Below are 57,671 nucleotides of genomic sequence, written 5' to 3'. Positions count from 1 at the left end.
GGACACCGCGCTGAAGCTCGGCGGCGTCGGCGATATCAGGTTTGGCGCCTCGCCCTTGCTGCGCGCGGTGCTGTCGGCGCGGCAGGTCGATGCCGACAGGCTGACCGCCAGGGACGATGCCGATCCGCAGCGCGTCCTGCCGGCACTGCGCGCAGGGCTGGCGGCGATCCCGCAGGTGCCGATCCCGGCGCAGATCGAGTTCAATGCCGATCAGATCATGCTCGGTGGCCGTCCGCTGCAGAACATCGCGGCCGAGCTTGCGACCGACGGCCGGTCCTGGACCTTTCGGCGGCTCGAGCTGCGCGCGCCCGGCATGACGCAGCTCTCGCTCAATGGCGCGGCTCCCGGCGCCGACAGTTTCAGCGGCCGGCTCAGCGTCGAGTCCTCGGATCCCGACACTCTGGTAGGCTGGTTGCAGGGCCGCAGCGAGATCAACCGCCGCAGCACGCGGCCGCTGCGCCTTTCCGGCGACGTCACCATCGCCGCCAATCATCTCGCCATCGACAGGCTGAAGGCCGACATCGACGGCGGCGCCGTCGAAGGCCGCATCGCCTTCGTGCAAACAGGCCCAAGCAAGGGCTCGCGGATCGATGCGGACCTCAGGGCCGATCGGCTCGACCTCGATGCCGCCGCGAGCTTCGTGCGCGCGCTGGCGGGGCCGCAAGGCGAATGGCCGGAGGAGGCAAAGCTCGCGCTCGATATCGGCCGCGCCATCTCGGCCGGCCAGGAGCTGCGGCCGTTCGCAGCCAGGCTCGCCTACAGCCCGGCGTCGCTGTCGCTGGAGCAGCTGCGTTTCGGCCAGGCCGGCGGCGTGACCACGGAGGCCAGCGGCAGCTTCGACCGCGCCAAGGCCACCGGCAAGCTCGCGCTGAAATCCTCGGCCAATTCGCTGCGCGAGCTCACCGCGCTGATCGAGCCGTTCGCGCCCGCGATGCGCGCGCGCCTCGATGCGCTCCCGTCTTTGCCCGGCGCAACCCGTCTCAAGCTCGATCTCAGCCTCGACAAGAACGCCGAGCAGGCCGATCGCAGCAATGCCCGCGTCGTGCTCGACCTCGACGCACCGCAGCTCAAGACCACGGCGACGCTGGCCGCGCAGACCCCGGCGGCCGCCATCGGCGGCATCGACCTCGAACGCCTGCGCAACAGCGACTTCACGCTGGAGGCGAAAGTCGCGGCGCCGCAGGCCGGCACCCTATTGGCACTGTTCGGGCTCGACCGCATCGTGGCCCCGGGCGAGGGCGCCACGCAATTCGAAGGCCGCTTGAGCGGGACCTGGCGCCGTCCCTTGCAATTGAACGCAAAGCTCAGCGGCGGCGGGCTCGATGCGGACGCGCAAGGCAGCATCGAATTGTCCGAGCCCAAACCGTCCGAGCCCAAATCATTCGAATCCAAATCGTTCGAGCCCAAATTGTTCGATCCCAAGGCGAGCGTGAACCTGCGCGTGCGCAACGCCAATCTGGCGCCGCTGCTCGGGACCAGCCCGGCCGACAAGTCGGCGCAGAATGTCAGCCTGTCCTCCCGCCTCACGCTCTCCGGCAATCGCCTGACCTTCGGCGATCTCGACGGCAATGCCGCGGGCTCGCATCTGCGCGGCCATGTTGCGGTGACGCTCGATCAGGACAAGACCGTCGACGGCGAGGTCGGGCTCGACGCGCTCGATCTGGTGCCGGCGCTCGCCGTCGCGGTCGGCGCGGCCGGTCATGAGTCCGGCGACCCGCTCAGCGCCGGACTAGTCAGCGGCTGGCGCGGCCGCATCGCCTTCCAGGCCTTGCGCGGAACGTTGCCCGGCGGCATCGAGCTGCGCCCCTTCGGCGGCGTGATCCGGAGCGACGGCCAGTCGTTCGCACTCGATGCGCTCAAGGGCGGCGTCGGCGGCGGCGAAATGTCAGCAAGCCTCGACGCGCGCAATGGCGCGGCTGGTCTTGCGCTGAACGCGCGCATCGAGCTCAGCAATGTCGATGCGTCGGCGCTGCGCTATCGCGACCTCGCGCTGCCCAAGGGGCGCGCCTCGGTGCAGATGGCGCTGACCAGCCAGGGCCGCAGCGTCGTGGCCCTCACCGGTGCGCTCGCCGGCAACGGCACGGTGACGCTCGAATCCGCCGAGATCGCCGGCCTCAATCCGCGTGCGTTCGAGATCGCCATCCGCGCCAGCGACGGCGGTCAGGTCAACGACGACAACCGGCTGCGGCAGCTCGTCGAGCCCGCGCTGTCGGCGGGGCGCATTGCGGTGCCCTCGGCGCAGATTCCGTTCACGATCCGCGACGGCCGTCTGCGGGTCGGCGCAACGCCGCTGGAAGCGAAGAATGCCCGCGCCATCGTCTCCGGCGGCTACGACATTCCCGCTGATCAGGCCGACATTCGCGCCAGCCTGACGCCGATCATGACCGGGCTCTCCGGCGCTCCGCCGGAGATCCAGCTGTTCGCGGCAGGCCCGCCCGACAGGCTGAGCCGCACCATCGACCTCGCGCCGCTGTCGTCGTGGCTTGCTGTGCGCACGATCGATCGTGAGACGCGGCGGCTCGACGCCATCGAGCGCGGCGAGCCGCCGCCGGCCACCGCTGCGCTGCCGACACTGGTGTCTCCGGAGATAGCGCCCGAGCAGGCGCCGGCCAATGTGCCGTTGCCGGGCCAGGATCCGCGCCGCGCGCCGGCAAAGCCCAAGGTGGCGCCGACCCCGAAGGCTCCGCAGGCGGCGCCCGCCGCGCCGAGCCCGCCGCTTGCCAGCCAGCAACTCGCACCGCTCCCGCCGCCGATCGACGTAAAGCCGGCCCCGGGCCCGCCGCCCGCCAAGCCCAGGCCGAAGCCGCCGCTGGTGCTGACCCCGCAAAATCCTTGAGCAGATTGGTTTGCGCGAATTGGGCCGCGGGCTCGCTCACCTCTCCCGCTTGCGGGAGACGTCGCGCCGAAGGCGCGGGTGAGGGCTTTCTCCTCTAGGGGAAAGTCCCATTGCGGAGACACCCTCTCCCCGACCCTCTCCCGCAAGCGGGAGAGGGAGCGCACCTCCAGCACAGCACCTTGCTCGTCAGTTAACGCGTCCCCTCGCATTTGAACGAATTTTCGTCGGCAAAACTGATTTGCCGGTTTTACTGAATTCTCGCGTTTCATCTCTAGCGTTGGTTCCCAGAGGAATTCGGCGTCGCGCCGCGAGCGGCGGGACGGCTCGCCAAAGGGCTGCCAAGAACTGGGGTTATCGAGATGAACGGGGCGAAATCGCTTCTGCAGGATCTGGACGACGCGATCGCGCGCGGCACCGACGAAAGCCGGGCGCGCGCATTGTGGCATGCGACCGACATCCTGATCACGGGCCGCTACAGCGACGACGAGATCAGCATGTTCGGCGAGGTGATCGGCCGGCTCGCCGACGAGATCGAGGTGGCTGCGCGCGCGCAGCTCTCCGAAGTGATGTCGGCCTGCGATCACGCCCCGCTCAACGTCATCGAAAAGCTCGCCCTCGACGACGAGATCGCGGTCGCCGGTCCCGTGCTGCGCGATTCCAATCGCATCGACGAGAAGATGCTGGTCGAGAGCGCCATGACCAAGGGCCAGGCGCATCTGCTGGCGATCTCCCAGCGCCAGTCGATCGGCGAAGCCGTGACCGACGTGCTGGTCAAGCGCGGCAACCAGGAGGTCGTGACCTCGGTCGCCAAGAACGAGGGCGCGCGCTTCTCCGGCTCGGGCCTGCTGCACATGGTCCGCCGTGCCGAGGGCGATTCGATCCTTGCCGAGCAGCTCGGCCTGCGCAAGGACGTGCCGCGCCACATCTTCCAACAGCTGATCGCGAAGGCCTCCGAAGACGTCCGCCGCCGCCTCGAGGTCGAGCGGCCCGAGATGATGTCGCAGATCCAGAGCTCGGTGACCGAGGTCACCGGCGATCTCCAGTCCAAGTTCGGCCCGTCCTCGCGCAGCTATTTCGTCGCCAAGCGCGTGGTCACGACGCAGTATCGTCAGGGCAATCTCAACCAGGATTCGATCTCGAACTATGCCCGCCAGCACCGCTTCGACGAGGTGCAGATCGGCCTGTCGCTGCTGTCGGCGCTGCCGGTCGACGTGATCGAGCGCGCCTTGATGGACCGCAACCGCGAGATGATCCTGGTGCTGTGCAAGGCCCTCGACTTCTCCTGGGACACGACGATGTCGCTGCTGTTCCTCGGCGCCAAGGATCATCTGATCACGGCGCGCGAGCTCCAGGACAACGAGCGCGAGTACGGCCGGCTCAAGATCGAGACCTCGCGCAGCATTCTGAAGTTCTATCAGTCGCGCAAGACCGGCGCGGGTGCCGATGCGGGCCGTCAGCCCGAGCTTCAGGTTCACTGACAGGTCCACTGAGGACAGGGGAGTATCTGCAATGTTGCCTCAATTCGGCACCGCCGTTCGCAAGAAGAATCCGGCCAATGCCGCCAGCGCCGATCTCGGCGGCGCGGCTCCGGACAAGGCCTCTGTGGACGCCGCCTGGCTCGTGCTCGAAGCCGCCAACGATCTCGGCGACCACGCCGCGGTCGACGCCTGCCGCCGCGTCATCGATGCCGAGCTGAACGGCACCGTGGCCCGCAGCGCGGACGTCGATCTCGTGCTTGGGTATTTCCGGTAAGGCTCCTGAGATCACCGAGTGGCCTGGACAGAGCGCAGCGAAATCCAGGATCACTCTCAGCAGGAGTTCGAGCGTTTGGCGCCTGCATCGCGCCGAAGACTTGACTTCGCCGCGGACAAGGCTGCCGCGAGCTCGTCGATGTGATAGGGTTTGGCTAATATTGCAATGCCCGCGGTCTCCGCTTCATGGACCGAGGCTTCGGCGTATCCGCTGGTCAGCAATACCGGTATGTCGCTTCGTCTCTTCCTGATCTCGCGCGCAAGCTCGACCCCGTTCATGCCGCCCGGCATCATGATGTCGGAGAAGATCAGATCGATGGGACGGCCGTCCGCCAGGGCACCAAGCGCTGCCGCGGCGCTGGAGGCGCGGGTGACGTCGTAACCGAGCTGGCCGAGCATCTCGCTGACCAGCGCGGCAACCTCGTTATCGTCCTCCACCAGCAGGATCTGCCCCTGATTGCTCTTCTTCGGGCGCACCCGGGTGAGGTCGATGAGGTGTCGCTCGCCGGAAGGAGTCTCGAAGGATCGCGGCAAATACAGCTCGATGCTCGTGCCGCGGCCGACCTCCGATCGAATTCGCACCGTGCCCCGCGACTGCGTTGCAAATCCATGGACCTGTGCGAGTCCAAGTCCCGACCCCTTGCCGATGTCCTTGGTCGTGAAGAACGGCTCGAACACCCGCGACATGATTTCCGCGGGCATGCCGACACCGGTGTCGACGACCGACAAGCGAACGTAGTCGCCGGAAATCTCCCCATCGTTCAGGTCGGGTAGATTTTCGCCATGCACGATGATTGTGCCGCCATTGGGCATGGCGTCGCGGGCGTTGACGGCCAGGTTGAGAATGACCAGTTCGAGCTCGCCGGGATCGACCTCCACCGGCCATAGCTGCTCCGGAAAGTCAAATTCGACATGGACGTCACCCCTCAGGCTGCGATCGAGCAGTTCTCGCATGCCGCCGATCTGCGCGGCGACGTCGACGGGCTCCGGCCGGAGCTTCTGCCGCCGTGAGAATGCCAGAAGTTGCTTGGTCAGGCTTGCCCCGCGCTGTGCCGCCTGGATCATCCCGTCCATCAGGCGGCGACGGCGGGCCGGATCAGTCTGGCGTTCGAGCATGTCGAGGCCGCCGGAAATCACCATCAGGAGATTGTTGAAGTCGTGCGCCACGCCGCCGGTGAGCTGGCCGATGGCTTCGATCTTCTGAGCTTGGCGAAGTGTTTCCTCCACGCGTGCGCGCTCTTCAATTTCGAGGCGAAGCTGCTTGTTGGCCTCCTCCAGCGCTTTGGTCCGCTCGATCACCAGCTTTTCGAGCTCCTGCGCGGTCTGCTCGCGCGCCTCGAGCAGCGCCCGGATCTCGTATTGACGTCCGCGTGCCCGCAGTGCGGATTGGATGGTGCTGGTCAGAGTGATCGGCTGAACCGGGCGTTCGAGCAGCGAAACATTGCGGAGAAGCTCGACAATGCTGCGCCGCCAGGCGACCACCGCAGGCTGCTCCCGGTGGCTGGTGAGGACGACAAAAGGGAGGTCGGACCATGGCGGTTGGCCCGCGATCCACTTCGCGAGCGGCGCCGTGTCCTTCCCGAACAGACCTTCCTCGGCAACGAAAACGGCACCCACCCCGGCACTCATCTCGGTGACGAGCTCATCCAGATCGCGGCAGTTGACGGCTTCAAGGCCGGAGCCACGGAAGAGCTCCGCAGCGGCTGGGCCGTCGCGGCCGATTGGGGCGAAGACGAGAACATGGTGATCTCGCCCGACGGTCATTCAGCAATACCTTCCGCCATCGCCGGGCCGGTATAATGAGGGGTGCCGGAAAAAATGCCGCTGAAATCCCTAAGTGGCGGACCGAGCTTGATGCCGGCACTTGTGAGCCGAAATTCGCGGATCGTATGCTCGTGGTCGCCGCTGCGCTTCTTCACGACGGATAAGGCGCGCCGCACCGTTCCACCGAGCTCGAAATAGCGCAACATGAGGACCGCATCGCTCAGATAGCTGATATCGAGGTTGGTGTCCGTTGGCCCAACCAGCCCATGCTGAGCCAGGATCAGGATGGTGAGAACTCCTTGCTGCGCCAGGAAGCTCAGCAGCTCGTGCATCTGCAGAATGAGAAACCGCTCGTCCGGCATTGCATTGAGATAGCCGTTCAAGCTGTCGATAACGACGATGCGGGCGTTGTCGCGTTCGACGCTCCTGCGCACGTTGGCCGCGAATTCACCGGGTGAGAGCTCGGCTGGATCGATCTGTTGGAAGCGGATGCGGCCGGCATCGAGATGCTCGTCGAGGGCGAGGCCGAGCGTTCGGGCGCGCGCCTCCACCGTGCCGCGACCTTCATCGAAGGCGAAGAACACGGCGTGCTCGCCGCGTGCCGCTGCTGAAATCGCAAAGGTGAGCGCAATGGACGACTTGCCGACGCCGGCGGCTCCGATCAGAAGCGCGTTGGTGCCGCGCTCGAGACCGCCTCCCAGCAACTGATCCAGTTCGGCGTTGCCGCTGGGCGTGAACTCGCCGATAAACGTCTTGTGGTGCTCGGCCGCGACCAGACGTGGGAATATCCGCAAGCCTCCTGTTTCGATCGTGAAATCGTGGTAGCCGCCGCGAAAACGGATGCCGCGCATCTTGATCACGCGAAGCCGCCGCCGCTCGGCACCGTAGTCGATGGCCAGCTGCTCGAGCATCACCACGCCGTGCGCGATCGAATGCAGCTGCAGATCGTCCTGGGACGATGAAAGATCGTCGAGCAGCACGACGGTACAGTTGCGATTGGTGAAGAAGTGCTTCAGGGCCAGAACCTGGCGCCTGTAGCGAAGTGGGTTCTGCGCCAGCAGCCGCAATTCGGACAGGCTGTCGAGCACCACGCGGGTGGGATTGATCCGTTCGACCTCCTTGAAGATCAGACCCGTGGTCTCGCTCAGCTCCATCTCGGCGGGATGAAAAACCGTCAGCTCGCGCTCGGGATCGAGCGTCGTTTCCGGCGGCACCAGCTCGAAGATGTCGACGCCGTCCAGTGACCAGCCGTGCCGCTGCGCCACCACAGTGAGCTCGCGTTTGGTCTCGGAGAGAGAAATGTAGAGAACACGTTCGCCGTCCCGCACGCCGCGGAGAAGGAATTGGAGCGCAATCGTGGTCTTGCCAGTGCCCGGCCGGCCTTCATAAAGGTACATCCGGTTGGCATCGAGCCCGCCGCCCAGGATGTCATCCAGACCGTCGCTGCCGGTCGAAATTCTCGGCGAGTCCTTCGGGTCGCAGCCTGGAACAGCCGCGGATTGAACGGTCATGAACCCCCCTTACGTGTGTTCCGAAAGCTCTCCATGCGCTCCGAGCGTGCGCAAGGAGCCGGGTTTGGCTAAAAAGGTCCGTCTTAGGAACTCTCAGGCAAGGATTGAGTTCCCGCGCCGAAACTCCCCCGGACGATAGCGCGGCCGCTTCGTTGCCGCTCAGATGCATCAAGTGAATTGGCGTATTCGCCACCTCGACGGCTGGAGACTGGGACGACCACCGGATCGTGTCGGTTCAAAAATGAACACAAGCGATCCACCTCCACCCGGTCTCGTTCTGGAATTCACCGTCGGATGCGGTAGATCACGACGTCGTTGCCGTGACGGTTCGCGCTTCGCTCGAGCAGATAGTTCGATTTCTCCAACACACGGCGGGATGCAGCGTTGCCGATATAGACGATGCCGATGAGGGAGGGCAGCGCAAGCTGTAATAGTCCGATGTCCGTCAGCGCGGTCGCGATCTCGCTTGCAAATCCCTGGCCCCAGAATTCGCGCTTGAATGCGTAGGCGATCTCGATCTCGTCGACATCGTCCACGAGAATGTGCCGGATGCCGGCCCGTCCGGCAAAGGCCCCGTCTTTCCTTCGCAGTGTCCAGAGCCCGAAGCCGTGCTGGTCCCAATGGGCCATATTGGTCGCAAGATAGGCGCTCGTGACCTCGGGCGTCCGCACCCCGCCGAGAAAACGGGAGACCTCGGCATCGCGATGCAGCGCGACGAGGTCGGCGAGGTGATCCTCGCGCAACCGCTCGGCGGTCAGGCGGTCGGTGCTGAAATGGTCCACGGAGACAGATCGCCGATTGGGTGGCGTGTCGCTCATGCTGCTATCGCTACGGGCTGATCATGACATCATGCCCCTGTTTTGCCCGACGGGTCAACGGACGAGGCGGGTGGTTTGTTGCCTTGCGCGTAACCCGTTGATTTCACGACCCCCGTCTACTGTGCATGGGGTTGTTTTCGTACTTTTGCTTTGGAAGCGGCTAGCCCGCGCCCAGCGCGACCGCGACGTTGTACGTCACGAGGCTCGCCGCATAGGCCAGCACCAGCATGTAGGCGAAGGTGACCCCCATCCAGGCCCAGCTTCCGGTCTCGCGCCGGATCACGGCGAGCGTGGAGGCGCATTGCGGGGCGAAGATGTACCAGGCCAGCATCGACAGCGCGGTCGCGAGCGACCATTTCGTCGCCAGCACCTGGCCGATCTGCTCGGCCGCTTCCTTGCCGCCCTCGATCGCATAGACGGTGCCGAGCGCCGCGACCGCGACCTCGCGCGCCGCCATGCCCGGGATCAGGGCAACCGCGATCTGCCAGTTGAAGCCGACGGGGGCGAGCAGGGGCGCGAGCGCCTTGCCGATCATCGCAGCGAGGCTGAAGTCGATGGCCGGCCCGGTCGCGCCCGCGGGCGGCTGCGGGAACGAGGCCAGGAACCAGATCAGCACCATCATCGAGAAGATCGTGGTGCCGGCGCGCTGCAAGAACATCTTGGCGCGGGTGTAGATGCCGATCACGATCGATTTCAGCCGCGGCATCTTGTAGTCCGGCAGCTCCAACATGAAGGGCGCCGGCGCAAAGTCGCGCAGCATGAAGAACTTGATCAGGAACGAGACGACGAGCGCGCTGATGATGCCGGCGGCATAGAGGCCGAACATCACGAGGCCCTGCAGATTGATGAAGCCCCAGATGTCCTTGGCCGGAATGAAGGCGGAGATGATCAGCGTATAGACCGGAATGCGCGCCGAGCAGGTCATCAGCGGCGCGATCAGGATCGTGGTCAGCCGGTCGCGCTTGTTGTCGATGACGCGCGTCGCCATGATGCCGGGAATGGCGCAGGCAAAGCTCGACAGCAGCGGAATGAAGGCGCGGCCGTGCAGCCCGGCGCCGCCCATGATGCGGTCCATCAGGAACGCCGCGCGCGCCATGTAGCCGAAATCTTCCAGCAGCAGGATGAACAGGAAGATGAGGATGATCTGCGGCAGGAACACGATGACGCTGCCGACGCCGGAGATCACGCCGTTCTGCAGGAAGCTTTGCAGCAAGCCGTCAGGCAGCGTGGCCTGCACCAGCTCCCCGAGCGAGTCGAAGCCGGACTTCAGCAGCTCCATCGCCGGCTGCGCCCAGGCGAACACCGCCTGGAACATCACGAACAGGATCAGCGCGAGCACGATCAGCCCGCCGACCGGATGCAGCACGACGGCGTCGATCCGTGCGGTCCAGGTGTCGGGGCGAGCAGGCAGGCTGACGCAGTCGGCGATGATGCGGTCGGCCTCGCGCTGGGTCGCGCGCAATTCGCTGACGCTGAGCGCGCGCCAGATGTTGTCCTGCGGCTCGGCGGCAAGCTTGGCCGAGATCTCGTCGGTCAGCTTGAGCAGGTCGGCCGTGCCGCCCTTGCGCACCGCGATCGAGGTGACCACGGGCACGCCGAGCTCCTTAACGAGCCGCTCGACGTCTACATTGATGCCGCGGCGGCTTGCGATGTCGAACATGTTGAGCACGAGGATCATCGGCCGCCCGGTGCGCTTCAGCTCCAGCAGCAGGCGGATGGTCAAGCGCAGATTGGTGGAATCGGCCACGCACAGCACGAGATCGGGCAGGGTCTCGCCGGAGGCCTTGCCGAGCACGAAGTCGCGGGTGATCTCCTCGTCCGGGCTGCGGCCGCGCAGCGAATAGGTGCCGGGCAGGTCGACCACGGAGACCTGGCGGCCGAGCGGGGTGACGAAGAAGCCTTCCTTGCGCTCGACCGTGACGCCGGGATAGTTCGCGACCTTCTGCCGGCTGCCGGTCAGCGCGTTGAACAGCGAGGTCTTGCCGCTGTTGGGCGTGCCGACCAGGGCGAGATGCAGCAGGGGTGCTTCCATGGGATCAAGGGCCTGGGGGCAAAATTCCGGTCGCGCGTCAGGCGACGATGATGGCCATGGCTTCGCGACGGCGGACCGCGATCGTGATGCTGTCGACGCGTACCGCGATCGGGTCGCGCCCGACCAGCCCCTCATGCAGGATCTCGACCCGGGCGCCCTCGACGAAGCCGAGCTCGATCAGGCGGCTCTCGAGCTCGACGTCCGAAAGCGCCGAGTCCGCCTGCTTGGCGGCGAGGTGCTGGATGACGCCGGTATAGCCGCGCTGGGCCAGACCCAGCGGCATGTGCGAACGCGTATCAGTGCTGTCGGTCATGCCCTGTATTTTCAACGCCGGGCATTGAGGTCAAGCGCGGTCGCCCGCTGAAGCTGCACCTTAGAGCGATTTTAAAGTGCGGCGGCCGGGGCGCCGTCGCGGGCGCCCCCGACGGCTACTGGGCCGGGACCTTGTCCGGCTGGGCGGCCATGGCGCGGCTCTTGAAGTAGTCCAGGACGAAGAGACGGATCGCCGACGACAGATTGCCCTGCTGGCGGTTGTTGTCGATCTCGCCGACCAGCTCGGACAACGTCATGTTGCGCAGGCCGGAGATCTCTTTCATGCCGTTCCAGAACGCCTCTTCCAGGCTGACGCTGGTCTTGTGGCCGGCGACGACGATCGACCGTTTCACGACCGGCGACTTCATGGCTGCTCCTCGCGATCGATCCGGTGCTGGTCCAGGTGCTCCTTGGCCTGGTCCGCCTGCTTCGCCTCGGACGACCGTTCCGCCTTCGTGCGCCCGAATTTCGCCCGGTTGGCGTCCGCCTGCTTCGCCGAGGCTTCCCGCTCGACGCGCTTCCTGAAACGATTCAGGTTGATGACGTTCCCCATGCCGCGTCTCCATCATCCGATCCTCTTCAGGCAGGATGGAACATTCAGAAACAGGGCGCCGCATTGCGCCCCAAAAGACTTGATCGCCATTCGCTCGTCCTCGTCAATCGGCCCTTGGGGCCATCAAAGGATGCTTCGCCCCGTCGAGGGCAGCAGGGCTGCGTAACACGCCGCCCCGCCGCAACATTGACGGTAATCAAATCCTGCCCCCAAAGCCGCATATTTTTGGGCGCCGAGCGTCCGTATCATTACGGATGGCTATCGGAATTCGGAATTTTATCCCGGGGTGGTCATCTTCTCGGGGCGCACCAGGCGGTCGAACTCCTCGGCCGAGACGAAGCCGAGCCGCAGCGCCTCCTCCTTCAGCGTGGTGCCGTTGGCATGCGCCGTCTTGGCCACCTTGGCGGCGTTGTCGTAGCCGATCTTCGGGGCCAGCGCCGTCACCAGCATCAGCGAGCGCTCCATCAACTCCTTGATGCGCTTCTCGTCGGCTCGGATGCCGCTGACGCAATGCTCGGTGAAGGAGCGCGCGGCATCCGCCATCAGGCGGATCGAGTGCAGCATGTTGTAGGCCAGCACCGGCTTGTAGACGTTGAGCTCGAAATGGCCCTGGCTGCCGGCGACCGTGATCGCGGTGTGATTGCCGAACACCTGGCAGCACACCATGGTCATCGCCTCGCACTGGGTCGGGTTGACCTTCCCCGGCATGATCGAGGAGCCGGGCTCGTTCTCCGGCAGGATCAATTCGCCGAGGCCCGAGCGCGGTCCGGAGCCGAGCAGTCGGATGTCGTTGGCGATCTTGAACAGGCCGGTCGCGACCGAATTGATGGCACCATGCGCCAGCACATAGGCGTCGTTCGAGGCCAGCGCCTCGAATTTGTTAGCGGCGCTGGTGAAGGGCAGCTTGGTGATCCCGGCGACATGCTTTGCGAACAGTTTTGCAAAGCGCGGCTTCGAGTTGAGGCCGGTGCCGACGGCGGTGCCGCCCTGCGCCAGCGGATAGAGGTCCTTCACCGCGAGCTTGAGCCGGGCGATGCCGCTTTCGACCTGCGCGGCATAGCCGGAGAATTCCTGACCGAGCGTCAGCGGCGTCGCATCCTGGGTATGGGTGCGGCCGATCTTCACGATCTTCGAAAACTCCTTCTCTTTCTTGCGCAGCGCGCGCAGCAACTCGGCGAGGGCAGGGACGAGATCGACATTGATGCGGCTTGCCGCCGCGATGTGCATCGCGGTCGGGAAGGAATCGTTCGACGACTGGCTCATGTTGACGTGATCGTTGGGATGCACCGGCTTCTTGGCGCCAAGCTCGCCGCCGAGCAGCTCGTTGGCGCGGTTGGCGATCACCTCGTTGAGGTTCATGTTGCTCTGCGTGCCCGAGCCGGTCTGCCACACGACAAGGGGGAAATGATCGTCCAGCTTGCCCTCGATCACCTCGCGCGCGGCGCGGACGATGGCATTGGCGCGGCGCTGATCGAGCAGTCCGAGTTCGAGATTGGACTGCGCGGCGGCGAGCTTGACCATGCCGAGGGCATGCACGAGCGAGATCGGCATGCGGTCGGTGCCGATGCGGAAATTCTGGCGCGACCGCTCGGTCTGCGCCCCCCAATAGCGATCGGCGGGCACCTCGATGGGACCGAAACTATCGGTCTCGGTGCGGGTCGCCGGGCGGGCGGTGTTCGAGCGGGAAGCTTTGGCCATGAGCACATCCATTCTGCCGCGCGAAACGCCGCACGGCCTCTTCATGTGCTTCTCTATATAGGCAGTTGGGGCGGGCGCGATGGCGTCGCGGCCAACCTAGATCATTTCTTGCGGAAACGATCGAGCCGCACGACCTCGGCGCCGCCCTGGCTCGGCGGGGTTGGCTCGTCGGCAGCTTCCGCCTTCTCCGCGGCAGGTGCCGGGACCGATACGGCCGATGGCGCAGGCGCTGCCGGCAGATTGTCCGGCGCGACCTCGGCGACGTCGGAGGTGTCGAATTGGAGGCCGAACTTCACGGACGGATCAAGGAAGCTCTTGATCGCACTGAACGGCACCACCAGCCGCTCCGGAATGCCGCCAAAGGACAGGCCGACCTCGAAGCGGTCCTCGAGCACGGTCAGGTCCCAGAACTGGTGCTGGAGGATGATCGTCATCTCCTCCGGATATTGCGCGAGCAGCCGCGGCGACAGCTTCACGCCCTCGGCCTTGGACACGAAGGTGATGAAGAAATGGTGCTCGCCCGGCAGGCCATGGGCCGCGGCATCGGTCAGCACCTTCCGCAGCACGCCGCGCAGCGCGTCGCGGGCCAGCACATCGTATCGGATATGATCGGTCGCCATGGTGGTCCTGTTGCATCCCCGAAGCCGGACCCTGCCGATCCGACTCGCCAAGCCGCAATAGTACCGCGCCTGACGGGTGAGCAGGAGTCCCCGCCGGGGAAGAAATCAAAGAGTAAAGTGGAGGCTTCTGTTGCCAGGTGCCTCCGAACCCCGCCTAGCGGAGCTTAACCCACTAGGACTTTAGAGTGGTCTTTCAAACTGCGTTACGCAGCCTGAGCAACCGGAGCAAAGTTGTCGTTGGCAACTATTGCAGTAGCCCGATAACGGCGGAACAATACCGGGAAAAAGCACGCCCTTTACGCCCTCGTCGATCCTATTTCGCCCCCGCCAAAGCCCAGCTTCAGGCTCGCCCGATGGTGGGCTTTGGTGGAGGCGCCGGGTACCGCCCCCGGGTCCGAATGGTTTATTACGACGACCGTTTATTTCCATAGCCGGCGAACCGGCACTCCCAATATAGGGGGCAAAGCTCCCGAAAAACAGAGGGTTGGAGGAGCTATCCTGCGGTTCCCTTTGGATAGGTTTCAGGCCGCCTTGGGCCGCTCTCCCGCGCGGCGGTCTGACTCTTGATGGCGGCTGCTGGTCGCGATCCCCGTCAGTGTCGGCATCACTTATTTCCTGCGGCGGAAAGTAGCAGCATGACCGGCCGAAGCCCGATCTGGTCCTTGATCTTCGCCTTCTGTCCGATGTCGCTGCTCGCCGAGGGCGGGACCGCGGCGACGGCACCTGATGCACTGGGGCGCACAGTGGGTGCATGACTGGATGACCGACAGGCAGCGAGCGCCCTCATCCTGCGATCGCACAATTGCTGCACTGCTCCTGAGCGCGATGGTTGCGGTGGTCGCGTCCATCTCGCGCATCAATCCACTCTGGCATCGCCTTGCCGGTGGCGTGTTGGGTTTTGCTGGCATTGTCTGATGAAAATCGCTAGGCAGTGATCCGGGCGGGGGTAACCAGTTCCAGCCGATTTAGAACAACAGTGCTCGTGACTTACGGGTCGCGGAGGAGACAGGCATGGCCGACACGATGGGCCACTCAGCGACAGCCACCCGAAACACCCGGTTGGCGCTCGGCTTTTGTCTGCTGGCGATTGCGCCGCAGATTTTCGAATTGATCTGGTCGATCGGGACGATCTTCGGCTGGGGGACCGGCCGCGGTCCGGCGGCGGTCGTCACCAGCCACGCGACAGCGCTGCTGGCCGGCGCGCCCAGTGCCATCTTCGGATCGTTCGGCGGCGGCGCTAAGAAGATGTCGTCCGAGGTGCTGCTGGCGCTGATCTATTCCTATCCGCTGTTTGCGGTGGCGATCCTCACGGTGTTCATGACCATCCGTTCGGCGCAAGACTATGTCGGCGGCGTCGTGCTGATGGCCCTTGCCCTGTTCGCGCTGTGGGCGTCGAGTGATTTGCAAGGCATGCGTGGCTTCTCCTTCGGTGCAGGCACTGCGCCACGTATGTTCGGCGGGCTGCTGGTTGCCCTGTCTGCCGGCGTCGCGTTGACCGGCCTGATCACGGAGGGACCGGCGCTTGCCCATTATTCCTGGCGCGGGCCGCTGTTCGTGATGGCGGCGATCCTGTTCTTCGCGCTGGCGATCCGGCCGCTCGGCCTCGTGGTCACGGCTTTTGCCAGCTTCATGATCGCGGCGACGGGTTCGCACGAGACGCGCTGGCTGGAAGCGGCCATCGTCGGCGCCTGCCTGACGCTCGGCTGCGCAATCCTGTTCCCCTACGTGCTCGGGCTGCCGATGCCGATGTTTCCGCGTTTCCTGATCCAGTGAGGGCGTGATGGATATCTTTGCCAACCTCGCTCACGGCTTCGCCGTCGCGTTCTCCCCGATCAACCTCCTGATGTGCCTGATCGGCGCCCTCGTCGGCACGCTGGTCGGCGTTCTACCTGGCATCGGAACCATCGCGACCGTTGCCATGCTGCTGCCGATCACCTTCGGACTGCCGCCGGTGGGCGCGCTGATCATGCTCGCCGGCATCTATTACGGCGCGCAATATGGCGGTTCGACCACGTCGATCCTGGTCAACATACCCGGTGAGGCGACATCGGTCGTGACCGCCATCGACGGTCACCAGATGGCCAAGCAAGGCCGTGCCGGCCCGGCGCTGGCGATCGCCGCGATCGGCTCGTTCTTCGCCGGCTGCGTCGCGACCGTCTTGATCGCATTGCTTGGCGCACCGCTGACGAAACTCGCGCTGGCGTTCGGCCCGGCCGAATATTTCTCGCTGATGGTGCTCGGTCTGATCTTCGCGGTCGTGCTGGCCAAGGGCTCGGTGCTGAAGGCGATTGCGATGATCGTGTTCGGCCTCTTGCTGTCGATGGTCGGCTCTGACATCGAGACCGGCGCCTCGCGCATGGCCTTCAACATTCCGGAGCTCGCCGACGGACTCGGCTTTGCGACGGTGGCGATGGGTGTGTTCGGCTTCGCCGAGATCATCCGCAATCTCGACCACGGCGCCGAGATGAACCGCGACCTCGTGCAGCAGAAGATCACCGGCCTGATGCCCACCAGGAAGGACCTGGCCGATGCGACGCCGCCGATCCTGCGCGGCACCGTGCTCGGCTCGATCCTCGGTATCCTGCCTGGCGGCGGCGCGGTGATCGCGTCCTTCGCGGCCTATACGCTCGAGAAGAAGCTCTCAAAGACCCCGTCCCGGTTCGGCCGCGGCGCGATCGAGGGCGTGGCGGGACCGGAGAGTGCCAACAACGCCGCGGCACAGACCTCGTTCATTCCGCTGCTCACGCTCGGCATCCCGCCGAACGCGGTGATGGCGCTGATGGTGGGTGCCATGACCATCCATGGCATCGTGCCCGGTCCGCAGGTGATGCAGAAGCAGCCGGATCTCGTCTGGGGCATGATCGCCTCGATGTGGATCGGCAATCTGATGCTGATCATCATCAACCTGCCGCTGGTCGGAATCTGGGTGCGGCTCTTGCGCGTGCCGTACCGGCTGATGTTCCCCTCGATCGTGATCTTCTGCGCAATCGGCATCTATTCGGTGAACAACGCGCCGGTCGACGTCATCCTCGCCGGCGTGTTCGGTCTCGTCGGCTATTGGCTGATCAAGCACGATTTCGAGCCGGCGCCGTTGCTGCTCGGCATGGTGCTCGGACCGCTGATGGAGGAGAACCTGCGCCGGGCGCTGCTGATCTCGCGTGGCGACTGGAGCGTGTTCCTGACGCGTCCGTTGTCGGCGGTGCTGCTTGCGGTCGCGGCGAGCCTGCTTGTCCTGACGGTGCTCCCCGTGTTGCGCGCCAAGCGCGACGAGGTGTTCACCGAGTCCGAGAACTGAGGTCGCTCGCGCCCTGCGCCCGCGCCGCGCCCTGCGTCGGCACGCCGCATTCGGAAGTCGAATCGACTTGTGTTACGGCTTTGTGAAATGGAAATGCCGGCCTTTGGGCCGGCATTTTATTGTGTCCAAAGGGGGATCGCCATGACGTTCATTCGCGCGCTCGCAGGCGCATGTGCAGCAGCGATAGCATCGCTGGGCGCCTTTATCGCAACGGCTGAGGCGCAGACCTATCCGACGCGCAGCATTACCATGATCGTGCCCTTCGCGGCTGGCGGGCCGACTGACGTGATCTCACGGATCGTCACCGGGCACATGGCGCAGACGCTGGGGCAGAGCATCATCATCGAGAACGTCGTGGGTGCCGGCGGCACCACTGCCACGACGCGTGCAGCGCGTGCGGCCAATGATGGCTATACGCTGATCACCGGGCATATGGGCACGCATGCCGCCTCTGTGCCGCTCTATCCGAAGCTGGCCTATCAGCCCGAGAAAGACTTCGAGCCGATCGCCCTGCTGGCGGGCACGCCGATCCTGATCCTGGCGCGCAAGGACTTTCCGCCGAAGGACCTCAAGGAGTTCGTCACCTATGTGAAGGCGAATGCCGAGAAGGTGAACGCCGCGCATGCCGGCGTCGGCTCGGTTTCGCACGTCTCGTGCGAGCTTCTGCACTCGATCCTCGACATCAAGCCGGTCGGCGTGCCCTTCAACGGGACGGGACCTGCGATGAATGCGCTGGTGGCGGGTCAGGTCGACTACATGTGCGACCAGATCGTCAACGCCGTCCCGCAGATCAATGCCGGCACCATCAAGGCCTATGCGATCGCCACGGCCGAGCGCAACCCGTCGCTGCCGAACGTGCCGACCACGGCGGAAGCTGGCCTGCCGGCATTCCAGGCTCAGGCCTGGAACGCGATGTTCGCGCCCAAGGGAACCTCGCCTGCGATCGTGGCAAGTGTGAACGCCGCCGCCGTCAAGGCACTCGACGACGAGACTGTGAAGAAGCGCCTGCTCGAACTCGGCAGCGTCATCCCCGCGCCGAAGGACCGAACCCCGGAGGCGCTGGCGACCCTGGTCAAGAACGAGATCGCGAAGTGGAGCCCGGTGCTCAAGCCGGCAAATTAAGCGAAAGCGATCAAGGCGCTAGGCGAGGGGCGGAACGCTGAGTTTCGCCCCCTTGTCGTTTGTGCCGGGAACACTCACTTTTCCGGGTATAATCGACGGGGACAGCGAATCGCCGCTGTTGCAGCGCGGGGGCGGCCGCTAAGTTCGCCGCCTCCCCAAAGGCTCAGTCGCAACATGCACCAGTATCAGGACCTGCTCGAGCGGATTCTTTCAGACGGCGTCGAGAAGACCGACCGGACCGGCACCGGCACGCTCTCGGTGTTCGGCCATCAGATGCGCTTCAATTTGTCGGCCGGCTTCCCGATGCTGACAACCAAGCGGCTGCCGCTGAAGGCGATCGTGCATGAGCTGCTCTGGTTCCTGAAGGGCGACACCAACATCAAATATCTGCGCGACAACGGCGTCACGATCTGGGACGAGTGGGCGGACGCCAATGGCGATCTCGGTCCGGTCTACGGCCATCAGTGGCGCTCCTGGCCGACACCCGACGGCGGCAGCATCGACCAGATCGCCAAGGTCATCGACATGATCAAGCGCACCCCGGATTCGCGTCGGCTGATCGTGACCGCCTGGAATCCGGCGGACGTCGACAAGATGGCGCTGCCGCCTTGCCACCTGCTATTCCAGTTCTATGTCGCGAACGGCAAGTTGTCGTGCCAGCTCTATCAGCGTTCGGCGGACGTCTTCCTCGGCGTGCCCTTCAACATCGCATCCTACGCGCTGCTCACCATGATGGTCGCGCAAGTTACCGGCCTCAAGCCCGGCGACTTCGTGCACTCGCTCGGCGACACCCATCTCTATTCCAACCACCTGGAGCAGGCGCGGCTCCAGCTCAGCCGCGCACCTCGCGCGCTGCCGGTGATGCGGATCAACCCCGATGTGAAGGACATCTTCTCCTTCCGCTACGAAGACTTCGAGCTCGTCGGCTACGATCCGCATCCGCACATCAAGGCGGAAGTCGCGGTCTGACACCGATGTCGTCGACCATCCGCCGTGCGCAGCTCGGGGAGGCCGGGCTCGTCCTGTCCTTCATCCGCGAGCTCGCTGAGTACGAAAAGCTCACGCACGAGGTCGAGGCGACCGAGGCCGACATCGCCGACGCGCTGTTCGGCGAGCGGCCGCAGCTCTATTGCGCGATCGCGGAGTGGAACGGCGAGCCGGTCGGCTTCGCGGTGTGGTTTCTCAATTTCTCCACCTTCAGCGGCCGCCACGGCATCTATCTCGAAGATCTCTATGTGCGGCCGTCGCATCGGGGCAAGGGTCTCGGCAAGGCGCTGCTGGCCTATCTCGCCAGGGAATGCCTCGACAACGGCTGGTCGCGCCTGCAATGGGCGGTGCTCGACTGGAACGCACCCTCGATCGCGTTCTACAAATCGCTCGGCGCGGTCATGATGGACGACTGGACGCTGTGCCGCGTCACCGGGCCTGCGCTGACACAGCTTGCCGGGAGCTCTGCCTGATGGAGATCGTCTTCGTCGTCGCGATCGCGGAGAACGGCGTTATCGGCACGGGCAATGCCATGCCGTGGCGGTTGAAGTCCGATATGGCGCGCTTCAAGGCGCTGACCATCGGCAAGCCCGTGATCATGGGGCGCAAGACCTTCGAGACCCTGCGCCGGCCGCTGCCGGGCCGCACCAACATCGTGGTCACGCGCGATGCGGCCTATCGCGCCAATGGCGCCATCGTCACGACGTCGCCAGCGGATGCCGGTGCGGTCGCGCTTGGCGATGCCCTGCGGCGTTCGGTCACTGAGATCGCGGTGATCGGCGGCGCCGAGATCTTCCGGCAATGGCTGGATCGCGCCGATCGTCTCGAAATTACCGAAGTGCACACGCGCCCCGAAGGCGACACGCATTTCGACATCGACAAGGCGGAATGGGACGAGGTTGAACGCATCCGCCACCCTGCCGGCCCCGACGACAGCGCCGACGTCTCCTATGTGACATATCGTCGGCGGCGCGGCCATTAACCGCTTTCGTCAATGTTTACATTGACTTTTTCGTGCCCGAGCATAGCTCGGAAGACGGTCAGGGCTGCGTTGTAAGGGACTTGCCTGTCCCCTATAAAGCCGGACCGGACAAAGCGGGCGGGGGCAATTCCACCCTGCCGAGGAGAGCGTCGAATGCCGTGGAAGAATCAGGGCGGTGGCCCATGGGGCTCGGGTCCAAAGGGGCCATGGGGCTCGGGCCCGCAACCGGTCGGGCCGAGGCCGCCGGATCTGGAAGACCTTCTGCGGCGCGGCCAGGACCGCCTCCAGCAGATCATGCCGGGCGGCTATTTCTCCGGCATCGGCATCACGCTGATCATCCTGCTGATCGTCGCATTCTGGCTGCTGTCGGGCTTCTTCCGCGTGCAGTCCGAAGAGCTCGGCGTCGTGCTGCGCTTCGGCAAGCATGTCCGCACCGTGCAGCCCGGCCTGAACTATCATCTGCCCTATCCAATCGAGACAGTGCTGCTGCCCAAGGCGCTGCGCGTCAACACCATCTCCGTCGGCATGACGCTGATCGACGATCCGGCGCGGCGCGGCCGCTCCATTCGCGACGTGCCTGAAGAGAGCCTGATGCTGACCGGCGACGAAAACATCGTCGACGTTGACTTCACCGTGCTCTGGCGCATCAAGCCGGACGGCATCGGCGAATTCCTCTTCAACATCCAGAATCCCGAAGGTACCGTGAAGGCGGTCTCCGAGAGCGCGATGCGTGAGGTGATCGGCCGTTCGCAGATCCAGCCGATCCTGACCGGCGCCCGCAACACGATCGAGCAGCGTGTGCAGGAGCTGATCCAGAAGACCCTCGACAGCTACGGCGCAGGCATTCTCATCACCCAGGTGCAGATGCAGAAGGTCGATCCGCCGGCGCAGGTGATCGACGCCTTCCGCGACGTGCAGGCGGCCCGTGCCAATCTCGAGCAGCTGCAAAACGAGGCGCACACTTACGCCAACCAGGTCGTGCCGCAGGCGCATGGACGGGCAGCCAAGATCCTCCAGGACGCCGAGGGCTACAAGGAGCAGGCGGTTGCCGAGGCCAAGGGCCAGAGCGCGCGCTTCCTGAAGGTGTACGAGGAATACAAGAAGGCGCCCGACGTGACGCGAGAACGGATTTATCTGGAGACGATGGAGCGCGTGCTCGGCGGCGCCGACAAGCTCGTCTATGACGGTGGCCCCTCAGGCCAAGGCGTCGTGCCCTATCTGCCGCTTCCCGAACTGGCGCCCAAACGGACACCCGGTCCGCAGTCGAGCGGAGCAAGCCGATGAGGTCTCCGGTTACAGGTTTCGTCACGCTGATCGGGCTGCTCCTGGTCCTGATCGTGGCCTACATGTCGCTGTTCACGGTGCAGCAGACCGAGCAGACGATCGTGCTCCAGTTCGGCAGGCCGGTCGACGTCGTCACCGCGCCCGGCCTGCATTTCAAGGCGCCGTGGAATTCGGTGATCAACATCGACAAGCGGATCCTAGACCTGGAGAACCCGTCGCAGGAGGCGATCGCCTCCGACCAGAAGCGGCTCGTGGTCGACGCCTTTGCGCGCTACCGCATCAAGGATGCGCTGCGCTTCTATCAGAGCGTCGGCTCGATCCAGGCCGCCAACATCCAGCTCACCACGCTCCTGAACGCGGCGCTGCGCCGCGTGCTCGGCGAGGTCACGTTCATCAACGTGGTGCGCGACGACCGCGAGAAGCTGATGCTGCGCATCCGCGACCAGCTCGACCGCGAGGCCGACGGCTACGGCATTCAGGTCGTCGACGTCCGGATCCGCCGCGCCGATCTGCCGGAGCAGAACAGCCAGGCGGTCTATCTGCGCATGAAGACGGAGCGTGAGCGCGAGGCCGCCGAGTTCCGGGCACAGGGTGGCCAGAAGGCCCAGGAGATCAAGTCCAAGGCCGACCGCGAGGCGACCGTCATCGTCGCGGAGGCCAATTCGCAGGCCGAGCAGACCCGCGGCGCGGGCGATGCCGAGCGCAACCGCCTGTTTGCGGAGGCCTACGGCAAGGACGCCGACTTCTTCGCCTTCTACCGGTCGATGACGGCCTATGAGAACGGGCTGCGTGCCAACGACACCCGCTTCCTGCTGCGGCCGGATTCGGATTTCTTCCGGTACTTCGGTAACCCGTCCGGCAAGACGGCAACCGAGACGCCGACGAAGCCGTAAGCTAGACAAGGGCGGCGGATTTCGCCGCCCTTTGTCCAGACAAGAACAGCATAACGGGAGGTTCCATTCCGATGAGGTCCATTGCGTTCGCCGACTTCCTCATCGGCCTAGGCATCCTGTTCGTGCTCGAAGGCTTGATGTTCGCAGCCAGTCCGAACTGGATGCGCAAAGCCATGAAAAGCGCCATCGCCACTCCGGACAACATCCTGCGGGCGGTCGGGATTGCCTCGGCCGTGGCCGGACTGGTCCTGATCTGGGTTATGCGTCGGCCGATTTAGGGCTTCGGCCAACGCCAAAGTGAAGGCGCCAGACTGGTTTTCGCCGTATTATCGGGCTCTTGAGGCCCGTGAAGCTCCGCGCTTGCGCCGTGCCCCCGTTCGAGCGCAGTCTGGCGCCAAATCCCTTTGTCTGGAGATCACAATGACCGCTGCCACCATTGCCCCGTCCCGCTCGCGCCGCCGCGTGCGACTTGGTGTGCGAATTGGGCTGGCCGCGCTCGCCGTCGGTGCTTTCAGCGCGTTCGGCACGCCGGCCCATGCGCGCGGACCGGATGGCATCGCCGACGTCGCCGAGAAGGTGATCGACGCGGTCGTCAACATCTCGACCTCGCAGACGGTCGAGGCCAAGGGGGGCGGCAGCAACACCATGCCGCAACTGCCGCCCGGCTCGCCGTTCGAGGAGTTCTTTGACGACTTCTTCAAGAACCGCCGGGGTCCCGGCGGCGGCAGCAAGGGCGGCGAGCGCGGCGACAACAACCCGCCGCGCAAGACCAACTCGCTCGGAAGCGGCTTCATCATCGACACGGCGGGCGTCGTCGTCACCAACAACCACGTCATTGCGGATGCCGACGAGATCCACGTCATCCTCAACGACGGCACCAAGATCAAGGCCGAGCTGGTCGGCGTCGACAAGAAGACCGATCTCGCCGTGCTCAAGATCAAGCCGCCGAAGCCGCTGGTCGCGGTGAAGTTCGGCGATAGCGACAAGCTGCGCCTCGGCGACTGGGTGGTCGCGATCGGCAATCCCTTCAGTCTCGGTGGTACGGTGACGGCCGGCATCGTCTCGGCCAAGAACCGCGACATCTCCTCCGGGCCGTACGACAGCTACATCCAGACCGACGCCTCCATCAACCGCGGCAATTCCGGTGGTCCGCTGTTCAACCTCGACGGCGACGTCATCGGCGTCAACACGCTGATCATCTCGCCGTCCGGCGGCTCCATCGGCATCGGCTTCGCCGTGCCGTCGAAGACGGTGGTGGGCGTCGTCGACCAGCTCCGCCAGTTCGGCGAGCTGCGCCGCGGCTGGCTCGGCGTGCGCATCCAGAGCGTCACCGACGAGATCGCCGAAAGCCTCAACATCAAGCCCGCGCGCGGTGCGCTGGTCGCCGGCGTCGACGACAAGGGCCCGGCCAAGCCCGCCGGGATCGAGCCCGGCGACGTCGTCGTCAAGTTCGACGGCAAGGACGTCAAGGACCCGAAGGACCTGTCCCGCGTCGTCGCCGACACCGCGGTCGGCAAGGAGGTCGACGTCGTCATCATCCGCAAGGGCCAGGAAGAGATCAAGAAGGTCACGCTCGGCCGCCTCCAGGATCCCGACAAGGTGCAGGCGGCGGTGAAGACCGACGAGCCGGCGCCGGAGAAGCCGGTGACGCAGAAGGCGCTCGGCCTCGATCTCGCAGCGCTGAGCAAGGATCTGCGTACGCGCTACAAGATCAAGGAGAGCGTCAAGGGCGTGGTCGTCACCAATGTTGACGCCAATTCGGACGCCGCCGAGAAGCGTCTGTCCGCCGGCGACGTCATCGTCGAGGTGGCGCAGGAGGCGGTGTCGAGCGGCGCCGACATCCAGAAGCGGGTCGACCAGCTCAAGAAGGACGGCAAGAAATCGGTGCTGCTGCTGGTCTCGAACGGCGACGGCGAGCTGCGGTTTGTCGCGCTGAGCGTGCAGTAGGAAAGGCACGGTCCTGTAGGGTGGGCAAAGCGAAGCGTGCCCACCATCTTTCTACCCTCGCGGCAACAAGGGTGGGCACGGCGCAAGGGCGCGTTTGCCCACCTACGGCTGCTGAGCGTGCAGCAAGGGCGGCTAGCCCTCCACGAACTCGTCGCGCCGATACCCCTGCGCATAAAGCAGCGCAGTGAGATCGCCGTGATCGATCCGCGCCGCCGCAGCCGCCGCCACGGCGGGCTTGGCGTGATAGGCCACACCCAGCCCCGCGGCCTGGATCATCGCGAGATCGTTGGCGCCGTCGCCGACCACGACCGAGTCGATGTCGTCGAGATCGAACGATTCCATCAGGTCCACCAGCGTCGCGAGCTTCGCGGCGCGGCCCAGGATCGGTTCCTTCACTTCGCCGGTGAACTTGCCGTCGCGCACGACGAGCTCGTTGGCGCGGTTCTCCTGGAAGCCGATCTTGGCGGCGACCGCGCGCGTGAACAAAGTAAAGCCGCCGGAGACGAGGCAGGTGTAGGCGCCGTTCGCGCGCATGGTCGCGACCAGCTCGCGGCCGCCCGGCGTCAGCGTGATGCGCTTGGCCAGCACCTCGTCGACCGCGCTGGCCGGCAGGTCCTTGAGCAGCGCGACGCGCTCGCGCAGCGCCGGCTCGAACTCGATCTCGCCGCGCATCGCACGCTCGGTGATGCCTGCGACATGCGCCTTGACCCCGACGAAATCGGCGAGCTCGTCGATGCATTCCTGGCCGATCATGGTGGAATCCATGTCGGCGAGAAAAAGCTTCTTGCGCCTGGAGCCAACAGGCTGCACGACGATGTCGATGGGCAGGTCGCCGCGGAGCTCGCGCAACCGCTGCTCGATGGCGTGGCGGTCGCCTGCGAGGTTACTGTCGGCGCCGAAGGGGATGTCGACCGCAACCCCGTCGAACAGCCAGTGCGCGGGCGCCGCCTGCGGCAGCACGGCGCGGGCGCCGTCGACGATGGTCGAGTCGAGCGCGGGATTGTCAGGATTGCAGATCAGCGTGGCGACGAGGGACATTTGAGGTTTTCGTGAGCGAGGGGCATTCGAGCAAGGCCGTGCTTATCGCAGGCCCGACCGCCAGCGGCAAGTCGGCGCTGGCGCTCGAGCTTGCGCTCGCCGCCGGCGGCGTCGTCATCAATGCCGATTCCATGCAGGTCTATCGTGACCTCCGCATCATCACGGCGCGGCCGACCGCGGCGGACGAGGCGCTCGTGCCGCATCGGCTCTATGGCCACGTCGATGCCGCCGTGAATTTCTCGGCCGGTGCCTGGGTAAGCGATGCCGCGAAGGCGCTCCATGAGGCGAGGGCGCAGCGACGTCTGCCGATCTTCATCGGCGGCACCGGGCTCTATTTCAAGGCACTGACCACAGGTCTCTCCGTGGTGCCGCCGATCCCCGCCGAGCTGCGCGAGGACGTGCGCGCGCGGCTGGAGCGGAACGGCGTCGAGGCGCTGCACGCGGAACTCGCAGCCCGCGATCCGCGCGCGGCAGAGCGATTGAACCTGCGCGACCGCACCCGCATCGCCCGCGCGCTCGAGGTGATCGAGGCAACCGGCCGTTCGCTGCTCGATTGGCACTGCGAGGGACAGCCACCGCTGCTGCCCAAGGACAGTTTTCGTGCGATCTTCCTCGCGCCCGGGCGTGACGAGCTCTATGCCCGCATCGATGCTCGTTTCGATGCCATGTTGGGCGCCGGCGCGCTCAAGGAGGTCGAGCGGCTCGCCGCCAGGCATCTCGATCCGCTGCTGCCGGCCATGAAGGCCCATGGCGTGCCGTCCTTGATCCGGCATCTGCGCGGCGAGCTCAGCCTGGAGGAGGCCGCCAGCATCGGCCGCGGCGATACCCGCCACTACGCTAAGCGGCAATTCACCTGGTTCCGGCACCAGCTGCCCGACTTCGAATGGGTCCGGCCGGAGGAGGCGAGGGGATGGCTCGCGGCGATCGTGACCGCGGAGCGGGACCTTGATTGACGCGCTTTTGTGCCAGGTTCCCGAATTTACCTCTCGCCGAACCCGGGGAACACCGTTACACTGCCAAAATCGCGCGGGAACGGCCGCATTGCCTTGACATCCAGGCTTTGGCCGCTATGTTTTGCGCAACCTTTGGGAAGCCGAGCGCCCGCCATGCGTAACATTATTACCAAACTCCTTATCGCCGTCGTACCCAGGCACACCGCCGGGGGTGGCTAGCTGCCATCCACATGACAGGCGGTGTGCATGGGCCCTCTTCGGGGCCTTTTTTATTTCCCGAACCCGACACGAACGAAGCCGCTGACAACAGCGCATCCGGAGCAAGCCAATGAGCGACAAGAGCCACGATCCGAACCAGATGACCGGCGCAGCGATGATCGTCCGCGCACTCATCGATCACGGCGTGACCGACATTTTCGGCTATCCCGGCGGCGCGGTGCTTCCGATCTACGACGAGATCTTCCAGCAGAGCGAGGTCCAGCACATCCTGGTCCGCCACGAGCAGGGCGCGGGCCATGCCGCCGAAGGCTATGCGCGCTCGACCGGCAAGCCGGGCGTTGCGCTGGTGACCTCCGGCCCCGGCGCCACCAACATGGTGACGCCGCTGACGGACGCGCTTATGGACTCGATCCCGCTGGTCTGCATCTCCGGCCAGGTGCCGACGCATCTGATCGGCAACGATGCGTTCCAGGAATGTGACACCGTCGGCATCACGCGCCCCTGCACCAAGCACAACTGGCTCGTGCGCGACGTCAACGATCTCGCAAAGGTGCTGCATGAGGCCTTCTACGTCGCAACCTCGGGCCGTCCGGGCCCGGTGCTGGTCGACGTCCCCAAGGACGTGCAGTTCGCCACCGGCACCTATCATCCGCCGCGCAAATCGGACGTGCACCGCTCCTACGCGCCGCGCCTGAAGGGCGATGCGACGCAGATCCGTAAAGCGGTCTCGCTGCTCGCGAATGCCAAGCGTCCCGTGATCTACAGCGGCGGCGGCGTGATCAATTCCGGCCCCGAGGCGACCAAGCTGTTGCGCGAGCTGGTCGAGGTCACCGGTTTTCCGATCACCTCGACGCTGATGGGCCTCGGCGCCTATCCGGCGTCGGGCAAGAACTGGCTCGGCATGCTCGGCATGCACGGCACCTACGAGGCTAACATGACCATGCATGATTGCGACGTCATGCTGTGCGTCGGCGCGCGCTTCGACGATCGCATCACCGGCCGCGTCGATGCGTTCTCGCCGGGCTCGAAGAAGATCCACATCGACATCGATCCGTCCTCGATCAACAAGAACATCCGGGTCGACGTGCCGATCATCGGCGATTGCGGCAACGTCCTCGGCGACATCCTCCAGGTGTTCAAGGCGGAGGCGAAGAAGCCCGACATCAGGTCGTGGTGGCAGCAGATCGCGCAATGGCGCGCCCGTAACTCGCTCTATTACAAGAAGAGCAACGACGTCATCCTGCCGCAGCACGCGATCCAGAGCCTGTTCGAAGCGACGCGCGGCAAGGATACCTACATCACGACCGAGGTCGGCCAGCATCAGATGTGGGCGGCGCAGTTCTACGGCTTCGAGGAGCCACATCGCTGGATGACCTCGGGCGGTCTCGGCACGATGGGCTACGGCCTGCCGGCCGCGGTCGGCGTTCAGGTGGCGCACCCGGACAGCCTCGTCATCGACATTGCGGGCGATGCCTCGGTGCAGATGACGATGCAGGAGATGTCGACGGCGGTTCAGTACGAGCTGCCGATCAAGATCTTCATTCTGAACAACCAGTACATGGGCATGGTGCGCCAGTGGCAGCAGCTGCTGCACGGCAACCGGCTGTCGCATTCCTATTCGGAGGCGCTGCCGGACTTCGTCAAGCTCGCGGAGGCCTACGGCGCCGTCGGCCTCCAGGTGCACAAACCGGCCGATCTCGATGGCGCCATCAAGGAGATGATCTCGGTCAAGCGCCCGGTGCTGTTCGACTGCCGTGTCGCGGCACTCGAAAACTGCTTCCCGATGATCCCCTCCGGCAAGGCACATAACGAGATGCTGCTGCCGGAGCAGGCCAACGACGAGGCCACCGCGAAGGCATTCGCCGGCGGCAAGGCGCTGGTCTGAGGCCATGTTCGACCTGAGGGAGCTCGAGCGCGCACACGCGATCGTGGGGCAGGCGGTGCCGGCAACGCCGGCGCATGCCTGGCCTTTGCTCGCAGGTCGGCTCGGCACCGAGGTCGTGGTGAAGCACGAGAACCACACGCCGATCGGCGCCTTCAAGGTGCGCGGCGGCCTCGTCTATCTCGAACGGCTGAAGCGGGAGCGGCCGAACACGCCGGGTATCATCTCGGCGACGCGCGGCAATCACGGCCAGAGCCTCGCCTTTGCCGCGAGCCGGCACGGCGTGCCCGCGGTGATCTATGTGCCGCGCGGCAACTCGGTCGAGAAGAACCGCGCGATGAAGGCCTTCGGTGCCGAACTCGTCGAACACGGCGAGGACTTTCAGGCGGCACGCGAGGAAGCCGAGCGTCGCGCGCAGTTCGCCGGGCTCCACATGGTGCCCTCGTTCCACCCGGATCTTGTTCTTGGCGTTGCGACCTACGCTCTCGAACTATTCCGCGCAGTGCCCGACCTCGACGTCCTCTATGTGCCGATCGGGCAGGGCTCCGGCATCTGCGGCTGCATCATGGCGCGCGACCTGCTCGGCCTGAAGACCGAGATCGTCGGCGTACAGTCGACGGAAGCGCCGTCCTATGCGCTGTCGTTCGCGGCCGGAAAAATCGTGACGACCGAGACCAGCAACACGCGCGCCGACGGCATGGCAACGCGCATCCCCGACGAGGATGCGTTCGCGCTGATCCGCAAGGGCGCCTCGCGCATCGTAGAGGTCACCGACGACGAGGTCGCCGCCGCGATCCGCGCCTACTGGACCGATACGCATAATCTCGCCGAAGGCGCCGGCGCAGCCGCGCTGGCCGCGGCGCTGCAGGAAAAGAGCAAGCTGAAGGGCAGGCGCGTCGGTCTCGTGCTGTCCGGCGGCAATATCGATTTCGATCTGTTCCGCTGTTGGGTCGGGACGGACGCGCCAGCGATGGCGTGACGGAGAGACAAGAGGGGACGACAATGAACCAGCCCGCATCCGCCTATTTCATCGAGGACCGTCACGATCCCAACGAGACGCATACGCTTGCGGTGCTCGTGCAGAACGAGCCGGGCGTGCTCGCGCGCGTCATCGGCCTGTTCTCGGGGCGCGGCTACAACATCGAGAGCCTCACGGTCTCGGAGACCGAGGCTCAGAAGCACCTCTCTCGGATCACCATCGTCACCACGGGCACGCCGATGGTGATCGCGCAGATCAAGAACCAGCTCGACCGCATGATCCCGGTGTATCAGGTCGTCGACATGACCCAGACCAAGCGCTCGATCGAGCGCGAGCTGGCGATGGTGAAAGTGCGCGGACAGGGCGAGCATCGGGTCGAGGCGCTCCGGCTGGCGGATGCGTTCCGCGCCCGGGTGATCGACGCCACCACCGAGAGCTTTGTGTTCGAGATCACAGGCAATACGGACAAGATCAATCAATATATCGACCTGATGCGCCCGCTCGGCCTCGTCGAGGTGTCGCGCACCGGCGTTGCCGCGATCGGCCGCGGGCCTGAAGGGATGTGAGCCATGCTGGCGCGCGACTGGTACTACAACGAGCGGAACCGGATGGGGATCGAGCCCGCTGTGGCCTCGATCTACGACAACCATGACGATGCCGATCTGCGGGCGCGCGCCGCGCTGAAGATGCTCGGGGTCCAGCGTGGCTGGCGCATCGCCGATATCGGCTGCGGCAACGGCGTACTCGCCACCGAGGCGGCGTTGATGGGCGCCGACGTCGACGCCATCGACATTTCGCCGGCAATGCTGGCGTTGGCCGAGATCTATGCCCGCGACCGCAAGGCACCGGTGCGCACCCAATCCGCCGGCCTGCTCAGCTTCGCCTACCGGCCCGAATCCTACGATCTCATCGTCAGCGAGTTCACGCTGCACCATCTGCCGGATTTCTGGAAGGCGGTGGCGATGTCGCGGATTTTTCGCGCGCTCAAGCCCGGAGCGACGTTTTATCTCCGTGATATTGTTTACTCATCGATGCCTGACGCGATCGAGCGTGACGTCGAGCAATGGGCCGACTTCCAGATCAAGAACCACGATTTCTCCCGCGAGGGCGTGGTGACCCACATGCGCGACGAATATTCCACCTTCGGCTGGGTGATGGAGCGGATGCTGACCGACGTCGGCTTCACCCTGGTCGCGGCCGACTACCACGCGCCGATGCACGGCACCTATCTGCTGCGGAAACCGAAAGCCGGCGAGCAAGGCTAGACCAGAACAATAAACAGGGCTGCACGACAAGGCAGAACCGGAAACAACAATGAAGCCGGCCGACATCCTCATCGCCGTCATGGTGGCGATCATCTGGGGGCTTGCCTTCGTGGCGAGCCGGATCGCGCTCGACGAGCTTTCGCCGGAGCTGATGACGGCGTTGCGCTTCACCATTGCGGCGATGCCGTGCCTGTTCATCCGTAAGCCCAAAATTGCTTGGTCGCTGCTGATCGCAATCAGCTTCACGCTGTTCCTCGGCCAGTTCCTGTCGCAGGCCTACGGCATCGCCCATGGCGTCCCGGTGGGCCTCACCTCCGTCGTCGTGCAGAGCCAGGCGCTGTTCACGATCGGCTTTGCCGCGATCCTATTCGGCGAACGTCCGACGCCGGTGCAGACGCTCGGCGTCGCCATCGCCGCGGCTGGCTTGCTGATGATCTGCGGCACCGTCGGCTATGATTTCAGCGTTGCCGCCTTCGCGGTGCTGATGATCTCGCCGCTCAGCTTCGCCATCGGCAATCTGCTGCTTCGTGGCGCGCGCGGCGTGCCGATGTTCGACCTGTTTGCCTGGCTCTGCCTCGCCTCGGCCGTGCCGCTGTTCGTGCTGGCGCTGCTCGCCAACGGGCCGGCGTCGACCTGGACGTCGCTGACGCACATGTCGCTGGCATCGGCGCTCTGCATGCTGATGCTCGGCGGCATCTCGACCAGCATCGCCTATTGGCTGTGGGGCCGCCTCTTGCGCGACTACCCGGCTGCGCAAGTCGTGCCGTTCGCGCTGCTGGTGCCGTTCGTGGGCTCGGCGGCCTCCAGCATCGTGTTTGGCGAACGGTTCGGGCCGCTTCGCCTCGCCGGCATGCTGACCGTGATTGGCGGTATCACCGTGATGGTGCTGGCGAAGCGCCCGCAAGTTCTGCCGAAGACTGCGTGAGGTGATGATGACCTACTCGCTGTTCTATGCCTTCCTCGTCTTCATGGTCGTGATGTACTTCACGCCCGGGCCGAACAACATCATGCTGCTGTCCTCCGGCCTGACCTACGGCTTCCGGCGCACCATCCCGCACATCGTCGGCATCGTGCTCGGCTTCGCCTTCATGGTCGCCGCGGTCGGCCTCGGGCTCGGCTCGGTGTTCCTGGCCTATCCGATCCTCCAGACCATCCTGAAATATGCAGGCGCCGCCTACCTGATTTACCTGGCTGCCGCGATCGCCATGGCCGGTCCGGCAAAGCCGGGCGAGGAGAATGGCCGCGGCCCCATGACCTTCTGGGGCGCGGCGATGTTCCAATGGATCAACGCCAAGGGCTGGGTGATCGTGATCGGCACCATCACCGCCTATGCGGCGATCGCCCAATTCCCGATCAACATCGCCATTCAGACTGTGATCAGCCTGATCGTCGGCACGGTCTCGACCGTAGTCTGGGCCCTGTTCGGCTCCGCATTGCGGCCGGTCCTGACCTCCGAGCGGCTGGTCCGCGCCTTCAACATCCTGATGGCGATCCTGCTGCTGGCCTCCCTCTACCCCGTTTTCATGGATGCATGATGTCGCGGATTTCCATGCAGAAACGGGTTTCCCTCAGGGCTGAAAATGCTCTAGACAGCCCCCGAAATCCGCAAATTTCACCCTTCGGACACTGACCATTGGCCGATTTCGGCCCTGAACGAGGAAACGACCTATGCGTGTTTATTACGATCGCGACGCCGACCTGAACCTGATCAAGGGCAAGAAGGTCGCCATCGTCGGCTATGGCAGCCAGGGCCACGCCCATGCGCTCAACCTGAAGGATTCCGGCGTCAAGGAAGTCGCCATTGCGCTGCGCAAGGGTTCGGCCTCGGCCAAGAAGGCGGAAGCTGCCGGCTTCAAGGTGCTCGAGGTTGCGGAAGCCGCCAAATGGGCCGACCTCGTCATGATGCTGACCCCGGACGAGCTCCAGGGCGACATCTATCGCGAGCACCTGCACGACAACATGAAGAAGGGCGCCGCCCTGGTGTTCGCCCACGGCCTCAACGTCCACTTCAACCTGCTCGATCCGCGTGCAGACCTCGACGTGCTGATGATCGCGCCGAAGGGCCCCGGCCACACCGTGCGCTCGGAATATCAGCGCGGCGGCGGCGTGCCCTGCCTGATCGCGATCGCCAAGGACGTCTCGGGCAACGCCCATGACCTCGGCCTGTCCTACGCCTCCGCCATCGGCGGCGGCCGCGCCGGCATCATCGAGACCACCTTCAAGGAAGAGTGCGAGACCGACCTGTTCGGCGAGCAGGTGGTGCTCTGCGGCGGCCTGGTCGAGCTGATCAAGGGCGGCTACGAGACCCTGGTCGAAGCCGGCTACGCGCCGGAGATGGCCTATTTCGAGTGCCTGCACGAAGTGAAGCTGATCGTCGACCTGATCTATGAAGGCGGCATCGCCAACATGAACTACTCGATCTCCAACACCGCCGAGTACGGCGAGTACGTCACCGGCCCGCGCATCATCACCGACGAGACCAAGAAGGAGATGCGCAAGGTTCTGGCCGACATCCAGGGCGGCAAGTTCGCCCGCGACTGGATGCTCGAGAACAAGGTCAACCAGACCTCGTTCAAGGCGACCCGCGCCAAGCTCGCGGCGCACCCGATCGAGGAAGTCGGCGCGAAGCTGCGCGACATGATGCCCTGGATCAAGAAGGGCGCGCTGGTCGACAAGAGCAAGAACTAAGCCGTTGTGCTCCGGACGCGCTCAGCACCTTGGTGATGCGCTGCTGATCCGGGGCCCGGCGCGGCTCCTGCGTCCCGGCTCTGCGCTGCGCTTGTCCGGGACGCGAGCGCAACGAGCTTCGCTCGCCAAGCCAAATCGTGAACCTTTGCCGTTCTAATTCGAGCGAGATCGCAAACAGCGATCTCGCTCTTTTCGTCTTGCGCGAGACATTGCTGGGTCGTTCGAGCTCCAAGCCGCACGCCCGCCGTCCCGCGGCCCACGCCGGCGGTATCACCACGGCGAACGTCGCCCTGGCCCTGATCGATGCTGCGCTGCAACTAAAAGCACGGAGCGGAGATCTCCGTCCGCGATGCTGCGCGCCGGTCCGCGGCGTCGTCCGCACTTGCCGAGCCGCGACGTCCCGAGCGCCGAGGATGGCGCAGGCGAAGCGGTGCTAGACCAGTTCATCGCCGGAATAGCGAAGCGCTGGGGCATGCGTCGCAGCCCACTAACAATAAGCGAAGGTCGGACCCCGCCGCGCGTTGCCTGTCCTTGACCGTTCCGTTACAGTTTTATGACACGGTGCAGGCTTCCGGCTGCTCCGGAGGCCTTGGCCGCTATCGGGCCGGCCAGGCTTGGCATCACCCCGCCGGACCAGAAGTTGCGTGTCGTCGATGGCGTCCGCGCCCAATCCAGGCCCTTCTGCTACCACCGCCGTGCTGGCGAGCGTCGCCGCACTCGGCATCTGGCGGCTGCTCGCGGTTGCGGCGCCGCATCTGGCCGCGCTCGCACTGATGTACGAGACCGAGACCGATTTCGGCTCGCGCCTGTCCTTCGCGCTGGCCTGGGGCATCCTCAACTTCTTCTGGATCGTGCTGCTGCGGCGGCCGGCGCTGTCGGGCGCGCTGTCGCTGACCATGGTCGTCGTGCTGGTGCTGCTGTCGCGGCTCAAGCACGACGTCGTGCAGATGACGGTCAACTTCATAGACCTGATGATGATCGACCGCGACACCGTCGCGTTCCTGTTCACGATCTTTCCGAATTTGCGCTGGTCGGTGATCCTGGCCGGTCTCGTCACGCTGCCGCTGATGTACGCGCTGTGGTGGCTCGATCCGTTCCGCATCCGCCGCCTGCCGGCGCTCGCCTGCAAGCTCGCCTGCCTTGCCGCCCTGGTCGGCTATTCGCTCTATCACCCGGACGAGGCCTGGCGCGGCTATTACGACGACGGTTATCTCTCGAAATTCTTCCGCTCGGGCGTCACGTCCGTCTCCGACTTTGCGCGGTACGGCTTCATGGAGGCGGCTGCCTCGACCAACGAGCGGCTCAACATGCCGCTGGTCGATGCCTGCCACCCCGCGGGCCGCCGGCCCAACATCATCATGATCCATGATGAATCGAGTTTCGATATCCGCGCCGCCCAGGGCATCAAGGTGCCGCCGCGCTATGGCGACCATTTCAAATCGTGGGACGGCAAGCAGCGCACGTTCCTCGCCGAGAGCAATGGCGGCCCGAGCTGGTTCACCGAATACAACGTGCTCGCAGGGCTCTCCTCGCGCTCGTTCGGCCGCTTCGCCTATTTCGTCACGCGCATCGCCTCGAGCCGGGTCGAGCGCGGCCTGCCGCTGGCACTGCGCCGCTGCGGCTATGACACGCTGTCGCTCTATCCCGCCCATGGCGGCTTCATGGCCGCGCGCAGCTTCCAGATGACGACGGGAATCGAGCGCTTCCTCGATTCCAAGGATCTCGGCGCCAAGGATGTCGAGCCCGACAGCTTCTTCTACGACAAGGCGCTGCAGCTGATCGGCCAGCAGCCGCCGAACAAGCCGCTGTTCACCTTCATCTATCTCGGTGCCAACCACTTCCCCTGGGAGACCCGCTTCCGTCCCGATCTGCTGCCGAACTGGCGCGCGCCGGGCAACGTGCCGTCCATCGACGAATATCTGCGCCGGCAGGCCATGAGCGCCGAGCAGTACAAGGCGTTCGTTGCCGGTTTGAAGAAGACCTTTCCCGGCGAGCCCTTCCTGATCGTGCGCTATGGCGATCATCAGCCGGAATTTGCGCCTGCCATCCTCGAGCCCGGGCTCGACGAGGGCGCGATCGGCAAGAAGCTCGACGCCTACGATCCGCGCCTCTACGCGACCTATTATGCGATCGACGCCGTCAATTTCGAGCCGGTTGGAAGCCAGGCCGTGATGGACACGATCGACGGCCCCTATCTGCCGCTGGTGATTCAGGAAGCCGCCGGCATCCCGCTCGACCCCTCCTTTGCCGAGCAGAAAGAGATCATGCTCCGCTGCAAAGGCATCTTCTACGGCTGCAAGGATGGCGCCGAGGCGCGGCGGCTGAACCGGCTGCTGATCGATGCCGGAATGATCCGGGGATTGTAGCCGGCCTATCGCTTGCCGACTTTTTCCCACAACCACTTCGCCACAGCATCGGGCGATGAATTCGCATCATTGCCGCTGGCGCGCAGGTTCGCTTCGCGCATGGTGGCGATGTCGATCTTGCCGAGCAATGGCTTGAGCGCCGCCTGCAGTCGCTCGTCGCCGGCGCGCTTCGGCGCGAGCAGCAGGATCGCATCGTAGGGCGGGATCGCGTTTTTGGGATCGTCGAGCGTTGTGAGCTCGTATTTGGCGATCAAGCCGTCGCTGGTGTAGCCGGCGATGACGTCGACCTCGCCGCTGGCGACGGCCGCATACATGAAGTCCGGTTGCATCTGGCGCTGGGCGCGGAACTGCAGCCCATAGGCCTTCTGCAGGGCGGCCCATTCGGGGCGCGAGAAGAATTCGTAGTCGCCTGCAATCGACAGCGTCGCCGCATGTGCGGCGAGATCGCCGATGGTTCGGATGCCGAGCGCCTCGGCGCGCCGTCTTGGCATCACCAGCGCATAGGCATTCTCGAAGCCGAGCTCGCCGAGCAGGGTGATGTTGTCCTTGGCGAGCGCCGTCTTCAATTCCGCCACCAGCTCGGCGCGCGGCCTCATGTCGGTGCGATGCAGCTGGTTTGCCCAGAGCGTGCCGGAATAATCGACATAGAGATCGATGTCGCCGGCCTTCAGCGCCCCGAAGATCACGCTGGAGCCGAGCCCGGAGCGCGCCGTCCCGGACAGACCGGCGGCCTGGAGGCGGTCCCTCATCAACGCCGACAGCACATATTGCTCCGCGAAGGTTTTGGCGCCGACCACATAGCCCGACGCCGAGCGTCCCATCGTCGGCACCAGCGTTGCTGCGACCAGCGCCGCGATTCCGACCGCGCCGAGGCTGCTGCGCACACGGCTGCGGCGGCGCAGTCCGCTCTCGATCAGTCCAAGCAGCTGGTCGACCGCAAGCGCGAGCAGGGCGGAAGCCACGCAGCCGAACAGCACGAACACCCAGTTCTGGGTCTGGAGGCCGGCGAAAATATAATTGCCGAGGCTGGTCTGCCCGATCGGCGTCGACAGCGTCGCGGTGCCGATCACCCACACCGCCGCGGTGCGGATGCCGGCCATCATCACCGGCAGCGCGAGCGGCAGCTCGACGTTGACAAGCGATTGCCGCGCGGTCATGCCGACGCCCTTCGCTGCCTCGATCAGCGCGGGATCGATGCCGTTGAGGCCGGTGATGCCGTTGCGCAGCACCGGCAGCATCGAATAGAGCGCCAGCGCCAGCATCGCCGGCAGGAAGCCGAACGCGGAGAAGGATACGCCGAACCAGGCAAGCGTGACGGAAGCCGCCAGCAGCAGCAGCGGATAGAACAGTGCGAGCAGCGCCAGCCCGGGTACGGTCTGCACGATGCTGGCGAACGCGAGCAGGATGCCGCGCGGCGCCGGGCGGTTGCGCGTCAGGATCGCCAACGGCAGGCTCACGGCGAGGCCAAGCGCGAGCGCGGCGAGGCTCACCCGCACGTGGTTGCCGAGGTAGTCAGGCAGATGCGACAGCGCCTCGCCCCAACGTGGATCGGCGAAGAGGCTCATGCCGCACCGCCCATCGGGAGCAACGCATTCAGTCGCTCGACCTGGCGCCGCGGGGTGCGCAACAGCTCGAGCACGTAATCGTCGCTGCTGCTCGCGAGTTCGGCGGCCGTACCCTGTGCGAGCAATCGTCCGCCGCGCATCACCGCGATGCGGTCGGCGAGCAGGATCGCCTCGGTCATGTCGTGGGTGATCATCACGGTGGTCAGGCCGAGCTTGCGGTGCAGCGCGCGATAGTCCTCACCGAGCGCATCGCGGGTGAGGGGATCGAGCGCGCCGAACGGCTCGTCCATCAGCACGATGCGGGGTCTTGCCGCGAGCGCCCGCGCCACGCCGACGCGCTGGCGCTCGCCGCCGGAAAGGGCCACCGGAAGACGGTTGCGGTGAGCAGCCCGGTCGAGTTGCACGAGCTCCAGCAACTCGTCGATGCGCCCTCCGATTGCCGGAGCCGGCTCGCCGAGCAGCTTCGGCGTGATGCCGATATTGTCGGCGACGCTCAGATGCGGAAACAGCCCGCCGCTCTGGAAGACATAGCCGATCCGGCGCCGCAGCGCGACCGGATCGACACTCCGCACGTCCTCGCCTTCGACCGTGATGGTGCCGCTATCGGTCTCGATCAGCCGGTTGGCCAGCCGCAGCAGCGTGGTCTTGCCCGAGCCCGAGCCGCCGACGATCGCCACAAGCTCGCCCTCGGCGACGTCGAGCGACACATCGTCCACGGCTGCGAGGGACCCGAAGCGCTTGGTGACGTGCTGGTAGCTGATCGCCGGCTTGGCAGACATCGCAGGTGTGCTCTCTCTTCTCTTACCCTCCCCTGGAGGGGGAGGGTCGATCGCGCGAAGCGCGAGCAGGGTGGGGTGATCTATCCACGTTGGCAGTGCATCTGTGGAAAGACCGTCACCCCACCCCGTCTCACATTTCGCTGCGCTCATGTGAGCCGACCCTCCCCCTCCAGGGGAGGGTAAGAGCGCGGCAGTACGGTATGCGTAGCACGCCCGGCGCCTCGATTGAACTTGGCCGCGTGAGCGGCTAAGGCATCGGCCTGAGTTCGGAGGAAGCACATGACGACGCCCACAGCAGTGGCGCTGGAAGATACCAAGGTTGCGTTCCGCCTGGGAGACGGGCGGGTCTACACGGCAGTGGAGAAGGCTCATCTCGCGGTGGCACAGGGTGAGTTCGTCGCCATTGTCGGACCCACAGGGTGCGGAAAATCGACGCTGCTGAACGTCGCCGCCGGCCTGCTCAAGCCAGCCGGCGGCCGTGTCAGGATTTTCGATCAGCCGCTGGCGGGGCTGAATCGGGATGCCGGCTATTTGTTCCAGGCTGATGCGCTGTTCCCCTGGAAGACCGCGCTCGACAATGTCGCGATCGGGCTCGAGATCAAGGGCACGCCGCGCGCTGAAGCCTTGCCGCAGGCGCAGAAATGGCTGACCTCCGTCGGCCTCGGCGCCTTCGCGAACCGCTATCCGCACATGCTCTCCGGCGGGCAGCGCAAGCGCGTGGCGCTGGCGCAGGTGCTGATCCGCGATCCGAAGATCCTCTTGATGGACGAGCCGTTCGGACCGCTCGATGCGCAGACGCGCCAGGTGATGGGCAATCTGCTGCTCGACCTGTGGAATGCCGACCGCAAGGCGGTGCTGTTCGTCACCCATGATCTGGAAGAGGCGATCGCGCTCGCCGACCGAGTCGTGATCATGTCGGCGGGACCGTCCTCGCGCATCATCGGCGACTGGCGCGTCAGCTTGGCCCGTCCGCGCGACATCTTCGAGGTGCGCCTCGACAAGGAATTCCATGCGCTCCACCGCGAGATCTGGGGCGTGCTGAAGGACGAGGTGATGAAGGGCTATGCCCAGTCCACCCAGGCGGCGGAGGCGGTCTGATGTCGCGCCCGATGCTGTTTGCGCTGCAGGTCCTGGTCGCGGTCGTCGGCGTCGTGCTGTGGCAGGTGCTATCGACCGTGCCCGTGTTCGGCAAGATCCTGCTGCCGCCGTTCTTCTTCTCCAACCCGTTCGACGTGTTCAGCCAGATCGTGAAATGGTTCGCCTCCGGCGTGATCTGGAAGCATCTCGGCATCACGCTTACGGAATCGATCCTCGCCTTCGTGATCGGATCGCTCGGCGGGGTCCTGGTCGGCTTCTGGTTCGCGCGCCAGCCGCTGGTCGCCGCGGTGTTCGACCCCTATGTGAAGATGGTCAACGCACTGCCGCGCGTGGTGCTGGCGCCGATCTTCGCGCTGTGGCTTGGGCTCGGCATCTGGTCCAAGGTCGCGCTCGGCGTCACCTTGGTGTTCTTCATCGTGTTCTTCAACGTCTATCAGGGCGTCAAGGAGGTCAGCCGGACCGTGCTCGACAACGGACGCATGCTCGGGATGAGTGAGCGGCAGCTGATGCAGCATGTCTATTGGCCGTCGGCCCTGTCCTGGATGTTCTCCTCGCTGCACACCTCGGTCGGCTTCGCCGTGGTCGGTGCGGTGGTCGGCGAATATCTGGGGTCGGCGGCCGGGCTCGGATACCTGATCCAGCAGGCCGAGGGCGTGTTCGACGTCGCCGGCGTGTTCGCCGGCATGTTCGTGCTGTCCGCCTTCGTCATCCTGATCGACTTCGGCGTCACGCTGGTGGAGCGGCGGCTCCTGGTGTGGCGGCCGACCGCGTTGGATGGGAGGGGCTAGGCGCGAGTTCACCTCTCCCGCAAGCAAGAGGGAGAGGTGAACGCAAGAGTTCAATCCAGCAGCTTGGTGTCGTCAGGAGCTTGCGGCGGCGTCTTGATCGCGATCGCCTTGACTTGGCCGCTGATCGGCTTGGTGCCGCCATGCGGCGTGCCCTTGGGGATGATGACGAGGTCGCCGGGCTTCACCGTCACCTCCTTGTCGCCAAGCCAGATCGTGCCGGTGCCGTCCAGGATGTACTGGATCTCGTTGGTGTTGGGATGCAGGTGCTTGGGCACGTTGCCGACCTGGATCGAGACGGTGGCGCCATCCGCGCTCGCGAACATCTTGGAGCGGTAGCCGACCGCGTTGGCGGGCCCGAGCGCATCGCCCTCCATCTCGCCGGTGTGGATGAGCTGCGCGGTGATATTCTCGGCGGCGAGCGCCGGCCGGAGCAGGTGGGTGGCGCCGCATCCGGCGGCAAAGGCGGCGGCGATCGACAGGCTGGCTGCAAGGCGATTCATGGATGATCTCCCTATCAGGAATTGTTCTTGTTTGGGCATGCTATTGCGCCGAAGGGCTGATGGCCAGCCCGCTCAGGCAGTGCTTCTCAAGCCAGCCTCGCTGCTCTATGGTGCCGCCGGCCGAACGGAGGAAACCAATGAAGAACACGATTGCTAGGCTCGCGGGCGCGCTGCTCGCGCTGACGCTCACCACCTCGTTTGCCGCGGCGCAAAGCAAAGTCACCATCGCGGTCGGCGGCGGCTCCTGCCTATGTTATCTGCCGACGGTGCTGGCCAGGCAGCTCGGCGAATACGACAAGGCCGGCGTCAATGTCGAGCTGGTCGACCTCAAGGGCGGTTCGGACGCGCTGAAAGCCGTTCTCGGCGGCAGCGCCGACGTGGTCTCCGGCTATTTCGACCATTGTGTCAATCTCGCCGCCAAGAAGCAGGAGCTGCAGTCCTTCGTGGTCTATGACCGCTATCCCGGCCTCGTGCTGGTGGTCGCGCCCTCGCGCACCAACGACATCAAGTCGGTCAAGGATCTCGCCGGCAAGAAGGTCGGCGTCAGTGCGCCCGGCTCCTCCACCGACTTCTTCCTGAAATACATGCTCAAGAAGAACGGGCTCGATCCCACCAGTGCCGCCGTGATTGGCGTCGGCCTCGGCGCCACTGCGGTGGCCGCGATGGAGCAGGGCCAGATCGACGCGGCGGTGATGCTCGATCCGTCCGTGACCGTGCTGCAGGGCAGCCACAAGGATCTGCGCATTCTCTCGGACACCCGCACCCAGAAGGATACGCTGGAGACCTTCGGCGGCGAATATCCGGGCGGCGCGCTGTATTCGACCGCGGCCTGGGTCAACAGTCACGAGAAGGAGGCACAGGCGCTCACCAATGCGATCGTCGCTACGCTCGCCTGGATCCATTCGCATACGCCCGAGGAGATCATGGCGAAAATGCCGGAGGAGACCGTCGGCAAGAACAAGGATCTCTATCTTGCCGCACTGAAGAACACGATCCCGATGTATTCCGAGACCGGCAAGATGGACCCGAAGGGCGCCGACGCCGTGCTTGCGGTGTTCAGTGTCGGCTCGCCCGAGGTGGCGAACGCCAAGATCGACGTCAGCAAGACCTTCACCAACAAATTCGTCGAGCAGGCCAAGAAGACCACGGGAAGCGCCAAATAGCCGGCGCGAAGGCGTGGTATCAGGCGTCATGACGTCACCAATCATTCATCGCGTCGCGACGCTTGATCTTGCGGTGCGGCCGATCGTGTGGCCGTTCGCCGAGGAACGGCGCGCCGAGATCGCGGCGCATTTCGCCGAGAAGCAGCGCGAGCGGCCGAAAATCTGGAACGGCCGCGTCCTGCTCGGGCGCGACGCCGTGTTCAACGACGGCCATCTGACGGCGACCTATTTCGAGACCGATTTCGCAAGCTTCCTCGCCTGGCGCGACTGGGGCTTTCCCGACAAGGCCGTGTTCAACGGCTTTGGCATGGGGGCGTTGCGCGCCTCCGACGGCGCCTTCATCATGGGCGAGATGGCGCCCCACACCGCCAATGCTGGCCGCATCTATTTCCCCTCGGGAACGCCTGATCTCGACGACGTCAGGAACGGCGCGCTCGACATTCCCGGCAGCGTCGTCCGCGAGCTCGGAGAGGAGACCGGCCTGACCGCGGCCGACTATCGGATCGAGCCGGGCTGGCATTGCGTGGTCACCGGCCCCACGATCGCGATGCTGCAGGTCATCAACCTGGACATGCCGGGCGATGTGGCCCGCGCCCGGATCGAAGCCAACCTTGCGCGCGAGACCGAGCCGGAGCTGTCGGCCATTCATCTCGTGCGCGGGACCAGCGATCTCAGGCCGTCCATGCCGCGATTTGTCACGGCCTTCATCGAGCAGCAGTGCGCAGCGCGCTAACGCGCGAGGCTTGACATCGCCGCGCGCAGCCCATGTGATGGGCCGAAGAAATTGCACCAAGAATGCAATGCACAATGGTCCAGGGAGGTTTTGATGCGCCTGCGCATGGCTGCCCGCTTGGTACGTGGGCTGTTGGTCGCGATATCAGCGACGGGCTTGGCGGTGTCTGCCGAGGCCCAAGACAAGGCTCAAGAGAAGAAGCTCAAGATCGGCGTCATCTATGATCTGACGGGTCCGCTCGCCGGCGGCGGTTCGGAGCTGCAATATACCGGCGCAAGGATCATGCTGGATCAGTACAGCGCGAAGGACGTCGAAGGCTACAAGATCGAGGCGATCTATGCCGATGCTCAGAGCAAGCCGGACGTCGCCATCAACGAAGCGATCCGTTTGATCGAGCAGGAAAAGGTCGACATGCTGCTCGGCTTCTTCTCCTCGGCGCAATGCGTGCCGGTGGCAGCGCGCGTCGAGCAGCTGAAGAAGTTCATGTGGATCACGACCTGCATTTCGTCGGCGGTGCTGGAGAACAAGAACTACAAATACGTGTTTCGCCCGCAGGCCTCCGGCGATCAGTTCGGCATGATGACGATGGACTTCATCGCGCAGAACGCGAAGGAAAAGTTGGGCAAGGACCCGAAGGACCTGCGGGTCGCCATCATCCACGAGGACGGCGCCTACGGCGTCGACGTTGCCAAAGGCAACGAGGCCGGCGCCAAGAAGGCCGGTTTCAACATCGTGCTCAGAGAGGGCTATTCGGCGACGGCACCGGATTTGTCTGCGCTGGTCACCAAGCTGAAGCGGGCCAAGCCGGATGTGGTCTTCCATACCGGCTACAATCCCGACATCACCCTGTTGCTCCGGCAAGCCCGCGAGCAGGGGCTGAAGTTCGGCGCACTGGTAGGACATGGCGCCGGCTACGGGGTCTATGAGAAGCTGAAGGAAGGCCTGGGCGCCGATGCCAACTACGTCTTCAACACCGATCCGATCTCGATCTGGCTCGCCAACCAGAAGACCATGGATCCGAAGCTGCCGCCGGTGATCAAGGCGGTTGGCGAGGAGTTCGACAAGCGCAAGCCGGGCGTCGCAATCCGTTCGGCCCATGTCGGCATGGCTGCGTCCAATACCTACTTGTTCCTCACCGACGTGCTGCCGCGCGCAATCAAGAAATATGGCGGCGTCGATCCCGACTCGCTGCGCAAGGCAGCACTGGACACCGACATACCCGAAGGCGGCACCATGCTCGGCTTCGGCGTCAAATTCCACGGCGAGGGCTCGCCAATGGCCGGCCAGAACGAGCGCTCGTTCCCGGTCGTGATCCAATACGTCGACGACAAGTCCTATGTGGTGTGGCCCAAGAGCCAGGCGCAGCGCGAGGCTGTGCTGCCGCTACCGAAGGGCACCACCTACAGCAACCAGTAGCGGAGTGCTCCGGTGTTGGAAGTCAGGGGACTGGTGAAGCGGTTTGGCGGCTTCACCGCCGTGAACAACGTGTCGTTCCGGGTCGACCAGGGCGAGATCCTCGGCCTGATCGGCCCCAACGGCTCGGGCAAGAGCACGATCTTCAACATGCTCTCCGGCACGCTGGCGCCGACCTCCGGATCGATCCTGTTCGCCGGGCACGAGATCGCGGGCCTTGCACCGCACCGGATCATCAACAGCGGCATCGGGCGGACCTTCCAGATCCCGCGGCCGTTCCGTCGCCTCAGCATTTTCGAGAACGTCGCGCTTGCCGGCTTCTACGGCCAGGGCCGCCACAGCCGCGCCAAGGCGGAGGAGGCGGCCGAGCGCTCGCTGGCGATGGTCGGCCTGCCGACCGACCGCCATGCCAGCGTCGATGGGCTCGGCGCAGCGGGGTTGAAGAAGCTCGAGCTGGCGAAGGCGCTTGCCACCGCGCCAAAGCTATTGCTCGCCGACGAGAGCCTCGGTGGGCTCGACGAGGCCGAGATGGATCAGGCCGCGGACATGCTGCGCAACATCCGCGACGAGCTCGGCATCACCATCATCTGGGTCGAGCACATCATGGGCGTGTTGATGCGCGTCGTCGACCGCGTCATGGTGCTCGATCACGGCGAGAAGATCTCGGAAGGCCTGCCGAGCGCGGTCGCCGGCGATCCGCGCGTCATCGAGGTCTATCTCGGCACGGACGCCGAGACCACGCAGGCCGCGGCCGCCGAAGTGCGCCGCCGCTCAGGGGGCTAGGCGATGCTGGAGCTTCGCGGCGTCAATGCCGGCTATGGCACCTTCCAGGCGCTGTTCGACGTCGATCTCGACGTGAAGGCCGGCGAAGCCGTGGGCGTCATCGGCCCCAACGGCGCCGGCAAGACCACCTTGATGCGCGTCATCTCCGGCCTGATCCGTCCCTCCCGCGGATCGATCAAGATGGAAGGCGTCGACGTCGTCGCGACCCCGCCGCACAAGATCGTCAGCCTCGGCATTGCGCATGTGCCGGAGAACCGGCGGCTGTTTCCACAGCTGACGGTCGACGACAATCTCAAGATGGGTGCCTTCATGAAAGAGGCGCGGGACCACTACGCCGAGCGGCTGGAGGTGGTGTTCGACCTGTTTCCGCGCCTGAAGGAACGCCGTCACCAGATGGCCGGCACCATGTCCGGCGGCGAGCAGCAGATGTGCGCCATCGGCCGTGCGATGATGTCCAATCCAAAACTGTTGCTGCTCGACGAACCCTCGGCGGGGCTGGCGCCGGTGGTGGTGCAGCAGGTGTTCGAGCTGGTGAAGCGGATCCGCGCCAGCGGGCTGACGGTGCTGATCGTCGAGCAGAACGTGCAGCAGGTGCTGAAGGTGGTCGACCGCGCCTATCTGATCGAGGCGGGCACGATCCGCGCGTCCGGCACCTCGGCCGAGATGCTGGCGAGCGACACGGTCAAGGAAGCTTATCTCGGGGTGTGATGGGCATGCAGGCGTTCCTGGACGTATTCGACATCTACCTGCTGGAGGCCGTCATCAACGGCATCCTGCTCGGCGGCGTGCTGGCGCTGCTTGCGCTCGGGCTCAACCTGATCTTCGGCGTCATCGATGTGACCTGGATCTGCTACGCCGAACTCGTCATGATCGGCATGTACGGCATGTATTTCATGGTGCAGTATTACGGCGTCAGCTATTTCGTTGCTGCCCCGCTCACCATCCTGCTGGTCGCTGTGCTCGGCGCGGCGCTGCACTACCTCGTGATCGCGCCGCTGCTGACCGCACCACCGATCAACCAGCTGCTCGCGACCGGCGGGGTGCTGTTCGTGCTGCAGAGCTTTGCCACCGTCGCCTTCGGCATTGACTTCCGCAATCTCGGCATCCGCCTGCCGGTGCTCGCCTTCGGCGACATGAATTTCAGCTACGCGCGACTGCTCTCGTTCGTCGCCGCGCTGGTCGGCATGGTCGCGGTCTATCTGTTCATGACCCGCACCTTCACCGGCACTGCGATCCGCGCCATCTCGCAGGACCGGCAGATCATGGCGCTGATGGGTGTCGACACCAAGCGGATCTACCTGATCACGTCGGCGCTCGGCGGCGCGCTCGCCGGCCTCGCCGCTTGCCTCCTGGTGCTGCAATATGACGTGCATCCCTTCGTCGGCCTGTCCTTCGGGCCGATCACCTTCCTGATCTGCGTGCTCGGCGGCCTCGGCAATTTCATCGGCGGCTTCATCGCCGCCTTCGTGTTCGCCGAGATCATCTCGCTCGGCGGCCTGTTCTCCGACCTCGAATGGGGCTATGTGCTCGCCTTCGCGTTCTTCATCGTCATGATGTTCATCCGGCCCGCGGGCCTGCTTGCGAGGCGCCGATGATGGGGCAGGGACGGCTTGCGGCGTGGGGGATCGGACTGGCGGCGCTGGTCGCGCTGCCCTTCGTCTATCGCGATCCCTATCATCTGCACATCCTGGTGCTGATCTTGATCTGGTCGTTCGCCTATACGTCCTGGTCGATGATGGGGCGGTTCGGCCTCGTCTCGCTCGGCCATGGCGGCTTCATGGGGATCGGCGCTTACGTCACCGCGCTGTTGTGGAATCACGCAGGTTTGTCGCCCTGGATCGGCATTCCCATCAGCATGGCGGCGGCCGGCGCGCTGGCGATGATCGTCGGCTATCCCTGCTTCCGCTTTCGAATCACCGGGCACTATTTCGTGCTGGTGACGCTGGCGCTGTCAGGCATCGTGCTCCAGGTCATCACCGCGACGCGCGACTATACCGGCGGCTCGCTCGGCTACACCCCGAACCGCGCGTCCGGCAACAAGCTGCTGGCGCTGCAATTCGACGACAAGACCACCTGGTACCTGATCGCGCTGGCGGTCTGGCTGTTTGGCATCGTGGTCTGGCACTGGGTCGACCGCAGCATGGCGCGCTATGCGCTGGAGGCGATCTCGGAGGACGAGGACGCCGCGGCCGCGGCCGGCGTCGACGTCACCGCCGAGAAGCTGAAGATCACGCTGCTCAGCGCGCTGATGACGGCGCTGGCGGGCGCGATCTACTGCCAGTACCAGATGTTCATCACCCCCGACACGGTCAGCGGCATCGCGGTCTCGCTGCAGATGGTGTTCGCCGCGATCGTCGGCGGGCTGTTCGTCTCGCTCGGCCCGACCGTCGGGGCCATCATCACCATTCTGCTGGCGGAAACGCTGCGCATCGGTTTCGGCACCAAGGCGGTCGGCTGGGACAACCTCGTCTACGGCGTGCTGCTCGTGCTGTTCATCATATTCCTTCCCAAGGGCATCCTTGGTAGCTTGCTCGACCGACTGAAGTTGCAACGCAAGGTGCCCCGCGCTCATGAGCAAAAAGCCGTCCAAGTCGCTCGCCCAGGAGCTTGACCGCTACATCAAGCCGTTCCGCTATGATGGCTCGGGCAAGTTTCACCTCAAGGATCACAAGACCGACGAGAAGGGTGATCTCGACAAGGAGAAGGCGCTCGCGATTCTCGACGCCAACAAGAAGCGGCTGATCGCGTTTCAGGAGAAGCTTTACGCGCAGGACCGCTGGTCGCTCCTGATCGTGTTCCAGGCGATGGACGCCGGCGGCAAGGACTCTGCGATCAAAGCGATCTTCGAGGGCATCAATCCGCAGGGCTGCGAAGTCACGGCCTTCAAGGCGCCGAGCAGCAAGGAGCTCGACCACGACTTCCTCTGGCGTCATGCGGTCGCGCTGCCCGAGCGCGGCCATATCGGCATCTTCAACCGCTCGCATTACGAGGAATGCCTGGTGACGCGTGTGCATCCAGAGATTCTCGCGAAGGAGAAGCTGCCGCCCAGGCTCGTCACCAAGAACATCTGGAAGGAGCGGTTCGAGGACATCTCCGCCTTCGAGCGCTATCTCTGCCGCAACGGCACCGTGGTGCTGAAGTTCTTCCTCAACGTGTCCAAGGAAGAGCAGCGCGAGCGCTTCCTCGAGCGGCTGGAGGACCCGGCCAAGCAGTGGAAGTTCTCCATGGACGACATCAAGGAGCGCGCGCTGTGGCCGCGCTACCAGGCGGTCTACCAGGACATCGTCCGGCACACGGCGACGTCGCATGCGCCCTGGTACGTCGTGCCGGCCGACCACAAATGGTTCGCTCGCGTCGTGATCGGCTCGGTGATCAATGCCGAGCTCGAAAAGCTCGACCTGCGTTTCCCCCGTGCCGACAAGGCCTCGCTGGAGGAGTTCAAGCAGGTGCGCAAGGCGCTGGAGAAAGAGGGGACGGGAGGCAGGAAGCGAGCAAAGTGACAGCCAGCGGGACCACCAATTGCAAGAACGTCAACTTCGCGCTCCAGGGCGGCGGCGCGCACGGCGCCTTCGTCTGGGGCGTGCTCGACCAGGTGCTCGAGGACGGCAGGCTCGCGATCGAGGCGATCAGCGCGACCAGTGCCGGCGCGATGAATGCGGTGGCGATGGCCTCCGGCATGGCGCATGGAGGCGCCGAGGCCGCGCGGGAGAGCCTGCACGCGTTCTGGTACGAAGTGTCGCGCATGGACATGGCGTACGATCTGATGTCGCCGCTGAACCAGTGGATCCAGGCCCTGAAGCTGCCGCCGGAATATCATCCGGTCCACGCATTTATCCACACGCTGACGCACACGCTGCCGCCGAACCTGCTCAATCCCTTTCATTTCAATCCGCTCCGCGCGCTGCTGCAGCGCGTGGTCGATTTCGACCGGCTCAATTCCTCGCCCGAGGCGCCGCAGCTGTTTCTCAACGCCACCAACGTCCGTACCGGCAAGATCAAGGTGTTCCAGAGCCCGCTTCTCACGGCGGACACCGTGCTCGCGTCGGCCTGCCTGCCACCCTATTTCCAGGCGGTCGAGATCGATGGCGAGCATTACTGGGACGGCGGCTATCTCGGCAATCCCGCGATCTATCCGTTGATCTACCGCAAGGGCAGTCACGACGTCATCATCGTGCAGGTGACGGCAATCCGCCGCGACGAGCTGCCGGCCAGTGCCGCCGACGTCCTCCACCGTATCAACGAGATCAGCTTCAATTCGTCCTTGATGCGCGAGATGCGCGCGATCGCGTTCGCTACCCGGCTGATCGACGACGGCGAGCTCGACAGCAACAAGCACAGCCGCATGTACATGCATTGGATCGGCAACGACCAATTGATGTCGCAGCTCGGCACCGCCACGCAATTCCACCCCGAATGGAGCCTGTTGTGCCGCCTGCGCGACGAGGGCCGCGAGGCGGCGCGAGGCTGGCTGGCACGAAACTTCGACCAGATCGGAAAGGCCTCGACGGTCGACCTGGCGGATATGTTTCTCTAGGCTGCCGCCGGCCATCGGCAAAAAAGTGCGAAAACAACCCCATGCACAGTAGCCGGCCATAGCAGAATCAACGGCTTGCAGGGGTCGCTGCTTTGTAATGCGGATTTTACGAAGCAGGTTTGACTCGTCGGGCAAAACAGGAGCATGATGCCACCATTCCCCCTGCCTTCTGAAATTCCTCAATGGGCGCGGAAGCGATTTGCACAGCGGACCTTCCAGCGGAACTCGGGTCGTCAAATGTGATCGTCAGATCATTGATCCTGCTTGACAGTTTTGTGTCCCAGGAGGAGCATCATAGCGGTCGCAAACCAGCGACGCGCAACGTCCACCTCATGAGCAAGGGGAGGTCTATGACACCACCTCCGCAAATCCAGCCGCGTTAATTGCGATGGAGCTCGTTCGGACTATCGCATAGCGGCGGAAACCGCGAACGGCACGCCGGGACAAGGTTTAGCGGGCTGCATCAGTGAGGCAAAGCCCCTACCTTCCCGGCGCTGTATTTTGGTCACGTCGATCGTGTCGGATGGCCGTGAAGGCTGCCGCAACTCTTGAGATTCCGCCTTTCCTTATCCTCCTGTTCGATCTGCACAAGGGTCTGTGCGCGCAGGCCCGATGGAGTTTCGCCGGGGCGTCAGCTCGCGATCCTGCATTGCGGCAAATGCCAAGAGAATGTCGTCTCAAAGGCCAACTTCCGACACAGGCTGGGGGCGAATAGCTGCGATCCGACATGACGGATGTGCTTCGGCGGTGACGGCCACGACACCGCGGGCGCATTCATTTTTTCCAGGGAATCTGCGTGTCGCAAAAGCTTGTCCCGGCGCTTCTCGCCGCTCTTTTCCTCGCGATCTCGTCTCTCTCCTGCGCCCGTGCCGATGCGCCGGCCGCGGGCGGTGCCGCCGCGCTATCGCCTGACGAAGCCAGGCGTGCGTTGGACACGCTCCAGGACGACAAGAAGCGCGCGCAGATGATCGATACGCTCCGTGTGATCGCCAACGCATCGGGTTCGCAGCAGCCCGCGCCGGAGGCGAAATCGCCGATCCCGCTGGCGGCCGATGGCCTTGGCGCGCAACTCCTGCTCACGGTGTCGGAGGAGATCCAGGAGATATCGAGCGAGATCGCCGGCATGGCACGGACGCTCACCCACTTTCCGGCCTTCTACTACTGGATCATGCGCACCGCGAACGATCCCGCGGCTTACAATCTCCTGATCGAGATCGCCTGGAAGCTGGCGCTGCTGCTGGGCTGCGCCCTCTCGGCCGAATGGGTCATCTTCCGCCTGATCCGCCGGCCGGTCGCGTTCCTGGAGGGGCGCGTGCCGCAAACCGCGCGCCTGCCGGCCCAGGCGCTGCCGCTTGCCGATCCGCCATCATCGGTCGCGGACGTCACGCCCGAGCCGGAGCTGCACAAGCGACGCCACAGTCTCGCGCGCGTCTGGCAGATCATGCTGCGTCTGCCCTTCGTGCTCGGGCGTTTCGTGCTCGAGCTGCTTCCCGTGCTCGTCTTCGTCGCCGTCGCCACCGCGCTGCTCGGAACGGAGCTCGGCGAGCCCGCGATTGTCCGTCTCGTGATCCTCGCCGTCGTCAACGCTTATGCGTTCTCGCGCGGGCTGATCTGCCTGGTCCGGGCGCTGGCGGGGCCGTTCGGGCTGTTTCCGGTGCGCGCGGAGACCGCGGCCTATATCGAGATCTGGGCGCGCCGCATCGTCGGCGTCGGCGTCTCCGGCATCGCCTTTGCCAATGTGGCGCTGCTGCTCGGCCTGCACCGCGCCGGCTACGCCGCGCTGCTGCGCATGGTGATGCTGGTCGTGCACCTCTTCATCGCCGTCATCGTCCTGCAATGCCGCCGCCAGGTCGCCGATGCCATCCGCGCGCCGGCCGAGCGGAAGGGAATTGCGGCCCGTTTGCGCAACCGCATCGCCGGCGGCTGGCACTATCTTGCCATCGCGCTCGACCTCGCGCTCTGGGCGGTGTGGGCGCTCAACATCCGCAACGGCTATTCGCTGCTGCTGCAATATTTCGTCGGCACCATCGCGGTGGCGCTGATCACGCGTGTCGTCATCATGCTGACGCTGAGCCTGATCGATCGCGGCTTCCGCATCAAACCGGAGATCCTCCAGCGCTTTCCCGGCCTCGAGATCCGTGCCAACCGCTATCTGCCGCTGCTGCGCAGGATCGTATCCGGCGTGATCGCCTTCATCGGCTTCGTGGCGGTGCTCGAAGTCTGGGGCGTGGACGCGATCGTCTGGTTCTATGGCGGCCAGATCGGCAGCCGGCTGATCTCGGCCGTGGTGACCATCGGCCTCGCCGTGCTCATCGCAGCGGCCATCTGGGAAGCCAGCAACGCGCTCCTGGACCGCCAGATCAATACGCTGACGCGGGACGGGCACTATGCCCGCGCGGCGCGGCTGCGCACCTTCCAGCCGATGCTGCGCACCGCACTGCTGTGCCTGATCGCGACCGTCGTCGGCCTCACCGCGTTGAGCGAGATCGGCGTCAATGTCGCCCCGCTGCTGGCGGGCGCCGGCATCGTCGGCATCGCGATCGGCTTCGGCTCGCAGAAGCTGGTGCAGGATCTCATCACCGGCCTGTTCCTGTTGCTGGAGAATACGGTGCAGGTCGGCGACACCGTCAGCGTGTCGGGGCTGTCGGGCGTCGTCGAGAACGTCTCGATCCGCACCATCCGCCTGCGCGCGGGTGATGGCGCCGTGCACATCGTGCCGTTCAGCGCGGTCACCACCATCACCAATGCCAGCCGCGGCGCCGGCAATGCCTCGGTGAGCGTCAACGTCGCCTACAAGGAAGACACCGATCGCGCCGGCCAGATCCTCAAGGACATCGTCGACGAGATGCGCCGCGAAGCGGACTTCCGCGCGCTCATCCGCGGCGACCTCGAGCTGTGGGGCATCGACAAGGTCGACGGCGCGATGGTGTCGATCGTCGGCCAGATCCGCTGCACCGAGGCCGGCCGCTGGCCGGTGCAGCGCGAATTCAACCGTCGCATGAAGCTGCGCTTCCAGCAGAACGGCATCGAGGTCGCATCCGCGACGCAGACGATCCTGATGCATATCGCGCCGTCGGGAGATGGCGCCGCCAATCTAATGCCAAGGCGGGCAGCAGGATAAGCAGGCGATCGCATATCAGTTCTTGGCGGCGGCCTGAGCGCGCGCCTCGTCCTTCGTGACAGCGCTAGGCGCCTGCTCAGGATGAGGCTAATCGGCGTCGGTGCCCGTTGATCCTGATGTCGCGCACTCCGTCCTCAACCTGAGGGCCCGCCCACGGCGGGCGTCTCGAAGGATGGCCGCGGGCGAGAATAGGGGCTCCATGGTTCGTGACGGCGCTGACGCGCCTCCCCACCATGAGGAGTTAGAGGCCTGCCGCGTTAACCTTTCGCGCGCAACTGCCAGTCGTTTGCGCAAGTCTCGCTGCGGTGCGAGATCACAATCGGCGCCGTGGTCTCTCCGTCCTTGATCTGAATGGAGCACTGGCCGACAATGGCTGCGGTTCAATAAGAAACTCCTTGGGGGAATTCGTGAATAGACCTGCCCGGGTCGTTGCCCAATCGACGTCGTCCAATCCGCAGCAAGGCATGACGCTGCTGCGCGATCCCCTGCTCAACAAGGGCACCGCCTTCACGGAAGCGGAGCGCGAGACGCTCGGCCTGCGCGGCCTGTTGCCGCCATGCGTGCTGACGATGGAGACGCAGGCTCAGCGCGTGCTCACCAATCTGCGCACGCTGCCGACGGATCTGGAAAAATACGTCGCCCTGAACGCGCTGCATGACCGCAACGAGGCGCTGTTCTTCCGCGTCGTCGTCGACAATATCGACGAGATCCAGCCGATCATCTACACGCCGACGGTCGGGCTTGCCTGCCAGAAATACGGCCTGATCTTCCAGCGGCCGCGCGGCATGTTCATCTCTTCGCGCGACCGCGGCCAGATCGCCGAGATCCTGAAGAACTGGCCCTACCAGGCCAGGCTGATCGTCGTCACCGACGGCGAGCGCATTTTGGGACTTGGCGATCTGGGCGCCAACGGCATGGGCATTCCGGTCGGAAAGCTCTCGCTCTACTCGGCCTGCGCCGGCGTGCATCCCGAACTGTGCCTGCCGATCGTGCTCGATGTCGGCACCAACAACGAAGAGTTGTTGAACGATCCCTATTATCTCGGCCTGCGCGAGCGGCGGCTGACGGGCGAGGCCTATGACAGCTTCGTAGACGAGTTCATGCAAGCCGCGCGCAAGACGTTTCCGGGCGTGCTGATCCAGTTCGAGGACTTCGCCAATCATTCGGCGTTCAAGCTGCTGCACAAATATCGCGACGAGGCCTGCGTCTTCAACGACGACATCCAGGGCACCGCGGCGGTGGCGCTCGCCGGCCTGTTCTCGGCCTTGCGCGTCTCCGGCGGCAAGCTGAAGGACCAGAAGATCCTGTTCCTCGGCGCGGGCGAGGCGGCGACTGGCATCGCCGATCTCGTAGTCTCGGCCATGATGGCGGAGGGGGCTTCCGAGGCGGCCGCGCTTCGCCGCAACTGGCTGGTGGATTCCCGCGGTCTCGTCGTCGCGGGGCGCGAGGGTCTGCATGGCCACAAGCTGCGCTATGCGCACACTGACCAGGCGCCGATTGCCGACTTCCTCACCGCGATCAAGACGCTGAAACCGACGGCGATCATCGGCGTCGCCGCGGTCGGCGGCGCCTTCACGCCCGATGTGCTCAAGGCGATGGCCGAGCTCAACGAGCAGCCGATCGTGTTCGCGCTCTCCAACCCGACCTCGAAGGCCGAGTGCTCGGCGGAGGACGCCTATCGCTATACCGAAGGGCGCGCGCTGTTCGCCTGCGGCAGCCCGTACGATCCGGTCAAGCTCAATGGCCGCAGTTTCGTGCCGCGCCAGGGCAACAATTCCTACATCTTCCCCGGCGTCGGTCTCGGCGTCATCGCCAGCGGCTCGCGCCTCGTGACCGACGAGATGTTCATGGCGGCGGCCCATGCGCTCGCCGATTGCGTCGGCAAGGAGGACCTCGCCCAGGGCAGCCTCTATCCGGCACTGCCGCGCATCCGCGAGGTCTCCGTCCGCATCGCGGCGGCGGTTGCGGACGTGGCCTACCAGCGCGGGCTCGCGGACGGACCTGCGCCCAATGACGTGAAGGCCCTCGTTCAGTCGCAAATGTACGAGCCGACGTACTGAGGGCTGATGACTTTTGATTGAGTCGATCTGGCGAACTGGCTCGGTCACCTCTCCCGCTTGCGGGAGAGGTCGGCGCACTTGCGCCGGGTGAGGGCTCTATCCTCTTGGGGAGTCCCACTGCGGAGACACCCTCACCCCGACCCTCTCCCGCAAGCGGGAGAGGGAGCGCACCGTCCGTCCGACTCCCGACGCCCAGTTAGGTCGACCCATCACCACCATCTCAGGTGGAATCGCCATTGTGCTCCGCGGCTGCATATGCGACAGTCTGTAGCGTTACAAGAATACTCAATCCGCAAGGTCAAATACCATGGACGATCGCCTGCCTGAACTCGGCGACCTCGAGCGTGAGGTCATGCAACTGGTTTGGGCCGATGGTCCTGTCACGGCCGAGATCGTACGTGAGCGGTTGTCGCGGCGTCTGAAGGAATCCACGGTGCGCACGGTGCTGCGCCGGCTGGAGGAAAAGGGCTATGTCAACCACACGGTGGACGGTCGCACTTACGTGTACCACGCCGCCGAACCCCGCGCGCGCGTTGCGGCCAAGGCGGTTCAGCGCATCGTCGACTGGTTCTGCAACGGCTCGATCGAGGAGGTCCTCGTCGGCATGATGGACAACAAGATGCTCGACCAGCAGCAATTGCGCTCGCTGGCCGACCAGGTGGCCAAGGCGAAGAAAGCGAGGGGAGTGAAGAAAGAATGATCGCAACTCTGGCGGAGGCGGCGCTGCGCTCCTTTGTGCTGGGAGGCGTCGTCTGGTTCGGTCTCACCCTATTCCGTGTGCGCAATCCGCACGTCCACATGACGGCGTGGGTCGTCGTGCTGATGGCCTCGCTCGCGATGCCATTCGTGATGCATTGGCCGACGCTCACCATCGACCGGCTACCAGCATCGGTGCCGGTGCCGGGCGAATCGTGGCCGGCCGACATCGCGATGCTGGAGATGTCGCAGCCGACCCTGCCGATCGCGCCGGGCGCCGTCGCGGCGCCGCCGGTTGCAAACGGCGTTCTGGTCGACTGGTGGCTGGTGGCGACGATCGTCTATGCCGGCGTCGCCGGCCTGTTGCTGCTGCGGCTCGCCATCGGCCTCGGCCTGACCTGGCGCCTGATGCGTGCGGCGAAGCCGGTGAAAGCTGCGCAGCTGATCGATGCCGACATCCGTGTCAGCCGCGACGTCGGCGGTCCCGTCACCTTCGGCTCGACCATTCTGGTGCCGCCGCAATTTGCAGGCTGGGATGCCAAGAAGCGCCTCGCGGTGCTCGCCCATGAAAGCGCGCATGTCGCCAACCGCGATTTCTACGTCCTGTTGCTTGCTTCGCTCAATCGTGCGGTGTTCTGGTTCAGCCCTTTCTCCTGGTGGCAGCTCGCGCGCCTTGCCGAGCTCGCCGAGATCATCAGCGACGCGCAGGCGATCGAGGTGATCGACGACCGGCTGTCCTATGCGGAGATTCTGCTCGATTTTGCCAGCAGCGTGAAGCCACGCCCGGTGGAGCTTGCGATGGCGCGGGCTTCGACCGTGCGCGCCCGCGTCGAGCGGATCATCGCGGCCGCCGCGATACCCGTGGCGGTCGGCTGGCGCAAGCGGTTGTGGATCGCGGCCGCGATCGTGCCGGCGGTGATCGTGTCGACCGGCATGATCGCCTATCGCACTCCCGACCCCGCGCCCGCTATCGCCGATAGCGGCGAGGTGCCGGCCCAGCATTACCGCCCCTTCGTCAATTTCTACGCCATGGGCCCGGCCTCGGTGTTCGCCATCTTCCGCGAGGGAGACGAGCTCTACGGCCAGGTGACCGGACAGCGGAAATTGCGCCTCTCGGTCGGCAGCGACGGCACGGCGTTCTACCCGGCCTCGTCCGGCGAAATCACGTTCCCCGTCGATGCCGAGCGTCGCTCGGCCGAGCTGACGTTGCGCATGAACGGCCGCGACATTCGCGCGGTTCGTGTCGCGGAGATGCCGGCACCGGCTGCGGAGATCGCGTCGCTCGATCAATATGTCGGCTGGTACCGGCTGGCGCCGAACCGCGTGCTCAGCGTCCGCCGCGACGGCGACCGTCTCTGGCTGCAGGAGACCGGGCAGGGCGCAACGCAGGTGCTCGCCGAGGGCACCGACGCCTTCTCGTTCCGCGGCGACCATCTCGTCGTCTTCCTGCGCGACGAGCAGGCGAAGGTGTCGCGCGTGCTGGTGCAGAACGCGGTTTTCGGTGCCCGCCTCGCGACCCGCGTCGATGCGGCGGTGGCGCAGGCCGTCGAGGCCGACTTCGCGCGCCGCCTCGCCAAGGTCTCCGACCGATTCAGGGAGCAGGTGCCGGTGGCCGGTAGCAAGGAGATGGTCTTGGCCGGCATCGAAGGCTTGCGCCGCGGTACGCCGGACTATGATCGCATGAGCGCGCCGCTCGCGGCCAAGGTCCACCGCTATCTCGCCGAAATGCAAACGACGTTCGTGGCGCTCGGCGCGGTGGAGTCGATCTTCTTCCGCGGCGTCGGCCCGGGCGGCTACGATATCTATGGCGCCAAGTTCGAGAACGGCACGGCTGAATTCCGCCTGCTGCTCGAGCCCGACGGCAAGGCCGGCGACGTCATCTTCCGGGCCGACGGCAATGACGAGCTCGGCGGCATCCTGCCTTGCTCGGAAGAGGCGAACGTGCGCGGCCGCGCCGGCACCTCGCCGATCCGGATCATGGTCTACAATGAGCTCGGCGAGGACATCCGGGTCGTCAATCTCGATGCCGACGGCAATCGCAAGAACCAGAGCGTCGTCAGGTCCAACATGAGCTGGGCGGCCACGACCACCGTGAACAATCCCTGGATGATCGCCGATAAGTCGGGACGGTGCCTGGAAATCCTGATGCCGGGCCGGCAGACGCGCTTCCACAATGTCGAGGCGTCGAACCTCGGCGCAAAGCCGGGGCGTGCCGCGCGCCGCGCTGTTCCGATCGCCAATGGCGAAGAGATGCTGCGCCGTTACATCGAAGATCTCGGCAGGGGACAGCCCGACTACGACCGTATGACGTCGGAAGTAGCCGACATCACGCGTCAGCAATTGCCGTTCGACCAGGCGATCCTGGCGCGACTCGGCGCCTTGCGTGCGGTCTCGTTCCGCGGCGTCACCGCGCTCGACAGCGACATCTATATCGCCCAGTTCGCCAATGGTTCGGCGGAATGGCGGATCGGCGTCAGGAACGGCGTGATCACCAAGATCGCGCTCGGGCCCAACTTTTAGGATCGCGACGCCGTCCGTCGCATCCGACGGGCGGTTCACGATAGCCGGACGGAGATGCCGCAATCTTCGCTTGTCCGGGCGCATCTCGAGTGCTACGATGCGTAGCATTACCGTTCGTAGCCT

General features: G+C 65.1%; 50 protein-coding genes and 1 other RNA gene (1 of these 51 cut by a window edge). 37 read left to right on the top strand and 14 right to left on the bottom strand.

Translation table 11 applies throughout. The features are described 5' to 3' along the window. The 3 genes from DCG74_RS33860 to DCG74_RS33850 all read left to right on the top strand — a co-directional run. Positions 1–2,836, top strand: the 3' portion of a protein-coding gene (locus DCG74_RS33860) for an AsmA-like C-terminal region-containing protein (RefSeq protein WP_172787457.1). The gene continues 839 nt to the left of window position 1, outside the view; only the last 2,836 of its 3,675 coding nucleotides appear in the window; the start codon falls outside the window, past its left edge; the stop codon is at positions 2,834–2,836. 359 nt (positions 2,837–3,195) lie between these two features. Next, complete coding sequence (locus tag DCG74_RS33855) at positions 3,196–4,314, top strand: DUF2336 domain-containing protein (protein ID WP_172787456.1); 1,119 nt, start codon at positions 3,196–3,198, stop codon at positions 4,312–4,314. Between the two features lie 31 nt (positions 4,315–4,345). Beyond that, positions 4,346–4,588, top strand: coding sequence for a hypothetical protein (locus DCG74_RS33850; protein ID WP_172787455.1), 243 nt, complete (start codon positions 4,346–4,348; stop codon positions 4,586–4,588). A 56-nt stretch (positions 4,589–4,644) separates the two neighbouring features. Here the strand turns inward: DCG74_RS33850 and DCG74_RS33845 are convergent, their stop codons facing one another. The 10 genes from DCG74_RS33845 to ssrA all read right to left on the bottom strand — a co-directional run bounded on the left by DCG74_RS33845 (position 4,645) and on the right by ssrA (position 14,378). Further along, positions 4,645–6,351 carry an ATP-binding protein gene (locus tag DCG74_RS33845; protein WP_172787454.1) on the bottom strand — a complete coding sequence of 569 codons (1,707 nt, stop codon included), beginning with the start codon at positions 6,349–6,351 and terminating at the stop codon, positions 4,645–4,647. Next, positions 6,348–7,862, bottom strand: a complete 1,515-nt coding sequence (locus DCG74_RS33840) for an ATPase domain-containing protein (RefSeq protein ID WP_172787453.1) — start codon at positions 7,860–7,862, stop codon at positions 6,348–6,350. The genes DCG74_RS33845 and DCG74_RS33840 overlap by 4 nt, the downstream gene beginning before the upstream one ends. A gap of 284 nt (positions 7,863–8,146) precedes the next feature. Further along, positions 8,147–8,644: a GNAT family N-acetyltransferase gene (locus tag DCG74_RS33835; protein ID WP_172787452.1), complete on the bottom strand. Its 498-nt coding sequence runs from the start codon at positions 8,642–8,644 to the stop codon at positions 8,147–8,149. Positions 8,645–8,840: 196 nt separating this feature from the next. Next, positions 8,841–10,712: a ferrous iron transporter B gene (locus DCG74_RS33830; protein WP_172787451.1), complete on the bottom strand. Its 1,872-nt coding sequence runs from the start codon at positions 10,710–10,712 to the stop codon at positions 8,841–8,843. Between the two features lie 37 nt (positions 10,713–10,749). Next, on the bottom strand, positions 10,750–11,025 hold the full coding sequence (locus DCG74_RS33825) for a FeoA family protein (protein ID WP_172787450.1): 276 nt from the start codon (positions 11,023–11,025) through the stop codon (positions 10,750–10,752). A gap of 115 nt (positions 11,026–11,140) precedes the next feature. Continuing rightward, on the bottom strand, positions 11,141–11,392 hold the full coding sequence (locus DCG74_RS33820) for a ribbon-helix-helix domain-containing protein (RefSeq protein WP_025038043.1): 252 nt from the start codon (positions 11,390–11,392) through the stop codon (positions 11,141–11,143). Next, on the bottom strand, positions 11,389–11,577 hold the full coding sequence (locus tag DCG74_RS33815) for a DUF4169 family protein (protein ID WP_025038042.1): 189 nt from the start codon (positions 11,575–11,577) through the stop codon (positions 11,389–11,391). Before DCG74_RS33815 ends, DCG74_RS33820 begins: the two co-directional genes overlap by 4 nt. A gap of 276 nt (positions 11,578–11,853) precedes the next feature. Then, a complete protein-coding gene (gene fumC, locus DCG74_RS33810) occupies positions 11,854–13,287 on the bottom strand; it encodes a class II fumarate hydratase (protein ID WP_172787449.1) in 1,434 nt (477 codons plus the stop codon). A gap of 89 nt (positions 13,288–13,376) precedes the next feature. Beyond that, on the bottom strand, positions 13,377–13,895 hold the full coding sequence (locus DCG74_RS33805; RefSeq protein WP_172787448.1) for an SspB family protein: 519 nt from the start codon (positions 13,893–13,895) through the stop codon (positions 13,377–13,379). A 116-nt stretch (positions 13,896–14,011) separates the two neighbouring features. Beyond that, positions 14,012–14,378: a transfer-messenger RNA gene (ssrA, locus tag DCG74_RS33800) on the bottom strand. Positions 14,379–14,906: 528 nt separating this feature from the next. Between ssrA and DCG74_RS33795 the strand changes: the two genes are divergently transcribed. The 10 genes from DCG74_RS33795 to DCG74_RS33750 all read left to right on the top strand — a co-directional run bounded on the left by DCG74_RS33795 (position 14,907) and on the right by DCG74_RS33750 (position 24,405). Then, a complete protein-coding gene (locus DCG74_RS33795; protein ID WP_172787447.1) occupies positions 14,907–15,668 on the top strand; it encodes a tripartite tricarboxylate transporter TctB family protein in 762 nt (253 codons plus the stop codon). 7 nt (positions 15,669–15,675) lie between these two features. Next, complete coding sequence (locus tag DCG74_RS33790; protein ID WP_172787446.1) at positions 15,676–17,190, top strand: tripartite tricarboxylate transporter permease; 1,515 nt, start codon at positions 15,676–15,678, stop codon at positions 17,188–17,190. Positions 17,191–17,331: 141 nt separating this feature from the next. Next, complete coding sequence (locus DCG74_RS33785) at positions 17,332–18,312, top strand: tripartite tricarboxylate transporter substrate binding protein BugD (RefSeq protein ID WP_172787445.1); 981 nt, start codon at positions 17,332–17,334, stop codon at positions 18,310–18,312. A 174-nt stretch (positions 18,313–18,486) separates the two neighbouring features. Beyond that, entirely contained in the window at positions 18,487–19,281 is a 795-nt protein-coding gene (locus DCG74_RS33780) for a thymidylate synthase (RefSeq protein WP_172787444.1), read from the top strand. Between the two features lie 5 nt (positions 19,282–19,286). Next, entirely contained in the window at positions 19,287–19,772 is a 486-nt protein-coding gene (locus DCG74_RS33775; RefSeq protein WP_172787443.1) for a GNAT family N-acetyltransferase, read from the top strand. Then, positions 19,772–20,281 (top strand): dihydrofolate reductase, encoded by a 510-nt coding sequence (locus tag DCG74_RS33770; protein ID WP_172787442.1) that lies wholly within the window; start codon positions 19,772–19,774, stop codon positions 20,279–20,281. Before DCG74_RS33775 ends, DCG74_RS33770 begins: the two co-directional genes overlap by 1 nt. Positions 20,282–20,434: 153 nt before the next feature. After that, on the top strand, positions 20,435–21,565 hold the full coding sequence (gene hflK / locus DCG74_RS33765; protein ID WP_172787441.1) for an FtsH protease activity modulator HflK: 1,131 nt from the start codon (positions 20,435–20,437) through the stop codon (positions 21,563–21,565). Further along, complete coding sequence (gene hflC, locus DCG74_RS33760; protein ID WP_172787440.1) at positions 21,562–22,458, top strand: protease modulator HflC; 897 nt, start codon at positions 21,562–21,564, stop codon at positions 22,456–22,458. Before hflK ends, hflC begins: the two co-directional genes overlap by 4 nt. Positions 22,459–22,529: 71 nt before the next feature. Further along, a complete protein-coding gene (locus DCG74_RS33755) occupies positions 22,530–22,736 on the top strand; it encodes a DUF2065 domain-containing protein (protein WP_172787439.1) in 207 nt (68 codons plus the stop codon). Between the two features lie 142 nt (positions 22,737–22,878). Further along, positions 22,879–24,405, top strand: a complete 1,527-nt coding sequence (locus DCG74_RS33750) for a Do family serine endopeptidase (protein ID WP_172787438.1) — start codon at positions 22,879–22,881, stop codon at positions 24,403–24,405. A 132-nt stretch (positions 24,406–24,537) separates the two neighbouring features. Here DCG74_RS33750 and serB read toward each other — a convergent pair whose 3' ends face one another. After that, entirely contained in the window at positions 24,538–25,443 is a 906-nt protein-coding gene (serB, locus tag DCG74_RS33745) for a phosphoserine phosphatase SerB (protein WP_172787437.1), read from the bottom strand. A gap of 11 nt (positions 25,444–25,454) precedes the next feature. On the opposite strand from serB, the gene miaA reads away from it, so the two are divergent. The 9 genes from miaA (at position 25,455) to DCG74_RS33700 (ending at position 35,795) form a co-directional block, all read left to right on the top strand. After that, the gene (miaA, locus tag DCG74_RS33740; RefSeq protein ID WP_172787436.1) at positions 25,455–26,396 is read left to right on the top strand and encodes a tRNA (adenosine(37)-N6)-dimethylallyltransferase MiaA; all 942 of its coding nucleotides are present in this window, start codon (positions 25,455–25,457) and stop codon (positions 26,394–26,396) included. A gap of 328 nt (positions 26,397–26,724) precedes the next feature. Beyond that, complete coding sequence (locus tag DCG74_RS33735; RefSeq protein ID WP_172787435.1) at positions 26,725–28,500, top strand: acetolactate synthase 3 large subunit; 1,776 nt, start codon at positions 26,725–26,727, stop codon at positions 28,498–28,500. Between the two features lie 4 nt (positions 28,501–28,504). Continuing rightward, on the top strand, positions 28,505–29,476 hold the full coding sequence (locus DCG74_RS33730; RefSeq protein WP_172787434.1) for a threonine dehydratase: 972 nt from the start codon (positions 28,505–28,507) through the stop codon (positions 29,474–29,476). A 23-nt stretch (positions 29,477–29,499) separates the two neighbouring features. Beyond that, positions 29,500–30,042, top strand: a complete 543-nt coding sequence (gene ilvN / locus DCG74_RS33725; RefSeq protein ID WP_018640841.1) for an acetolactate synthase small subunit — start codon at positions 29,500–29,502, stop codon at positions 30,040–30,042. 3 nt (positions 30,043–30,045) lie between these two features. Next, positions 30,046–30,741, top strand: coding sequence for a class I SAM-dependent methyltransferase (locus DCG74_RS33720; RefSeq protein WP_036006616.1), 696 nt, complete (start codon positions 30,046–30,048; stop codon positions 30,739–30,741). 49 nt (positions 30,742–30,790) lie between these two features. Then, a complete protein-coding gene (locus DCG74_RS33715) occupies positions 30,791–31,666 on the top strand; it encodes an EamA family transporter (protein WP_172787433.1) in 876 nt (291 codons plus the stop codon). Between the two features lie 7 nt (positions 31,667–31,673). Continuing rightward, entirely contained in the window at positions 31,674–32,276 is a 603-nt protein-coding gene (locus DCG74_RS33710) for a LysE family translocator (protein WP_172787432.1), read from the top strand. 133 nt (positions 32,277–32,409) lie between these two features. Then, positions 32,410–33,429: a ketol-acid reductoisomerase gene (gene ilvC, locus DCG74_RS33705; protein ID WP_027577255.1), complete on the top strand. Its 1,020-nt coding sequence runs from the start codon at positions 32,410–32,412 to the stop codon at positions 33,427–33,429. Positions 33,430–34,082: 653 nt separating this feature from the next. Next, positions 34,083–35,795, top strand: a complete 1,713-nt coding sequence (locus DCG74_RS33700) for a sulfatase-like hydrolase/transferase (RefSeq protein ID WP_172787431.1) — start codon at positions 34,083–34,085, stop codon at positions 35,793–35,795. A 5-nt stretch (positions 35,796–35,800) separates the two neighbouring features. Here DCG74_RS33700 and DCG74_RS33695 read toward each other — a convergent pair whose 3' ends face one another. Continuing rightward, positions 35,801–37,360, bottom strand: coding sequence for a glycine betaine ABC transporter substrate-binding protein (locus tag DCG74_RS33695; RefSeq protein ID WP_172787430.1), 1,560 nt, complete (start codon positions 37,358–37,360; stop codon positions 35,801–35,803). Next, complete coding sequence (locus DCG74_RS33690) at positions 37,357–38,139, bottom strand: ATP-binding cassette domain-containing protein (protein ID WP_172787429.1); 783 nt, start codon at positions 38,137–38,139, stop codon at positions 37,357–37,359. Before DCG74_RS33690 ends, DCG74_RS33695 begins: the two co-directional genes overlap by 4 nt. A gap of 279 nt (positions 38,140–38,418) precedes the next feature. On the opposite strand from DCG74_RS33690, the gene DCG74_RS33685 reads away from it, so the two are divergent. Together DCG74_RS33685 and DCG74_RS33680 are read left to right on the top strand one after the other, a co-directional pair. After that, positions 38,419–39,237, top strand: a complete 819-nt coding sequence (locus DCG74_RS33685) for an ABC transporter ATP-binding protein (protein WP_172787428.1) — start codon at positions 38,419–38,421, stop codon at positions 39,235–39,237. Then, on the top strand, positions 39,237–40,025 hold the full coding sequence (locus DCG74_RS33680; RefSeq protein ID WP_172787427.1) for an ABC transporter permease: 789 nt from the start codon (positions 39,237–39,239) through the stop codon (positions 40,023–40,025). The genes DCG74_RS33685 and DCG74_RS33680 overlap by 1 nt, the downstream gene beginning before the upstream one ends. Positions 40,026–40,075: 50 nt before the next feature. Here DCG74_RS33680 and DCG74_RS33675 read toward each other — a convergent pair whose 3' ends face one another. Next, complete coding sequence (locus DCG74_RS33675) at positions 40,076–40,525, bottom strand: cupin domain-containing protein (RefSeq protein ID WP_172787426.1); 450 nt, start codon at positions 40,523–40,525, stop codon at positions 40,076–40,078. A 137-nt stretch (positions 40,526–40,662) separates the two neighbouring features. On the opposite strand from DCG74_RS33675, the gene DCG74_RS33670 reads away from it, so the two are divergent. The 13 genes from DCG74_RS33670 (at position 40,663) to DCG74_RS33610 (ending at position 57,548) form a co-directional block, all read left to right on the top strand. Further along, entirely contained in the window at positions 40,663–41,688 is a 1,026-nt protein-coding gene (locus tag DCG74_RS33670; protein WP_172787425.1) for an ABC transporter substrate-binding protein, read from the top strand. A gap of 28 nt (positions 41,689–41,716) precedes the next feature. Next, positions 41,717–42,421 (top strand): NUDIX hydrolase, encoded by a 705-nt coding sequence (locus DCG74_RS33665; RefSeq protein WP_172787424.1) that lies wholly within the window; start codon positions 41,717–41,719, stop codon positions 42,419–42,421. Between the two features lie 93 nt (positions 42,422–42,514). After that, the gene (locus DCG74_RS33660; protein WP_172787423.1) at positions 42,515–43,837 is read left to right on the top strand and encodes an ABC transporter substrate-binding protein; all 1,323 of its coding nucleotides are present in this window, start codon (positions 42,515–42,517) and stop codon (positions 43,835–43,837) included. Positions 43,838–43,849: 12 nt separating this feature from the next. Further along, positions 43,850–44,617, top strand: a complete 768-nt coding sequence (locus DCG74_RS33655; protein ID WP_172787422.1) for an ABC transporter ATP-binding protein — start codon at positions 43,850–43,852, stop codon at positions 44,615–44,617. 3 nt (positions 44,618–44,620) lie between these two features. Further along, positions 44,621–45,325: an ABC transporter ATP-binding protein gene (locus tag DCG74_RS33650; RefSeq protein ID WP_172787421.1), complete on the top strand. Its 705-nt coding sequence runs from the start codon at positions 44,621–44,623 to the stop codon at positions 45,323–45,325. A 5-nt stretch (positions 45,326–45,330) separates the two neighbouring features. Beyond that, positions 45,331–46,212 carry a branched-chain amino acid ABC transporter permease gene (locus DCG74_RS33645; RefSeq protein WP_036006719.1) on the top strand — a complete coding sequence of 294 codons (882 nt, stop codon included), beginning with the start codon at positions 45,331–45,333 and terminating at the stop codon, positions 46,210–46,212. Then, positions 46,209–47,228 (top strand): branched-chain amino acid ABC transporter permease, encoded by a 1,020-nt coding sequence (locus DCG74_RS33640; RefSeq protein ID WP_172787420.1) that lies wholly within the window; start codon positions 46,209–46,211, stop codon positions 47,226–47,228. Before DCG74_RS33645 ends, DCG74_RS33640 begins: the two co-directional genes overlap by 4 nt. Beyond that, complete coding sequence (locus DCG74_RS33635; protein WP_172787419.1) at positions 47,188–48,117, top strand: polyphosphate kinase 2 family protein; 930 nt, start codon at positions 47,188–47,190, stop codon at positions 48,115–48,117. Before DCG74_RS33640 ends, DCG74_RS33635 begins: the two co-directional genes overlap by 41 nt. Continuing rightward, positions 48,114–49,151, top strand: a complete 1,038-nt coding sequence (locus DCG74_RS33630; RefSeq protein WP_172787418.1) for a patatin-like phospholipase family protein — start codon at positions 48,114–48,116, stop codon at positions 49,149–49,151. Before DCG74_RS33635 ends, DCG74_RS33630 begins: the two co-directional genes overlap by 4 nt. A 796-nt stretch (positions 49,152–49,947) precedes the next feature. Next, positions 49,948–52,272 carry a mechanosensitive ion channel domain-containing protein gene (locus tag DCG74_RS33625; RefSeq protein WP_172787417.1) on the top strand — a complete coding sequence of 775 codons (2,325 nt, stop codon included), beginning with the start codon at positions 49,948–49,950 and terminating at the stop codon, positions 52,270–52,272. Positions 52,273–52,736: 464 nt separating this feature from the next. Further along, positions 52,737–54,332 carry an NAD-dependent malic enzyme gene (locus DCG74_RS33620; RefSeq protein WP_172787529.1) on the top strand — a complete coding sequence of 532 codons (1,596 nt, stop codon included), beginning with the start codon at positions 52,737–52,739 and terminating at the stop codon, positions 54,330–54,332. A gap of 307 nt (positions 54,333–54,639) precedes the next feature. After that, positions 54,640–55,032 carry a BlaI/MecI/CopY family transcriptional regulator gene (locus DCG74_RS33615; protein WP_172787416.1) on the top strand — a complete coding sequence of 131 codons (393 nt, stop codon included), beginning with the start codon at positions 54,640–54,642 and terminating at the stop codon, positions 55,030–55,032. Continuing rightward, positions 55,029–57,548 carry a M56 family metallopeptidase gene (locus DCG74_RS33610; RefSeq protein WP_172787415.1) on the top strand — a complete coding sequence of 840 codons (2,520 nt, stop codon included), beginning with the start codon at positions 55,029–55,031 and terminating at the stop codon, positions 57,546–57,548. Before DCG74_RS33615 ends, DCG74_RS33610 begins: the two co-directional genes overlap by 4 nt. The last annotated feature ends 123 nt before the right edge of the window (positions 57,549–57,671 follow it).

The sequence above is a fragment of the Bradyrhizobium sp. WBAH42 genome (assembly GCF_024585265.1).
GTDB lineage: Bacteria > Pseudomonadota > Alphaproteobacteria > Rhizobiales > Xanthobacteraceae > Bradyrhizobium.
The sequence above is the reverse complement of the archived record's forward strand: the minus strand, read 5'-3'. Positions and strand labels throughout refer to the sequence as shown.

Excerpts from the sequence above, each read along its gene's own strand:
- DCG74_RS33855 (WP_172787456.1), top strand. The coding sequence starts at position 3,196 with ATGAACGGGGCGAAATCGCTTCTGCAGGATCTGGACGACGCGATCGCG.
- DCG74_RS33850 (WP_172787455.1), top strand. The coding sequence starts at position 4,346 with ATGTTGCCTCAATTCGGCACCGCCGTTCGCAAGAAGAATCCGGCCAAT.
- DCG74_RS33845 (WP_172787454.1), bottom strand. The coding sequence starts at position 6,351 with ATGACCGTCGGGCGAGATCACCATGTTCTCGTCTTCGCCCCAATCGGC.
- DCG74_RS33840 (WP_172787453.1), bottom strand. The coding sequence starts at position 7,862 with ATGACCGTTCAATCCGCGGCTGTTCCAGGCTGCGACCCGAAGGACTCG.
- DCG74_RS33830 (WP_172787451.1), bottom strand. The coding sequence starts at position 10,712 with ATGGAAGCACCCCTGCTGCATCTCGCCCTGGTCGGCACGCCCAACAGC.
- DCG74_RS33825 (WP_172787450.1), bottom strand. The coding sequence starts at position 11,025 with ATGACCGACAGCACTGATACGCGTTCGCACATGCCGCTGGGTCTGGCC.
- DCG74_RS33820 (WP_025038043.1), bottom strand. The coding sequence starts at position 11,392 with ATGAAGTCGCCGGTCGTGAAACGGTCGATCGTCGTCGCCGGCCACAAG.
- DCG74_RS33815 (WP_025038042.1), bottom strand. The coding sequence starts at position 11,577 with ATGGGGAACGTCATCAACCTGAATCGTTTCAGGAAGCGCGTCGAGCGG.
- fumC (WP_172787449.1), bottom strand. The coding sequence starts at position 13,287 with ATGGATGTGCTCATGGCCAAAGCTTCCCGCTCGAACACCGCCCGCCCG.
- DCG74_RS33805 (WP_172787448.1), bottom strand. The coding sequence starts at position 13,895 with ATGGCGACCGATCATATCCGATACGATGTGCTGGCCCGCGACGCGCTG.
- DCG74_RS33795 (WP_172787447.1), top strand. The coding sequence starts at position 14,907 with ATGGCCGACACGATGGGCCACTCAGCGACAGCCACCCGAAACACCCGG.
- DCG74_RS33790 (WP_172787446.1), top strand. The coding sequence starts at position 15,676 with ATGGATATCTTTGCCAACCTCGCTCACGGCTTCGCCGTCGCGTTCTCC.
- DCG74_RS33785 (WP_172787445.1), top strand. The coding sequence starts at position 17,332 with ATGACGTTCATTCGCGCGCTCGCAGGCGCATGTGCAGCAGCGATAGCA.
- DCG74_RS33780 (WP_172787444.1), top strand. The coding sequence starts at position 18,487 with ATGCACCAGTATCAGGACCTGCTCGAGCGGATTCTTTCAGACGGCGTC.
- DCG74_RS33775 (WP_172787443.1), top strand. The coding sequence starts at position 19,287 with ATGTCGTCGACCATCCGCCGTGCGCAGCTCGGGGAGGCCGGGCTCGTC.
- DCG74_RS33770 (WP_172787442.1), top strand. The coding sequence starts at position 19,772 with ATGGAGATCGTCTTCGTCGTCGCGATCGCGGAGAACGGCGTTATCGGC.
- hflK (WP_172787441.1), top strand. The coding sequence starts at position 20,435 with ATGCCGTGGAAGAATCAGGGCGGTGGCCCATGGGGCTCGGGTCCAAAG.
- hflC (WP_172787440.1), top strand. The coding sequence starts at position 21,562 with ATGAGGTCTCCGGTTACAGGTTTCGTCACGCTGATCGGGCTGCTCCTG.
- DCG74_RS33755 (WP_172787439.1), top strand. The coding sequence starts at position 22,530 with ATGAGGTCCATTGCGTTCGCCGACTTCCTCATCGGCCTAGGCATCCTG.
- DCG74_RS33750 (WP_172787438.1), top strand. The coding sequence starts at position 22,879 with ATGACCGCTGCCACCATTGCCCCGTCCCGCTCGCGCCGCCGCGTGCGA.
- serB (WP_172787437.1), bottom strand. The coding sequence starts at position 25,443 with ATGTCCCTCGTCGCCACGCTGATCTGCAATCCTGACAATCCCGCGCTC.
- DCG74_RS33735 (WP_172787435.1), top strand. The coding sequence starts at position 26,725 with ATGAGCGACAAGAGCCACGATCCGAACCAGATGACCGGCGCAGCGATG.
- DCG74_RS33730 (WP_172787434.1), top strand. The coding sequence starts at position 28,505 with ATGTTCGACCTGAGGGAGCTCGAGCGCGCACACGCGATCGTGGGGCAG.
- ilvN (WP_018640841.1), top strand. The coding sequence starts at position 29,500 with ATGAACCAGCCCGCATCCGCCTATTTCATCGAGGACCGTCACGATCCC.
- DCG74_RS33720 (WP_036006616.1), top strand. The coding sequence starts at position 30,046 with ATGCTGGCGCGCGACTGGTACTACAACGAGCGGAACCGGATGGGGATC.
- DCG74_RS33715 (WP_172787433.1), top strand. The coding sequence starts at position 30,791 with ATGAAGCCGGCCGACATCCTCATCGCCGTCATGGTGGCGATCATCTGG.
- DCG74_RS33710 (WP_172787432.1), top strand. The coding sequence starts at position 31,674 with ATGACCTACTCGCTGTTCTATGCCTTCCTCGTCTTCATGGTCGTGATG.
- ilvC (WP_027577255.1), top strand. The coding sequence starts at position 32,410 with ATGCGTGTTTATTACGATCGCGACGCCGACCTGAACCTGATCAAGGGC.
- DCG74_RS33700 (WP_172787431.1), top strand. The coding sequence starts at position 34,083 with ATGGCGTCCGCGCCCAATCCAGGCCCTTCTGCTACCACCGCCGTGCTG.
- DCG74_RS33695 (WP_172787430.1), bottom strand. The coding sequence starts at position 37,360 with ATGAGCCTCTTCGCCGATCCACGTTGGGGCGAGGCGCTGTCGCATCTG.
- DCG74_RS33690 (WP_172787429.1), bottom strand. The coding sequence starts at position 38,139 with ATGTCTGCCAAGCCGGCGATCAGCTACCAGCACGTCACCAAGCGCTTC.
- DCG74_RS33685 (WP_172787428.1), top strand. The coding sequence starts at position 38,419 with ATGACGACGCCCACAGCAGTGGCGCTGGAAGATACCAAGGTTGCGTTC.
- DCG74_RS33680 (WP_172787427.1), top strand. The coding sequence starts at position 39,237 with ATGTCGCGCCCGATGCTGTTTGCGCTGCAGGTCCTGGTCGCGGTCGTC.
- DCG74_RS33675 (WP_172787426.1), bottom strand. The coding sequence starts at position 40,525 with ATGAATCGCCTTGCAGCCAGCCTGTCGATCGCCGCCGCCTTTGCCGCC.
- DCG74_RS33670 (WP_172787425.1), top strand. The coding sequence starts at position 40,663 with ATGAAGAACACGATTGCTAGGCTCGCGGGCGCGCTGCTCGCGCTGACG.
- DCG74_RS33665 (WP_172787424.1), top strand. The coding sequence starts at position 41,717 with ATGACGTCACCAATCATTCATCGCGTCGCGACGCTTGATCTTGCGGTG.
- DCG74_RS33660 (WP_172787423.1), top strand. The coding sequence starts at position 42,515 with ATGCGCCTGCGCATGGCTGCCCGCTTGGTACGTGGGCTGTTGGTCGCG.
- DCG74_RS33650 (WP_172787421.1), top strand. The coding sequence starts at position 44,621 with ATGCTGGAGCTTCGCGGCGTCAATGCCGGCTATGGCACCTTCCAGGCG.
- DCG74_RS33645 (WP_036006719.1), top strand. The coding sequence starts at position 45,331 with ATGCAGGCGTTCCTGGACGTATTCGACATCTACCTGCTGGAGGCCGTC.
- DCG74_RS33640 (WP_172787420.1), top strand. The coding sequence starts at position 46,209 with ATGATGGGGCAGGGACGGCTTGCGGCGTGGGGGATCGGACTGGCGGCG.
- DCG74_RS33635 (WP_172787419.1), top strand. The coding sequence starts at position 47,188 with ATGAGCAAAAAGCCGTCCAAGTCGCTCGCCCAGGAGCTTGACCGCTAC.
- DCG74_RS33620 (WP_172787529.1), top strand. The coding sequence starts at position 52,737 with ATGACGCTGCTGCGCGATCCCCTGCTCAACAAGGGCACCGCCTTCACG.
- DCG74_RS33615 (WP_172787416.1), top strand. The coding sequence starts at position 54,640 with ATGGACGATCGCCTGCCTGAACTCGGCGACCTCGAGCGTGAGGTCATG.
- DCG74_RS33610 (WP_172787415.1), top strand. The coding sequence starts at position 55,029 with ATGATCGCAACTCTGGCGGAGGCGGCGCTGCGCTCCTTTGTGCTGGGA.